Origin of the sequence: Clostridium sp. UBA5712 (assembly GCF_002419845.1) — a bacterium.
Classification (GTDB): Bacteria; Bacillota; Clostridia; order Clostridiales; family Clostridiaceae; genus Clostridium_J; species Clostridium_J sulfidigenes.
The window spans coordinates 303643-361313 of record NZ_DIGW01000017.1 but is presented as its reverse complement, the minus strand read 5'-3'; the positions used below and the strand labels follow the sequence as shown (position 1 = coordinate 361313).

At 28.9% G+C, this 57671-nt stretch carries 67 protein-coding genes and 1 pseudogene (2 of these 68 only partly in view); 52 read left to right on the top strand and 16 right to left on the bottom strand.

From position 1 onward, the window contains the following. Positions 1–1718 carry the 3' portion of a DEAD/DEAH box helicase gene (locus B3B03_RS17755; RefSeq protein ID WP_346877976.1) on the top strand. It extends 1606 nt beyond the left edge of the window, so 1718 of the gene's 3324 nt are visible here — the last part of the coding sequence; its start codon lies beyond the left edge, outside the window; the stop codon is at positions 1716–1718. A gap of 326 nt (positions 1719–2044) precedes the next feature. After that, entirely contained in the window at positions 2045–3445 is a 1401-nt protein-coding gene (locus B3B03_RS17750) for an MATE family efflux transporter (protein WP_346849103.1), read from the top strand. Positions 3446–3548: 103 nt separating this feature from the next. On the opposite strand, the gene B3B03_RS17745 is transcribed toward B3B03_RS17750, so the two are convergent. Next, positions 3549–4325: an SDR family NAD(P)-dependent oxidoreductase gene (locus B3B03_RS17745; protein ID WP_346849102.1), complete on the bottom strand. Its 777-nt coding sequence runs from the start codon at positions 4323–4325 to the stop codon at positions 3549–3551. A 275-nt stretch (positions 4326–4600) separates the two neighbouring features. On the opposite strand from B3B03_RS17745, the gene B3B03_RS17740 reads away from it, so the two are divergent. After that, complete coding sequence (locus B3B03_RS17740; RefSeq protein WP_346877975.1) at positions 4601–4753, top strand: hypothetical protein; 153 nt, start codon at positions 4601–4603, stop codon at positions 4751–4753. Positions 4754–4755: 2 nt separating this feature from the next. Then, positions 4756–5244: a hypothetical protein gene (locus B3B03_RS17735; RefSeq protein WP_346877974.1), complete on the top strand. Its 489-nt coding sequence runs from the start codon at positions 4756–4758 to the stop codon at positions 5242–5244. Between the two features lie 120 nt (positions 5245–5364). Here the strand turns inward: B3B03_RS17735 and B3B03_RS17730 are convergent, their stop codons facing one another. Beyond that, positions 5365–6564 carry a DUF2812 domain-containing protein gene (locus tag B3B03_RS17730; RefSeq protein WP_346877973.1) on the bottom strand — a complete coding sequence of 400 codons (1200 nt, stop codon included), beginning with the start codon at positions 6562–6564 and terminating at the stop codon, positions 5365–5367. A 273-nt stretch (positions 6565–6837) separates the two neighbouring features. On the opposite strand from B3B03_RS17730, the gene B3B03_RS17725 reads away from it, so the two are divergent. The 9 genes from B3B03_RS17725 (at position 6838) to B3B03_RS17685 (ending at position 14375) form a co-directional block, all read left to right on the top strand. Continuing rightward, positions 6838–8565: an oleate hydratase gene (locus B3B03_RS17725; RefSeq protein WP_346849098.1), complete on the top strand. Its 1728-nt coding sequence runs from the start codon at positions 6838–6840 to the stop codon at positions 8563–8565. 187 nt (positions 8566–8752) lie between these two features. Further along, on the top strand, positions 8753–9433 hold the full coding sequence (locus B3B03_RS17720; RefSeq protein WP_346877972.1) for a DNA alkylation repair protein: 681 nt from the start codon (positions 8753–8755) through the stop codon (positions 9431–9433). A 103-nt stretch (positions 9434–9536) separates the two neighbouring features. Then, positions 9537–9980, top strand: a complete 444-nt coding sequence (locus B3B03_RS17715) for a MarR family transcriptional regulator (protein ID WP_346877971.1) — start codon at positions 9537–9539, stop codon at positions 9978–9980. Positions 9981–10030: 50 nt separating this feature from the next. Next, a complete protein-coding gene (locus B3B03_RS17710; RefSeq protein ID WP_346877970.1) occupies positions 10031–10744 on the top strand; it encodes a pirin family protein in 714 nt (237 codons plus the stop codon). Between the two features lie 83 nt (positions 10745–10827). After that, positions 10828–11424 carry an FMN-dependent NADH-azoreductase gene (locus B3B03_RS17705; protein WP_346877969.1) on the top strand — a complete coding sequence of 199 codons (597 nt, stop codon included), beginning with the start codon at positions 10828–10830 and terminating at the stop codon, positions 11422–11424. Positions 11425–11571: 147 nt separating this feature from the next. Beyond that, complete coding sequence (locus tag B3B03_RS17700) at positions 11572–12369, top strand: amino acid ABC transporter substrate-binding protein (RefSeq protein WP_346877968.1); 798 nt, start codon at positions 11572–11574, stop codon at positions 12367–12369. Between the two features lie 12 nt (positions 12370–12381). Next, positions 12382–13023, top strand: coding sequence for an amino acid ABC transporter permease (locus tag B3B03_RS17695; protein ID WP_346877967.1), 642 nt, complete (start codon positions 12382–12384; stop codon positions 13021–13023). A 13-nt stretch (positions 13024–13036) separates the two neighbouring features. Continuing rightward, complete coding sequence (locus B3B03_RS17690) at positions 13037–13720, top strand: amino acid ABC transporter ATP-binding protein (protein ID WP_346877966.1); 684 nt, start codon at positions 13037–13039, stop codon at positions 13718–13720. 244 nt (positions 13721–13964) lie between these two features. Then, positions 13965–14375, top strand: coding sequence for a DUF1259 domain-containing protein (locus B3B03_RS17685; RefSeq protein WP_346877965.1), 411 nt, complete (start codon positions 13965–13967; stop codon positions 14373–14375). Positions 14376–14475: 100 nt separating this feature from the next. Here B3B03_RS17685 and B3B03_RS17680 read toward each other — a convergent pair. Next, positions 14476–14598, bottom strand: a pseudogene (locus B3B03_RS17680) (transposase); the annotation flags it as partial. Positions 14599–14712: 114 nt separating this feature from the next. Here B3B03_RS17680 and B3B03_RS17675 point away from each other — a divergent pair. Both B3B03_RS17675 and B3B03_RS17670 read left to right on the top strand, forming a co-directional pair. Further along, positions 14713–15066 (top strand): YxeA family protein, encoded by a 354-nt coding sequence (locus B3B03_RS17675; protein ID WP_346877964.1) that lies wholly within the window; start codon positions 14713–14715, stop codon positions 15064–15066. A gap of 85 nt (positions 15067–15151) precedes the next feature. Next, complete coding sequence (locus tag B3B03_RS17670) at positions 15152–15679, top strand: DUF5662 family protein (RefSeq protein ID WP_035131665.1); 528 nt, start codon at positions 15152–15154, stop codon at positions 15677–15679. A gap of 54 nt (positions 15680–15733) precedes the next feature. Here B3B03_RS17670 and B3B03_RS17665 read toward each other — a convergent pair whose 3' ends face one another. Genes B3B03_RS17665 through B3B03_RS17655 form a run of 3 tightly spaced genes read right to left on the bottom strand, consistent with a single transcriptional unit; the run spans position 15734 to position 18331 of the window. Continuing rightward, positions 15734–17065 (bottom strand): hypothetical protein, encoded by a 1332-nt coding sequence (locus B3B03_RS17665; protein WP_346877963.1) that lies wholly within the window; start codon positions 17063–17065, stop codon positions 15734–15736. Then, entirely contained in the window at positions 17047–17955 is a 909-nt protein-coding gene (locus tag B3B03_RS17660; RefSeq protein ID WP_346877962.1) for an ABC transporter ATP-binding protein, read from the bottom strand. Before B3B03_RS17660 ends, B3B03_RS17665 begins: the two co-directional genes overlap by 19 nt. Before the next feature lies 1 nt (position 17956). Beyond that, positions 17957–18331 carry a GntR family transcriptional regulator gene (locus B3B03_RS17655; RefSeq protein WP_346877961.1) on the bottom strand — a complete coding sequence of 125 codons (375 nt, stop codon included), beginning with the start codon at positions 18329–18331 and terminating at the stop codon, positions 17957–17959. 772 nt (positions 18332–19103) lie between these two features. On the opposite strand from B3B03_RS17655, the gene B3B03_RS17650 reads away from it, so the two are divergent. From B3B03_RS17650 to B3B03_RS17635, 4 genes are all read left to right on the top strand, one after another. Then, a complete protein-coding gene (locus tag B3B03_RS17650) occupies positions 19104–20609 on the top strand; it encodes a YfcC family protein (RefSeq protein WP_035131673.1) in 1506 nt (501 codons plus the stop codon). 300 nt (positions 20610–20909) lie between these two features. Next, positions 20910–22817 (top strand): OPT family oligopeptide transporter, encoded by a 1908-nt coding sequence (locus B3B03_RS17645; protein WP_346877960.1) that lies wholly within the window; start codon positions 20910–20912, stop codon positions 22815–22817. A gap of 96 nt (positions 22818–22913) precedes the next feature. Continuing rightward, positions 22914–23282 carry a PqqD family protein gene (locus B3B03_RS17640; RefSeq protein WP_346877959.1) on the top strand — a complete coding sequence of 123 codons (369 nt, stop codon included), beginning with the start codon at positions 22914–22916 and terminating at the stop codon, positions 23280–23282. Next, positions 23282–23635 carry a hypothetical protein gene (locus B3B03_RS17635; protein ID WP_346877958.1) on the top strand — a complete coding sequence of 118 codons (354 nt, stop codon included), beginning with the start codon at positions 23282–23284 and terminating at the stop codon, positions 23633–23635. The genes B3B03_RS17640 and B3B03_RS17635 overlap by 1 nt, the downstream gene beginning before the upstream one ends. A 68-nt stretch (positions 23636–23703) precedes the next feature. Here the strand turns inward: B3B03_RS17635 and B3B03_RS17630 are convergent, their stop codons facing one another. Continuing rightward, complete coding sequence (locus B3B03_RS17630; protein ID WP_346877957.1) at positions 23704–24114, bottom strand: hypothetical protein; 411 nt, start codon at positions 24112–24114, stop codon at positions 23704–23706. Between the two features lie 367 nt (positions 24115–24481). Here B3B03_RS17630 and B3B03_RS17625 point away from each other — a divergent pair, with 367 nt between their 5' ends. From B3B03_RS17625 to proC, 3 genes are all read left to right on the top strand, one after another. Continuing rightward, positions 24482–25393 carry a trans-4-hydroxy-L-proline dehydratase activase gene (locus tag B3B03_RS17625; protein ID WP_156964313.1) on the top strand — a complete coding sequence of 304 codons (912 nt, stop codon included), beginning with the start codon at positions 24482–24484 and terminating at the stop codon, positions 25391–25393. Between the two features lie 3 nt (positions 25394–25396). Then, positions 25397–27769 carry a trans-4-hydroxy-L-proline dehydratase gene (hypD, locus tag B3B03_RS17620; RefSeq protein WP_346877956.1) on the top strand — a complete coding sequence of 791 codons (2373 nt, stop codon included), beginning with the start codon at positions 25397–25399 and terminating at the stop codon, positions 27767–27769. Between the two features lie 97 nt (positions 27770–27866). Beyond that, on the top strand, positions 27867–28667 hold the full coding sequence (gene proC / locus B3B03_RS17615; protein WP_346849080.1) for a pyrroline-5-carboxylate reductase: 801 nt from the start codon (positions 27867–27869) through the stop codon (positions 28665–28667). Between the two features lie 174 nt (positions 28668–28841). Here the strand turns inward: proC and B3B03_RS17610 are convergent, their stop codons facing one another. The 3 genes from B3B03_RS17610 to B3B03_RS17600 form a co-directional block, all read right to left on the bottom strand. Then, positions 28842–29348: a hypothetical protein gene (locus B3B03_RS17610; protein WP_346877955.1), complete on the bottom strand. Its 507-nt coding sequence runs from the start codon at positions 29346–29348 to the stop codon at positions 28842–28844. A 77-nt stretch (positions 29349–29425) separates the two neighbouring features. Continuing rightward, positions 29426–30118 carry a hypothetical protein gene (locus B3B03_RS17605; RefSeq protein ID WP_346849078.1) on the bottom strand — a complete coding sequence of 231 codons (693 nt, stop codon included), beginning with the start codon at positions 30116–30118 and terminating at the stop codon, positions 29426–29428. Positions 30119–30143: 25 nt separating this feature from the next. After that, entirely contained in the window at positions 30144–31523 is a 1380-nt protein-coding gene (locus tag B3B03_RS17600) for a hypothetical protein (RefSeq protein ID WP_346877954.1), read from the bottom strand. Positions 31524–31885: 362 nt separating this feature from the next. Between B3B03_RS17600 and B3B03_RS17595 the strand changes: the two genes are divergently transcribed. Further along, positions 31886–33307 carry a hypothetical protein gene (locus tag B3B03_RS17595; RefSeq protein ID WP_346877953.1) on the top strand — a complete coding sequence of 474 codons (1422 nt, stop codon included), beginning with the start codon at positions 31886–31888 and terminating at the stop codon, positions 33305–33307. A 61-nt stretch (positions 33308–33368) separates the two neighbouring features. On the opposite strand, the gene B3B03_RS17590 is transcribed toward B3B03_RS17595, so the two are convergent. Beyond that, positions 33369–33905 carry a nitroreductase family protein gene (locus B3B03_RS17590; RefSeq protein ID WP_346877952.1) on the bottom strand — a complete coding sequence of 179 codons (537 nt, stop codon included), beginning with the start codon at positions 33903–33905 and terminating at the stop codon, positions 33369–33371. A gap of 491 nt (positions 33906–34396) precedes the next feature. Between B3B03_RS17590 and B3B03_RS17585 the strand changes: the two genes are divergently transcribed. The 24 genes from B3B03_RS17585 to B3B03_RS17470 all read left to right on the top strand — a co-directional run bounded on the left by B3B03_RS17585 (position 34397) and on the right by B3B03_RS17470 (position 51026). Further along, entirely contained in the window at positions 34397–34996 is a 600-nt protein-coding gene (locus B3B03_RS17585; protein ID WP_346877951.1) for a hypothetical protein, read from the top strand. 13 nt (positions 34997–35009) lie between these two features. Further along, positions 35010–35261, top strand: coding sequence for a hypothetical protein (locus B3B03_RS17580; protein WP_346877950.1), 252 nt, complete (start codon positions 35010–35012; stop codon positions 35259–35261). Between the two features lie 202 nt (positions 35262–35463). After that, positions 35464–36093: a site-2 protease family protein gene (locus tag B3B03_RS17575; protein WP_346877949.1), complete on the top strand. Its 630-nt coding sequence runs from the start codon at positions 35464–35466 to the stop codon at positions 36091–36093. Between the two features lie 432 nt (positions 36094–36525). Beyond that, positions 36526–37800, top strand: coding sequence for a MerR family transcriptional regulator (locus B3B03_RS17570; RefSeq protein WP_346877948.1), 1275 nt, complete (start codon positions 36526–36528; stop codon positions 37798–37800). A gap of 119 nt (positions 37801–37919) precedes the next feature. After that, positions 37920–38384 (top strand): pyridoxamine 5'-phosphate oxidase family protein, encoded by a 465-nt coding sequence (locus tag B3B03_RS17565; RefSeq protein ID WP_346849070.1) that lies wholly within the window; start codon positions 37920–37922, stop codon positions 38382–38384. Positions 38385–38569: 185 nt separating this feature from the next. Beyond that, positions 38570–39238 (top strand): hypothetical protein, encoded by a 669-nt coding sequence (locus tag B3B03_RS17560; RefSeq protein ID WP_346877947.1) that lies wholly within the window; start codon positions 38570–38572, stop codon positions 39236–39238. 35 nt (positions 39239–39273) lie between these two features. Beyond that, positions 39274–39810 (top strand): flavodoxin domain-containing protein, encoded by a 537-nt coding sequence (locus B3B03_RS17555; RefSeq protein ID WP_346849068.1) that lies wholly within the window; start codon positions 39274–39276, stop codon positions 39808–39810. Positions 39811–39878: 68 nt separating this feature from the next. Continuing rightward, entirely contained in the window at positions 39879–40694 is an 816-nt protein-coding gene (locus B3B03_RS17550; protein WP_346877946.1) for a class I SAM-dependent methyltransferase, read from the top strand. A gap of 38 nt (positions 40695–40732) precedes the next feature. After that, the gene (locus B3B03_RS17545) at positions 40733–41026 is read left to right on the top strand and encodes a GNAT family N-acetyltransferase (RefSeq protein ID WP_346877945.1); all 294 of its coding nucleotides are present in this window, start codon (positions 40733–40735) and stop codon (positions 41024–41026) included. A gap of 247 nt (positions 41027–41273) precedes the next feature. After that, on the top strand, positions 41274–41777 hold the full coding sequence (locus B3B03_RS17540) for a YcxB family protein (RefSeq protein ID WP_346877944.1): 504 nt from the start codon (positions 41274–41276) through the stop codon (positions 41775–41777). 55 nt (positions 41778–41832) lie between these two features. Continuing rightward, positions 41833–42150: a hypothetical protein gene (locus B3B03_RS17535; protein WP_346877943.1), complete on the top strand. Its 318-nt coding sequence runs from the start codon at positions 41833–41835 to the stop codon at positions 42148–42150. A gap of 42 nt (positions 42151–42192) precedes the next feature. Next, positions 42193–42516 carry a hypothetical protein gene (locus tag B3B03_RS17530; RefSeq protein ID WP_346877942.1) on the top strand — a complete coding sequence of 108 codons (324 nt, stop codon included), beginning with the start codon at positions 42193–42195 and terminating at the stop codon, positions 42514–42516. A 289-nt stretch (positions 42517–42805) separates the two neighbouring features. Further along, a complete protein-coding gene (locus B3B03_RS17525) occupies positions 42806–43300 on the top strand; it encodes a hypothetical protein (protein ID WP_346877941.1) in 495 nt (164 codons plus the stop codon). Between the two features lie 47 nt (positions 43301–43347). After that, complete coding sequence (locus tag B3B03_RS17520) at positions 43348–43839, top strand: hypothetical protein (RefSeq protein WP_346877940.1); 492 nt, start codon at positions 43348–43350, stop codon at positions 43837–43839. Positions 43840–43993: 154 nt separating this feature from the next. Beyond that, positions 43994–44767 carry a class I SAM-dependent methyltransferase gene (locus B3B03_RS17515; protein WP_346877939.1) on the top strand — a complete coding sequence of 258 codons (774 nt, stop codon included), beginning with the start codon at positions 43994–43996 and terminating at the stop codon, positions 44765–44767. 63 nt (positions 44768–44830) lie between these two features. Beyond that, positions 44831–45496 carry a Type 1 glutamine amidotransferase-like domain-containing protein gene (locus tag B3B03_RS17510; RefSeq protein WP_346877938.1) on the top strand — a complete coding sequence of 222 codons (666 nt, stop codon included), beginning with the start codon at positions 44831–44833 and terminating at the stop codon, positions 45494–45496. A 49-nt stretch (positions 45497–45545) separates the two neighbouring features. Then, positions 45546–45992 (top strand): hypothetical protein, encoded by a 447-nt coding sequence (locus tag B3B03_RS17505; RefSeq protein WP_346849059.1) that lies wholly within the window; start codon positions 45546–45548, stop codon positions 45990–45992. Between the two features lie 189 nt (positions 45993–46181). Continuing rightward, a complete protein-coding gene (locus B3B03_RS17500; protein ID WP_346877937.1) occupies positions 46182–46655 on the top strand; it encodes a hypothetical protein in 474 nt (157 codons plus the stop codon). A 135-nt stretch (positions 46656–46790) separates the two neighbouring features. Then, entirely contained in the window at positions 46791–47540 is a 750-nt protein-coding gene (locus tag B3B03_RS17495) for a DUF5694 domain-containing protein (protein ID WP_346877936.1), read from the top strand. Positions 47541–47814: 274 nt separating this feature from the next. Continuing rightward, entirely contained in the window at positions 47815–48102 is a 288-nt protein-coding gene (locus B3B03_RS17490; RefSeq protein ID WP_150843961.1) for a CD3324 family protein, read from the top strand. 201 nt (positions 48103–48303) lie between these two features. Further along, positions 48304–49158 (top strand): RNA methyltransferase, encoded by an 855-nt coding sequence (locus B3B03_RS17485; protein ID WP_346877935.1) that lies wholly within the window; start codon positions 48304–48306, stop codon positions 49156–49158. A gap of 205 nt (positions 49159–49363) precedes the next feature. After that, positions 49364–49696, top strand: a complete 333-nt coding sequence (locus B3B03_RS17480) for a PadR family transcriptional regulator (RefSeq protein WP_346849055.1) — start codon at positions 49364–49366, stop codon at positions 49694–49696. Next, on the top strand, positions 49689–50300 hold the full coding sequence (locus B3B03_RS17475; RefSeq protein WP_346877934.1) for a DUF1048 domain-containing protein: 612 nt from the start codon (positions 49689–49691) through the stop codon (positions 50298–50300). The genes B3B03_RS17480 and B3B03_RS17475 overlap by 8 nt, the downstream gene beginning before the upstream one ends. A 195-nt stretch (positions 50301–50495) precedes the next feature. Beyond that, entirely contained in the window at positions 50496–51026 is a 531-nt protein-coding gene (locus B3B03_RS17470) for a DUF3888 domain-containing protein (protein ID WP_346877933.1), read from the top strand. 116 nt (positions 51027–51142) lie between these two features. Here B3B03_RS17470 and B3B03_RS17465 read toward each other — a convergent pair whose 3' ends face one another. The 5 genes from B3B03_RS17465 to B3B03_RS17445 form a co-directional block, all read right to left on the bottom strand. Continuing rightward, positions 51143–51343 carry a hypothetical protein gene (locus tag B3B03_RS17465; protein ID WP_035131744.1) on the bottom strand — a complete coding sequence of 67 codons (201 nt, stop codon included), beginning with the start codon at positions 51341–51343 and terminating at the stop codon, positions 51143–51145. 284 nt (positions 51344–51627) lie between these two features. After that, the gene (locus B3B03_RS17460) at positions 51628–52698 is read right to left on the bottom strand and encodes a uroporphyrinogen decarboxylase family protein (protein ID WP_346877932.1); all 1071 of its coding nucleotides are present in this window, start codon (positions 52696–52698) and stop codon (positions 51628–51630) included. A 284-nt stretch (positions 52699–52982) separates the two neighbouring features. Beyond that, positions 52983–53183 (bottom strand): EscE/YscE/SsaE family type III secretion system needle protein co-chaperone, encoded by a 201-nt coding sequence (locus B3B03_RS17455; RefSeq protein ID WP_035131749.1) that lies wholly within the window; start codon positions 53181–53183, stop codon positions 52983–52985. Positions 53184–53435: 252 nt separating this feature from the next. Then, the gene (locus B3B03_RS17450) at positions 53436–53627 is read right to left on the bottom strand and encodes a ferredoxin (RefSeq protein WP_346849051.1); all 192 of its coding nucleotides are present in this window, start codon (positions 53625–53627) and stop codon (positions 53436–53438) included. Between the two features lie 155 nt (positions 53628–53782). After that, on the bottom strand, positions 53783–54370 hold the full coding sequence (locus B3B03_RS17445) for a restriction endonuclease (RefSeq protein ID WP_346849050.1): 588 nt from the start codon (positions 54368–54370) through the stop codon (positions 53783–53785). Positions 54371–54571: 201 nt separating this feature from the next. Here B3B03_RS17445 and B3B03_RS17440 point away from each other — a divergent pair, with 201 nt between their 5' ends. The 5 genes from B3B03_RS17440 to B3B03_RS17420 form a co-directional block, all read left to right on the top strand. After that, complete coding sequence (locus B3B03_RS17440) at positions 54572–55054, top strand: deoxycytidylate deaminase (RefSeq protein ID WP_035131756.1); 483 nt, start codon at positions 54572–54574, stop codon at positions 55052–55054. Between the two features lie 185 nt (positions 55055–55239). Beyond that, the gene (gene brnQ / locus B3B03_RS17435) at positions 55240–56544 is read left to right on the top strand and encodes a branched-chain amino acid transport system II carrier protein (protein WP_346877931.1); all 1305 of its coding nucleotides are present in this window, start codon (positions 55240–55242) and stop codon (positions 56542–56544) included. Positions 56545–56711: 167 nt separating this feature from the next. Further along, the gene (locus tag B3B03_RS17430) at positions 56712–57251 is read left to right on the top strand and encodes a nitroreductase family protein (RefSeq protein ID WP_346849048.1); all 540 of its coding nucleotides are present in this window, start codon (positions 56712–56714) and stop codon (positions 57249–57251) included. A 6-nt stretch (positions 57252–57257) separates the two neighbouring features. After that, positions 57258–57566, top strand: coding sequence for a nucleoside triphosphate pyrophosphohydrolase (locus B3B03_RS17425; protein WP_346849047.1), 309 nt, complete (start codon positions 57258–57260; stop codon positions 57564–57566). Positions 57567–57661: 95 nt separating this feature from the next. After that, positions 57662–57671, top strand: partial view of an MBL fold metallo-hydrolase gene (locus B3B03_RS17420; RefSeq protein WP_346877930.1) — the 5' end (the start) only. The gene runs 1028 nt beyond the window's last position; the window shows 10 of its 1038 coding nt (coding positions 1–10); the start codon lies at positions 57662–57664; its stop codon lies beyond the right edge, outside the window.

The following is a 57671-nucleotide window of genomic DNA, read 5'->3' as shown; positions in this document are numbered from 1 at the left end:
AAGAATTGAAGGCAACTTTAACTTCAGTTAAACAGAAGAAAAAATACTATAAACTAAAGAATGGTTCTATAATTCCACTTCAGGGAAGTGAATTTAAAGATATTTATTCTGTTATTGATAACTTTGATATATCAATTTCAAAGTTAGCTAGTGGAAGTGTAGAAATACCTAAGTATGCATCCTTATATATAGATGAAAAGATCAATAAGGGGGCATTGAATTTTGTTACAAGAAATAAAGGCTTTAAAAATCTTATAGATAATATAAAAGATGTAAAAAGTAATGAATATAAGGTTCCAGAAGAACAAGGTGAAGTATTAAGAACTTATCAAGAAATTGGATTTAAGTGGTTTAAGACCTTATCTCAATGTGGATTTGGTGGAATTCTAGGAGATGAGATGGGACTTGGTAAAACCCTTCAAGCTATAACATTTATAAATTCAGAAAAACAAGAAGGAAATTTGAGAAATAAGGCACTAATTGTATGTCCCACTTCATTAGTTTATAACTGGGTTATGGAATTTGAAAAATTTTCTAAGGGTCTAAGGATTGTAGCTGTAAGTGGAAATAAAGCAGAGCGAGAAATATTAATAGAAAACATAGAGGAGTACGATGTAATAATTACGTCTTATGCATTAATAAGGAGGGATTTTGAATATTATGAGAAGATGAAATTTGATATTTGTATTATCGATGAAGCACAATATATTAAGAATCCAACTTCTTTAAATGCAGAATCTGTGAAGTCAATTCAAGCTAAGAGTAAATTTGCTATGACAGGAACACCAATAGAGAACTCACTTACAGAACTTTGGTCTATTTTTGATTTTATAATGCCTGGATATTTAAAAACCCATGGAAAGTTTAATAAAAACTTTGAATTGCCTATAGTAAAAGAAAAGGATGATAAAGCTTTAGAGGAATTATTGAAGCTTATAAAACCATTTATTTTAAGAAGATTTAAAAGGGATGTAGCTCTTGAACTACCACCAAAGATAGAACATAAAATAGTGGTGGACATGACTTCAGAACAGAAAAAACTATACTATTCTTATGTAGATGCCTATAAAGAAGAGATGGAGCAGGAAATAAAGGAAAAAGGCTTTAACAAAAGTAGGATGAAGATACTGTCACTTATTACTAGACTTAGACAAATTTGTTGTGATCCCGCTTCCTTTATAGAAAATTATAAAGGTGATAGTGGAAAGTATCATGCTCTTTATGATATTTTAGAAGAAGCTTTAGAGAATAATCATAAGGTACTATTATTTTCTCAGTTTACTACAATTCTAGGGAGTATAAGAGAAAAGTTAAATAAAAAGGGCATAAACACTATGTATTTAGATGGTTCTGTTCCATCTAAAGATAGGATGAATTTAGTTAAAGAGTTTAATGAGGGGGAATCATCAGTATTTTTAATTTCTTTAAAGGCTGGGGGAACAGGAATTAATCTTACATCAGCTGATATGGTAATACATTTTGATCCATGGTGGAATCCAGCAGTGGAAGAACAGGCTGAAGATAGAGCTCATAGAATTGGACAAAAGAATACTGTGGAGGTAATAAAACTTATAGCCAAGGGAACTATAGAGGAGAAAATTTACAATATACAAGAAAAGAAAAAAGAAATCATAGATAAAGTAATAGATGGAGAAGAACATACGGAATTGACCTTATCTTCTATGAATGAAAAGGAACTAGAAGAGTTATTTTCATAATGAAATTCTATATGAAAAGTGTTTACTACAGCGTATTTTAAGAAGATAATTACCAATTAATTATATTTAGATAATGAAATTTTTAGCTTGTCGAAATAAGTCATTGAAAATATAAGGGATATGAAGTATAATTATATTGTGAAGAATAGTGTTTAGATATAAGGTACTTAAAGTTTACAACATGAGAATTTAAAGGTTAAGAATTATCTTAGCCATAATTATATGTTATGTAATAAATATATTAAGATGTATTTTGCAAGGTTAAGATTTTTCTAACCTTGCATTAGTACTTAAATAGACAATTTAATTTAGAAGGGAGATACTACATGGGTAGACAAAATGCACTAGGTGAAGAAAAAATCACAAAATTATTACTTAAGTTTTCTATACCAGCCATCATTGGGATGTTGGTTAACGCACTATATAATATTATAGATAGAATGTTTATAGGACACATTCCAGAGGTAGGAAATTTAGCAATTACAGGTATTGGAGTAACTATGCCAATATCAACTATTATATTAGGCTTTGGTATGTTAGTTGGAATAGGTACTGCTACTACTATTTCCATTAGATTAGGGCAAAATAAGAAAGAAGAAGCAGAGAAGATTCTAGGAAATGCTTTTACTTTAATTATAATCATTAGTTTAGCTATAACAGCTATAGGATTAATCTGGGGAAAGGATATACTAAGAATGTTTGGAGCTAGTTCAAACACCCTAGTATATGCTGAAGAATACATGCAGATTATATTTATAGGTACTATATTTAACATGTTAAGTTTTGGACTTAACCATACCATAAGAGCTAGTGGAAGTCCTAATATAGCCATGGCATCTATGCTTATAGGTGCAATTACAAATATAATTCTTGACCCAATATTTATATTTACATTAGGAATGGGAGTTAAAGGAGGAGCTATAGCCACAGTAATAGCTCAAATTGCTTCAGCTATATGGGGAGTAAGTTTCTTTTTAAGGGGAAATGCTAATCTTAGAGTTAAAGTTAAAAACTTTAAGCTAGAAAAAAAGTTGATACTAGCTATATTTGCTATAGGTATGTCGCCATTTAGTATGCAAATTGCTGCAAGTATAGTTCAAGTAATATCAAACAATGCTTTAAGGAGTTATGGTGGAGATTTAGCCATAGGAGCAATGACTATAATAAGTAGCATAACTATGATAATTCTTATGCCGATTTTTGGATTAAATCAAGGAGTACAGCCTATTATTGGATATAATTATGGAGCTAAAAAATATGATAGAGTTAAGGAGGCTATAAAGTATCCTCAAATAGCAGCTTTAATTATTGCTACCATAGGATTTTTAATGGTAGAACTTATTCCAGGAGTTTTAGTAAAGTCATTTAACTCAGATCCACATCTACTTTCAATAACAAAGTATGGAATGAGAATTTTCCTTTCTATGATTATTTTTGTAGGGCCGCAGATTATAAGAACTAATTACTTCTCTTGTATTGGAAAAGCTAAGAAATCCATGTTCTTAAGTTTATTAAGACAAGTAATACTTTTAATACCATGTATTATAATTCTTCCTTTGATACCACTTCCTAATGGAGAAACTCTTGGATTAACAGGAGTATGGTTGGCGGGGCCAACTAGTGATTTTATATCTGTTATAATCACTAACTTTATCTTTAAACATGAAATAAAGAAGTTAGATAATCCTAACTCAGAAGATGGAGAAGTTATGGGAGAGGCCATTTAAGTTTCTCAACTTAGATAAATGAAAAAACTGTTAGCATAATAGTATGTTAACAGTTTTTTTATATTAAAAAGTCTTTATATTTTAATTATACGTCGTGTAGCTTTTAAACTATAGAAATACCACCTTCAACAAGAATATGTTGAGAAGTTACGTAGCTAGAAGCATCTGATGATAGATAAATAATTGTTCCATTAAGTTCACCTTTTTTACCTGGTCTTCCAGCAGGAGAAATAGCATTGTAAGCTCTAAGAAAAGGTTCATGCTTAAAAAGAGTATTTTCTGTCATCTCAGATTCAAAAAGGCCAGGACCTATAGAATTAACTGTAATATTATCTTGCATATAGCTTGCAGCCATACCCATAGTTAAGCCTCTAACAGCTGCTTTAGAAGTATTGTAGGAGTGACGGAAAAGAGAAGGATCTTTGTCTGCAATAACAGCATTTATAGAAGCTATGTTAACAATTTTACCATATTTCCTGTCTCTCATATGAGGAACTACATATTTACTCATTAAGAAAATTCCCTTAACGTTAATGTCCATAACTTTATCCCAAGCTTCAACAGACATGTTTTCAACAGAACCTGCAGTTGCAACTCCTGCGTTATTAAGAAGGATATCAATTTGTCCAAAGTGCTTAATAACTTCGTCTATTGCTGCTATAACACTTTCTTCATTAGCAACATCACATTGAACAGCTAGAGCTTTTCCACCATTATTTTCAATTTCTTTAACTACATTATCAAGTTTATCTTTTCTTCTTGCAAGTAGTGCAACACTAGCTCCATATTCAGCATAAGCTCTAGCGGCATCAGCTCCTAGTCCACTAGAAGCACCTGTAACTATAGCAACTTTACCAGTAAGATTGAATAAATTGTTCATAACATCAAATCCTTTCTAAAATATAAATCTCTTGTAAACATTATCAATAAACAAATATTATTAATAGATATTTACTTGCTATAATAATATAGTAGCATAACTTCAACATATTGTAAATTAATTAATTATTTAACAAGGTGCTTTAATACTAATTTATAATTAGTATTATGCTAATCTGAGAGATTAATTGTCATGCAGTTGTAGATTTATCATACAAAATATTCTATAATTTTAATATACTCTCAAGTATAAGACATTAGTCTTGAGGAATATGAATGATTAATATTTGTAGAGCTAAAGTAGAGGAAGAAAGTATTTTAAGTAATATTGCTATAAATTCGGAAGCATATTGGGGTTATGGTGAAGAATATATGAAAAGTTATAAAAACACTTATGGTGTAAGTGAAAACTATATAAAGGAGGAGTAGAATTGAAATTAAAAAATAAAACTTTTTTAGGAATCTGCTTAATACTATTATTATGCAGTTTTAGTGGTTGTACATTGGATACAGGGAAAGCAGATGTTTATGATAATAATGAAAAAATTGCAAAAGATGGAGATAGCTATAGCTATGTAGGTAGGAATGAATCGGGTTCTAAAAATGAAATTACCGTTAAATATGGGAAGTTTTCAGGAGCAGATACAATTTGGAATATAGAATCAGAGGGACAAAGTGAAATTACCATTAAATATGATTCAAAGGTTGAAAGTGGTGATTTTAAAGGGGTTTTAATTAGTCCAGAAAAACAGGTGGAGGATATACTAGTAGGCACTAAAACTGGAGAAAGAACAATAAAATTAATAGAGGGAAAATATAGATTTAAATTTGTAGGAAATAAAGCAAAGGGAAAGATTGAAATTTCAATTAAAACTGAAGAGGATGAACAGGTTAAGATAAGAAAAGTAGATAATGACTAATATTAAATCGTTTATAAGGGACATATGAAAATAATTAAGTTAGAAATCTTAGTTAATTTCCATATAGTCCTTATTTATATTATTACAGTTATACTAACATAGAAAATTCATTATATAATTCTATTCTGATATTAAAGAAATCTTTTGTTTTATCAATGGTATTATCTTATTTACATTTTCTTTACCAGTATATATCACACGGATAACACCTTTTCCTTTACAAGCATAGATTTCGTATCCATCACTTGTTTTATGAACAATTAAAAGATCTAGCTCATCATCATGTAAAATAGGAGGCGTAGTATCATCCGTTCTTGAGTCATCACCATCCTCCCATAATTCTAAGAGTAGTTTTTGGGACATGGATTTAAATCTTACTTGATATACTTCATTATTTAGTATAGCATCATGAGATTTTAAATAGGTTGTAGTAGGATTAGTCATTATAGCCCCCATTTCAAAACTAGTATACTTTAATGGAGCAAAAAAGGTTTTTTTCAAATTGTAGTGACGTTCATAATTAACTTCCTCAGAAGTGGAAATTGGAGTTTCTTCTAAGGTTTCTGAGTTTTCTATTTCCTTTAGTCTTATAATTGCCATGGAAGTCGTATCATCAGGAATAGTTTTTTCATCATCATAACCTGTAAACAATGATGTGAAGGTTAAAACTACTAAAGTTATTGAAAGTAGAATTAGACAAGAACTAATAAAAATAGATACTATATAATTAGACTTCCAAGGTGCATTATGATCCACAGAAGTTCCTTGTAAAAGGCACTTTCTAAGTTTGCCTATATATATAATTTCAAACAATCCATTAATAAAGGTTGAAATAATTATTAATTGGGAAAGAAGTTCTAGAAAACTCATATTTACTAAAACACTAACGTATCTTTTATCAATAAACATAGGGATAACTGCATAAAATGCAAATAGAATTGCAAAAGAAATAAGAAGTTGTGTTAAAGCTTTTTTATAAAAGGGTTTTAATAGCTGTGCATATTCTTCGGGGATAATATGAACCTCTGTGGTATTGAATTCATAGGGTGATGAGAAAATATGAAAATTGTTATAGTTTGTAACATATTCCCATCCACGAGCTTTATACATTCTAATTTGTTCTTCTCCCAATTCATCCTTTTCCTTAGACATTTCTATTCTATAGTACATATCCCTAGGTTCATCTTTATTAAATTTGGCGAAATATTTCCCCATTTTTTCTATGAAAAGTCCTCTTTTAGCCATGGAATTAAGCCAGCTTTCGGTAACACCAATTTTCCAAGGAGAGCCTGGTTTAAATTTATGAACAGATTTACTCAAAATTAAATTCTCCTAAAAACATGAATAATATATTACATATTAAATAAATTATACCAGTAAATTTGATAGAAGTTAATCTAAAGTTAATGAAAGTCTATTATTGTTCTTAAAAAATTATGAGTTTATGAAATGTACATTTATTATTTCAAATTTCTTAATACTTTTTTAGACAAATAAGTAAATCTGTATAATTACATTTTAATTGTATTAAACTATAATAATAAATAAGCAATCTTCATTAATTAATTTAACTAGAAAGTTGAGGTAATTATTATGAGTAAAAAATCAAATAAAAGTAGCATAAATCCTTTAGTGGCTATAGGAGCTATAGCAGGGGCAGCAACAATAGCTACTTTAGGAGCTAAAAAACTTAAGAACAAATCACAAAGTCAAGAGACGGAAATTGAATATATAGATCATTCAGGAAAACAAGTTTACTTTGTTGGAGGAGGTTTAGCTTCTTTAGCAGGAGCAGCTTATCTTGTACGAGACTGTAATTTTAAAGGCGAAAACATTCATATTATAGAGGGAATGCAAATTCTTGGTGGTAGCAATGATGGTGCTGGAGATGTACAAAATGGTTTCCTATGTCGTGGTGGTAGAATGCTAAATGAAGAAACTTATGAAAATTTTTGGGAACTATTTTCAAGCATTCCATCTTTAGATATGGTAGGTAAAAGTGTTACAGAAGAAATACTTAACTTTGACCATTTACATCCAACTCATGCTCAAGCTCGTTTAGTAGATAAGTATGGTGTAATTCAAGATGTAAAAAGCATGGGATTCAACAATGAAGATCGTATGGCTCTTGGTAAATTAATGATTACTCCAGAAGAAAGTTTAGATGATATGACTATAGAGCAATGGTTTAGTCATACCCCTCATTTCTTTGAGACTAACTTCTGGTATATGTGGCAAACAACCTTTGCTTTCCAAAAATGGTCTAGTCTGTTTGAATTAAAGCGTTATATGAATCGTATGATTTTTGAATTCTCTCGTATAGAAACACTAGAAGGAGTTACTCGTACACCATATAACCAATATGAATCTGTGATTTTACCAATAAAGGCATATCTAGATGAACATGGAGTTGATTTTAGTATAAATGCAACGGTAACAGATTTAGATTTTAGACCAGGTAATGAAATTACAGTAACAGCTATTCATGTAGAAGATGGAAATGGAGAAAGAGTTATTGAACTAAATGAAGGTGATGTTTGTATCATGACTAATGGTTGTATGACTGATAGTGCAACTTTAGGTGATCTTCATACACCGGCAGCTTTTGACCCTAGTGCTCCAATCTCAGGTGAGCTTTGGAGAAAAGTTGCTAATAAAAAACCAGGACTTGGTAATCCGGATCCTTTCTTTAATCATCCGGATGAAACTAACTGGGAAAGCTTCACTGTAACTTGTAAAGGAAATAAACTATTAAAATTAATAGAGCAGATTTCTACTAATATTCCAGGTAGTGGTGCTTTGATGACTTTTAAAGATTCTAATTGGTTAATGAGTATTGTAGTTGCAGCTCAACCACACTTTAAAGCTCAAACAATGGATACAACTATTTTCTGGGGTTATGGGTTATATACAGATAAAGTTGGAGATTATGTAAAGAAACCAATGCGAGACTGTACTGGTGAAGAAATGTTAATAGAACTTTTACATCATTTACATTTAGAAGATCAGATAGATGAAATTATGGAAGATGTGGTGAATGTTATTCCATGCATGATGCCTTATATAGATTCTCAATTCCAACCTCGTAAGATGTCTGATCGACCAAAGGTTGTACCAGAAGGATCAACTAACTTTGCTATGATTAGTCAATTCGTTGAAATACCAGAGGACATGGTATTTACTGAAGAATATTCAGTACGTGCAGCAAGAATTGCAGTATATACTTTATTCAAAGTGAAGAATAAGAAAATCTGTCCGGTAACTCCATATAAAAAGAATCCTAGGATACTAAAAGAAGCTTTAAAAACTTCTTATAGATAAACAGATTATCCATAGTTCATTAATGGTTATTATGGATAAAAACTTCCACTAAGTCAAAAAAACTAGTAGCTTCATTTGTGCTGAAGCTACTAGTTTTTTATGTTAATATATTTATATTTGAATATGGTATTAATATCCTATACAATAAAATAAAGGAATGAGACTGGGACGAGAGAATTTATTTTATATGAAAGTAGTGATACGAGTGAATGATATTATCTTAATAGCAAAGCATTATTTTAAAGGGTTATCAAAAGAAAATGGTCTAACTACCAGTAAAGTTAGAGCGTTTTCATCAAAGCTATATAAAACTATAGAAGATAAAAGTATTGATAATATTTTTAATATATGTGAACAATTACTTGATGAACATAAATGGGAATTAGGGGTTATTGCATATGATTGGGCTTATAGAGTTAGGAATCAGTATAATACTGACACATTTTTCGTATTTGAAAGTTGGTTAAAGAAGTATGTTACAGGCTGGGGAGATTGTGATGATTTTTGCACCCATGCCTTTGGAGAATTATTAAGTCAAAATAATGAACTATTTAAATATGTGATAATTTGGACAAATCATCCAAGCTTTTTTGTGAGGCGTGCAGCTGCTGTTATCTTAATTTATCCTATTAAAAAAGATAAGTATCATGGAATCAATCCTTACCTGATTTCAGATATGCTTATGAAAGATGAACATCATCTCGTATTGAAAGGGTATGGCTGGATGTTAAAAGTGCTGTCACAGGTTGAACAGGATAAGGTATATGAGTATCTATTAAAGAATAAAAATATTATGCCACGAGTAGCTTTTAGGTACGCTTTAGAGAAGGTTGATGAAGAAACTAGAAGAAGATTGATGACGAGTTAATATATATTACTATTATTAATAAGGTTATTATCCTTAAAATATAAATTTTTAAATCTTATTTTTGTTTGTTGACATTATCACTAATTAGTGATAAATTTAGATTATGAAAGATATAAAGAAATTAATTGAAGAAAATAACTTAGACCTATCAACTTTAGTCGTATTTACTAGAGCAGAGCATGAAATTCATAAAAGGGAGTTTCAAACTATAAAGGAAACTGGACTTACTGTTGCTCAGTTTGGAGTTTTAGAGGCCTTATACAATAAGGGAGACTTAAAAATATATGAGTTAATAGAAAAAATATTAACTACCTCTGGTAATATAACTGTGGTTATAAAAAATTTAGAGAAGGAAGGATTAGTAAAAAAGATTATAGATCCAGAAGATAAAAGAGTTGCTATAATCTCTATAACAGATAGGGGAAGAAAAATTATTGAAGACATTTTTCCAAAGCATATTAAAAATATTAGTAGAATTTTTAGTGTTTTAACGGATGAAGAAAAAATTATGTTAAAAAGTATATTAAAGAAATTTAAAAACTTGTAAAGAGTTTTTATAAAAATATATCACTAATTAGTGATAAAATGGAGGTTGTTATGTTAAAGAGAATAGATAGTAATAACATGGGGAAAAGTAACTACGGATGGTTAAAAGGAAATTTTCATTTTTCTTTTGCAGAGTATTTTAAACCAACAAATATTAATTTTGGTGTGCTTAGGGTACTAAATGATGAGGTTATGAAGGCTAATTCAGGATTTGACACTCATCCTCATAATGACATGGAGATTATAACTTACATTGTAAGAGGAGAATTAACTCATGGAGATAGTATGGGTAATATTGGAAGCTTAGAGAGAGGTCAAATGCAATATATGAGTGCTGGCACAGGAGTATACCACAGTGAATTTAATCATAGCAATGAGGATTTAAGGATTCTTCAAATATGGATTATGCCTGATAAGAAAGGATATAAACCTAATTACGGAGATTATAGATTTAATTGGAGAGATAGAACCAACAATTGGCTCCACATGGTATCTGGCACTTTAAAGGATGTACCTATAAATGTTCATCAAGATATAAATGTGTATACAACTTATTTAGAAAGGGATAAAGAGATATACTTTAATGTAAATAAAGGAAGACAGGCATACTTAGTACAAATTGAAGGTAACTCAGAAATTAATAATGTGCATTTAAATGAACAAGATGCCTTAGAAATAGTTGAAGAAAACATTAAAATTAAAGCTAATGAAAACTCACATTTAATTGTAATAGAAATGAATAAAACAGAAGCACTATATATATGATAACTACAATATAAAATTTAAGAACAAAAATAAAATTATGTCTTGTGTGATGATATATACAAGATAACAAAGGAGAGAAAGATATGAGTAAAGTATTATACATTAAAGCAAATATTAAGAAGGATGGAGAATCAAGAACTTTTAAGGTATCGGATAGTTTTATAGAGGAGTATAAAAGTAGTAATCCTAATGATGAAATAATTACTTTAGATCTATATAAAGAAAATATAGATTTTCTAAAACCAGAGGATTTAGGAGAAATATTTGGAGCTAAAAATGAAGAAAGTAGGAAGCATCCAATTCTAAAATATGCATATCAATTTGCAGAAGCAGATAAATATGTAATTGCAGCACCAATGTGGAATTTAAGTATTCCTGCAATTTTAAAAGCTTATATAGATTATGTAAGTGTTACAGGAATAACATTTAAGTACACAGCAGAAGGGCCAGTTGGACTTTTAAAGGATAAAAAAGCTGTACACATTGTATCTAGAGGAGGAGAATATGGGGATGCACCATATGAAATGGGGGATAGATATTTAAGAACAATCCTAGGATTCTTTGGAATTCAAGATATGAAGACTATTGCTGTAGAAAGTTTAGATGTTGTTGGAGCAGATGTTGAAGGGAAAATTGAACAAGGAATAAAAGTAGCTAAGGATACTGCCAAGTTGTTTTAAAATTATATGTGTTAAAAAGCCATAATTAGTTTTATGGCTTTTTTATATGGATTAAATATTAATAAAAAAAGAAATGTATTTACTTTATTACTCTACCATGGTAAAGTAATAAAGTAGTAGATTATAATTAAGTGGGGGGATAAGCAAATGAGTAAAATATTAAGAAGTGTAATAATCTATGGAATTATTGCAGTAATGGCATTATCAATAGCAGGATGTAACAATAAGTCACAGGATGCAATGGATAAGGAAACACTTATAATTGGTTTTGATGATACTTTTGTTCCTATGGGATTTAAAGATAATAATGGGGAAATAGTAGGTTTTGATATTGATCTTGCAAAGGAAGTATCAAAAAGAATAGGTAAACAAGTAACATTTCAGCCTATTGATTGGTCTATGAAAGAATCAGAACTTAACTTAGGAAAAATAGATCTTATATGGAATGGTTATAGTATAACCAAAGAAAGAAAAGAAAAGGTGAATTTTACAAATCCCTATCTGGAAAATAGACAAGTTATAATAACTTTAGCGAATTCAAAAATAAACAGTAAAGTTGATTTAAAAGGTATGAATGTTGGAGCACAAAATCAGTCTAGTGCAGTAGATGCAATAAACAAGGAAGAGGAACTTTTAAAAACCTTTAAGGATGGTAAGGTTTATACCTTTGAAACAAATAATGAAGCATTAATGGATTTAGAAGCAAAAAGAATAGATGCTGTTGTAGCTGACGAAATTTTAGCAAGATATTATATAAACAAAAAAGGTGAAGGTAAATTTAAAATATTAAATGATGATTTTGGAGATGAATCTTATGGTGTTGGTATACGAAAAGGTGATGAAGAATTGCTTGAGAAGCTTAATGAAGCCTTTGAGGATATTAAAAAAGATGGTACAGCTAAGAAAGTTTCCGAAAAGTGGTTTGGAAAAGATATAATTAAATAGGAGTGTATTTATATGAATAATTTAATTACCCTATTACCACAAGTATTCCAAGGATTAAAAGTAACCATTGAGGTATTTATATTAACACTTGTAATTTCAATACCTCTTGGAATACTAGTTGCCCAGGGACGATTATCTAAAAATAAAATATTGAACAAAATAACAAGTGGGTACATTTTAATTATGAGAGGAACCCCTCTACTCCTACAAGTTGTATTTATATTTTTTGGTTTACCTATTATAGGGATAACCTTTAACAGATTTCCCGCTGCTATATTAGCATTTACTCTTAATTATGCAGCATATTTTGCAGAAATATTTAGGGCTGGAATAATTTCTATAGAGGAAGGACAATACGAAGGAGCTAAGGTTCTTGGCTTTTCTCAAAAATACATATTTTTTAAAATAATTCTTCCACAAGCTATTAAGAGAATACTTCCTGCTCTGGCAAATGAGATTATTACACTTGTAAAGGATACTGCATTAGTGTATGTAGTTGGATTAGACGAACTACTAAAAGTTGGTAAAATAGCATCTAATACAGAAGCTTCTCTTATACCCCTTTTAATAGTAGGAATGATATATTTACTTTTAATTGCATTATTTGGTGAAATCTTTAAAAAGTTAGAAAAAAGGTATAGTTACTATCAATAGAGGAGGGTATATTGTGCTTAGAGTAATTGGATTAGAAAAAAGTTTTGGTGATAGTAAAGTTTTAAAAGGTGTAAACCTTGAAATAAAAGAAGGGGAAATTACTGTTATAGTAGGACCTTCTGGTGGTGGAAAAACCACCCTTCTTAGGTGTATAAGTGGATTAACTAAACCTGATAAGGGTTCTATAATAATAAACAACAAGTATTTATACAAAGATGGAGAAGGGGCTCAAAGAAAGGAAAAGTTGGAAATACCGATGGATGTGGGGCTAGTATTTCAAAATTTTAATTTATTCCCACATATGAATGTTTTAGAAAATATTACAGAAGCTCCAAGGGTAGTATTGGGAGTTGGTATTGAAGAAGCTAAAAATAAAGCTAAAGAAATATTAGGTTTTTTAGGACTTGCAAATAAAGAAAATTGCTATCCATTTCAACTTTCAGGGGGACAAAAACAGCGAGTTGCCATAGGAAGGGCACTTGCAATGAATCCAAAACTTATATGTTTTGATGAACCAACCTCTGCCCTAGATCCAAGCATCACTGAAGAAGTAGCGAATCTTATAAAAAAATTAAGTATTGAAAAGGGCATGACAGTTTTAATTATTACTCATGATATGACTTTTGCAACTATAGTAGCTGATAGAATTTTATCCATGGATAACGGAGTATTAAAAAATGAACATATGTATATTTAAAGTGAGGATAATCTATTAATGATGGGATTATCCTTCTTTCATTTCGTTTATTATTAGAGGATAGTTTTATAAAAGAAATAGGAAAAGATATTAATGTCCATTAATGTTATATTATATTTTTTGCAAATAATTACTTTATTTAAATCAATGCTTAACAAAATTGTAAAGAAGAACATATTATGTATATATAGATAAAATATTTTTAACTATATAATAGAACCTATCTAATAATTGGAGGAATATTATGGAAAGTTTTTGTAGGATTTGTGATGAATTTGCTGAGATACTTGGAGCAGAAATTCTAAGTACAGAAAATAATGTTTGTACAGTAACATTTATGAGAAATATAAATGCAGAAATATTAGGAAGAAGAACAAAATCACCACTAGCTTTAGCAGCATTATTTTCTTTTGAATCTCCTGATAATAATGGTAGAACTCTTAATTTAGGTGAAACAGTTATACTTCAGAATGAAATAAATGATTTTATATCTGCGCTAAGAGCAAGAGGAATACTAGTAACTGCACTGCATAACCATTGGTTATTTGAGGATCCAAGACTTATGTATATTCATTTTGAGTCAATTGATAGGCCATTAGACTTTGCTAGAAAAGTGGCAGAATCTCTAAGGGTATTAAGAAAACAGCATAAATAATTTTAATGGGGGCATCACAAAATAAGTAATTAAGTTATGGAGTGATGCTCCTTTTGCTATTTCAAATAAAAATAACCGAAGGTTTTGTTGGGGTTTAGCACCCAAAACATAGCATAATAAATTCAGTTTTAACGTTATTTTTTCCACGTGTAAAAAAACGAGTGAAATTATAGTCACTTTTCAACACTCCAAAAGTACCTTCAACTTGAATTGATCTATTCATTTAAAAGTGTTAAGTTAGGTGACAATAATGAAAGACTAATGTAATAGATGTAAATATGAAGTTAGTTATAAAAAACATATAATTTACTTAAAAGAAACTATAGGAGGATATAAAATGAAAAAATTAATAGGAATTATTGTAAGTATAATAATAGTAGGTGGAGTTTTATTGTTAGTAAGTTCTAACGGTATAATTAATCTAGGTTCAACAAAGTATTACGTTAAAACTGTAAGTGAATATAAGGATATAACAAGTGAGAATAGTGGAGGATACAATACGTATGAGTATAAAATAAATGGGTATGATAAAGAAGGAAATGAGAAATCAATTACATTTACAACGTCAAAGATACTAAAGGTTGATAGATATTTAAAGGTATATGTTAAGGGTGAAAAAACAAAGAGTTATGAAGAAGTTGAAATAAAAGAACTACCCGATAAGGTAAAAGAAATCTATAAATTAAATTAGTTTATTATTCAATGTTTTTATTTGAGAAGGAAATTATGTTAATATAGGACTAGAGAAAACATAATTTTTAGGGGATGAAAATACAATGAACGCAATTAATCACTTTAAGACTATAACAAAACATAAGTTATTAGTTATGAAATACTGCTTTAAGGTGGGGTTATATAAACAAGGAATATTACATGATCTTTCTAAGTACTCTTGGGTAGAATTTTCAGCAGGAATAAAGTATTACAGAGGAGATGTTAGCCCTAATGGAATACAAAAGAAGGTGGAAGGATATTCTAAGGCTTGGCTTCATCATAAGGGAAGAAATAAGCATCACTTAGAATATTGGATTGATTATGGTACGAAAATACAAGATGGAATAGTTGGTATGAAAATGCCCAATAATTATGTAGTTGAAATGTTTATTGACAGAATTTGCGCTTGTATGAATTATGAAAAAGAGAAGTATAAAGATAATTCGGCTTTAATATATTATGAAAGGGGTAAGGATTATCAAATTATTCATGAGGACAGTAGGGAATTATTAGAGCTTTTACTTAATAAGTTAGCAAGTGAAGGTGAACAGATAACTCTAGATTATATAAAAAAACAGATTTTAAAATAACATAATAAAGCCATCTGAAAGGAGAAATTACTCCTTTTAGATGGCTTTAATTTTTTAGTTTTTAAATTTTGTACCCTTAGGATAGATTATTTCTATCCTACCATCACTGCTACCAGTCATGTGACCTGCATTAGATTTAAAGAGGGTTTTCCCTTTAAAGCAATCAAATTGAGACATTGTACCATAGGAGCTAAGAAGAATAACCTTTTGGTTTTCGTCATAGGTATAGTTAATATATAGTTTGTTATCCTCAAGTTTTGCTGTAACTATAGGGTTTTTGAAATAATTAAGATTTATATAGTCCACTTCATTGCAGGGAAGATGGTATTTTACAATAATATTTTCATAAATTTCTTCTATTGAGGAGTCGCTATAGCGAGTAGTAAAAATATTTTCTTCATCTTCATTAAATTGAGTTACTATTTCAATAGGGATATCAGTGTTAAGATTAGTTAGAGCCACTTCTATTTCTTTTTCTTCAAAATTTTTAAAGGGGTTATCGTTAACAAAGTTTATGGAATCAGATCCCATTTCACTATTGCTATTGTATGGATAATTATGGGTAAAAACACTTAAAGATATCACAATGATAAAACAGAAAAGGGCAATTCCACATAAAATAAATCTAGATTTAGTTGTATTTTTAGTCTCAGCTTTATAATATACTATAGTACTATTTATAACTACAGACAAAATAAGTAAAATTCCTAGTGTTATAGTACACTTTACAACAAATATGCCAAGGGAAGGTTCTTTAGTCCAAAAGCTAAAAAGATTTCCAATAGTAATGAACAGAGCTCCATTGTTAAAGAATGCAGCCACTATAAACATTATGAAAGTAATATAGAAATACATATGAAATTTTTTACTCAAAACATTGATTAACAAAGTCAGGGCAATTAACATGGAGCCATAGAGTAAATTAACTATAAAACCAGAGATTAAGAAAGGTAAATTTATAGGATAAGCAAAAGATATATTAGAATTTAATTTTCCAATTAATGCCCAAATGTTATATTGAATTAGGTATAAAAGTAAAGAAGTTACTGACACTTTTAATAGAGTAACGTAGTTAAATAGAGCATAAGACATAAATCTTGTTTTATTATCCTGGGGAAAAGCTTGATGTTGATTATTGAAGGAGTTATACCACAATAAAGTTCCAATGCTTATACTAATTGCTAGGAAAAGACCATTAGTGGTATAGGTCTGTAGACTGTAGGTAGTTACATCTTTAGAATAAGTGAAAATATCCATAGGAGTTGCAATTAAATCAATTGCAAAAAAGGATGCAAGTAGTATATAAATTATCCAAAGTGCCTTTTTATGCTCTTTTGAGCGTATTTTATATAGATTATTAATATTTTTTAATTGTCTTTTATCCATAACTCCTCCATGCCTCCATTATAATTATTTTCAGTCAGATAAATATATAGCTCTTCGGGACTAATTCTTGAAATATTCAAATTGTTAGTTGATATCTCTATCTCTAAAGATTCTGTAATTAAGCCTTCTATTATTGCAAAGGAGGTTATGTTACTAAAATCTTTATATAGTACTTTTTTATCTTTAATGAAATTTACTAAATTATCAGGATTTCCATCTACTCTATAGGCAGACTCCTTTATAGTATCCATAGCTTCATATAAAACTAAAGACCCATTATTAATTATTACTAGTTCTGAAAGAATATTTTCCAACTCTGATAAAATATGGCTAGAAATAATTATAGTTCGTGGATGTTCTATATAATCTCGTAGTATGATATCATAAACAGATTTACGAGTTTTAATATCCATGCCTAAAATTGGTTCGTCAAACATGGTAACCTTGGCACGACAGGAAATACCACATATAAAGTTAAATAAACTTCTCATACCTTGAGATAAATTTTTATACTTAATTTTCATTTTAAGATTAAAATGTTTCAAAAGGTTTTCTGCAAACTTAAGGTCAAAGTTAGGGTACATCATATTATAACACTCAACAATTCTACCTAGACATAAGTTAGATTCATAGGACATATTATGATAGCTATATACAATTTCCTCTAATACCGATAAATTATCCATGGGTTCTTCACCTAAAACCATTAATTCTCCTTCGGTTTTCTCAATTAGACCTGCACATAGTTTCATAAAAGTAGTTTTACCTGAGCCATTACTACCGATTAAACCTATGAGTTGATTTTCATTAATTTCTACAGATAGATTATCTATAGCCACCTTAGATTTATATCTTTTAAAAAGATTTCTAGCTATAATGCAAGAAGTCATATTATTTATCCTCCTTATAGTGTTTTTTTATAGTTTCAAGTACATAATCTTCAGATAAGTCTAATTTTTTTGCTGTATTGACTAGATCTCTTACCAGTTTTTCAAAGGTTTCATTTTTCCTTCTATTCATAATTTTTTTCTTTGCATTGGGAGTTATAATCATAGCTAATCCTCTTTGTTTTTCAAGAATACCTCTTCCTACTAATAAATTAATTCCCTTAGCTGCAGTAGCAGGGTTAACTGTAAGCTCTTTGGCAATTACTAATTGAGAATAGCAAGTACCACTTTCTTCCAAAGTTCCACTAAGAATATCATCTTCAATAGCATTTGCAATTTGAACATATATAGGAACTAGGCTATTTACATCTATTTTCAAGGGTAAACCTCCTTTGTTTCAGGAACTACATTACATGAGTAATGTAGTATTGTACTTTTAGTATATTATCATTAGGAATTAATGTCAATTCTTTTAAAAAAAATAATTAAAATATAAAACGATAATATTTTTATAATATAAATTCAAAACTTATAAAAATGAACATAGAATGAACAAAAATGTGAATATACAGGTGTAATGCTGAGAATTAATAAGAAATGAGGGGGAAAAAGGGGAAAAAGAGCGAATATGATACTTTATTTTTTTGTGATTTTATAGTAATATAATTATAGAATATCGATAAATATTGACTCTCAAAGTCAAAATTTGTTGGATTTATATCTAAAATCTTAAAGTACATGGGACAAGTTATTATTTATACGTGTAAAGAAAGTTATGAGTATAATATACAATATAAAATTATTATGAAATAAATAAAGAAATTGATAAGATGGGGAAATGCTGGAAATTATAGAATTTATGCCGTGAAATGGCTAAAAATTTTTTCGTAGGTCTGAAAACGTTTAAAGAGCGATAAGGACTAGAATCTTAAATTAAAGCATAAAAATTCTTAATTCATAGGATAATTATACAAAAATACATGAATGTTTCTCATTATTTCATAAAAGTGTGTATATTTAAGAGCATGTTACTAATATAAAATCTTTATTGGCTTATGAATAAAATATTAACTATGTGCTTAAAGTAGATATAAATAATTTAAGCTACTATATGTGGCAAGCACTAATACTAAATTATTGGAGGGATTTACATGGCAAAGAATAAAAGGAAATTATCATTTCCAACTGCTTTTACAGTATTAATTATAGTATTGCTTTTAGCAGCAGCGCTAACTTATGTGATACCAGCTGGTTCATATTCAAAGTTATCTTATAATGCAGATAGCACTGTGTTTGAGATTACTGCTCCCAATGGAGATATAAAAGAAATGCCTGGTACTCAAGAAACTTTAGATGAACTTAAGGTTACTGGTGACATTTCTAAATTTGAAGATGGTAGTATTAATAAACCAGTAGCTATACCAGGTACTTATGAAAAAGTTGAACAAAGTCCACAAGGTATAATTGATATAATTCTATCACCTATTAACGGAGTATATGATACTATAGATATAATTTTATTTGTATTTATTATAGGTGGAGTTATTGGAGTATTAAATAACATTGGTGCATTTAATGCAGGGATTGCAAGTCTTTCAAGATTAACTAAAGGAAAAGAATACATATTGATAGTATTTATTACTTTCTTGATTTCTCTTGGAGGTACTACTTTTGGACTGGCAGAGGAAACAATAGCTCTGTATCCAATAATGGTTCCCGTATTCTTAGCTGCAAACTATGATGTTATGGTATGTATTGCAGCAATATACATGGGTTCTTCTATAGGAAGTATGTTCTCAACAGTAAACCCATTCTCAGTAGTTATAGGTTCTAATGCTGCTGGAATAAGCTTTACAAATGGACTTAACTTCAGAATTATTGCTTTTGTTCTTGGTACTTTAATAACTATAATATATATTTTAAGATATGCTAAGAAAGTTAAAGCAGATCCAAGTAAATCATTAACATTTGCAGACAAAGAAAAAATTGAAGCTAAATTTGCTAGTCAAGGAGAAGCACCAGAATTAACTTTAAGATTCAAAATTATATTGTTAATATTCCTTTTAACCTTTGTAGTTATGATTTATGGAGTTTCTTCTTTGGATTGGTGGTTCGCAGAAATGACAGCTCTATTCTTAGTAACTGGTATAATTATTGGATTCCTATCAAAATTAGGGGAGAAAGAGTTTGTAAACCAATTCGTAACTGGAGCTGCTGATTTAATGAGTGTTGCATTAGTTATAGGGGTTGCTAGAAGTATTAACCTTGTATTAGAAAATGGTATGATTTCTGATACAATACTTAACTTCTTCTCTAATGCTATAGCAGGTATGAACGGAAATATATTTATAGTACTAATGCTTTTAATATTTATAGTACTTGGATTCTTTATTCCTTCTTCATCAGGACTGGCTGTTCTATCCATTCCCATTATGGCTCCTCTTGCAGATTCAGTTGGACTTTCAAGAGATGTTATAATTTCAGCTTATGTATACGGATTAGGATTAATTTCATTTATTACTCCAACAGGATTAATTCTTGCAACATTAGAGATGGTTGATGTAACTTATGACAAGTGGTTAAAATTTATAATGCCTCTAATGGGATATATAGCAGCATTTAGTGCAATAATGCTATTAATACAAGTTAATTTTTAATATGAAATAGTAAAACTTTATAGAATTTAAAAAAATCCCCCTAGGATAGGCTAATTATAGTCTATCCTAGGGGGTATTTATATATATGATAGTTATTTCTTTTGATTTAGCAATATAAGAAATAAAAGTTGTTATAGTTAAATATTTAACATAAATAATAATTTATAAAAAATATTAACTATAAATAGTATATTAGTTATAAGTTTCATAAAAAATAATATAATGTAATATAGCATATTGTAAAACAAAACAAGGGATGCTACAATATGTAATAAGATGAATATATAGGGAGGGAATTTGATGAAAAAAGAAGACAGTTTTAAACCGTTCATTTCTGCTGAAAAAGTCGTACCCGAATTTACATTAACATCTATTATTTTAGGAATTTTACTGGCAGTACTTTTTGGTGGAGCCAATGCTTACTTAGGTCTTAGAGTTGGTATGACAGTATCAGCTTCAATTCCAGCAGCGGTTATCTCAATGGGAGTTATACGTGTTATTCTAAGAAAAGACTCCATTCTTGAAAACAACATAGTTCAGACAATTGGTTCTGCTGGTGAATCACTTGCAGCTGGAGCTATTTTCACATTACCAGCATTATTTATGTGGGCATCAGAATGGGGAACAGAAGCACCATCTTTACTGGAAATTGGAATTATCGCACTTTGTGGTGGTATTCTCGGTGTTTTATTTATGGTACCACTTCGTAAAGCTCTTATTGTTGAAGAACATGGAGTGCTTCCATATCCAGAAGGAACTGCTTGTGCAGAAGTTTTACTTGCTGGTGAACAGGGAGGAGCAAAATCTTCTACAGTGTTTGCAGGTCTTGGAATAGCTGCATTATACAAATTTATTGCTGATGGATTAAAGTTATTTCCAAGTGAAGTACATTATGAACTTACAGGCTATAAGGGATCTGGAGTAGGTATAGACGTACTTCCAGCACTAGCAGGAGTAGGTTATATATGTGGACCTAAGATATCTGCATACATGTTATCTGGTGGAATAGTTGCTTGGTTTGTATTAATGCCATTAATTAGTTTATTTGGCGGAGATGCAGTTATATACCCAGGTGCAGATCCTATAAGCGCTATGGATTCTTTTACAATTTGGAGTAAATATATCCGTTACATCGGTGCAGGTGCTGTTGCAATGGGGGGTATTTTAAGCTTAGTGAAGTCACTACCATTAATTGTGAAAACATTTAGGCAAGCGATGAAGAGCTACGGTAGAAGTAACACTATTAGTGACCTTAGAACAGAACAAGATTTACCTATGAAAGGTATTTTAGCAGCTTGCTTAATAATTATTATATTAATGTGGCTAGTACCTGTAATTCCTGTAAATCTAGTTGGTGCAATTATAATTGTAGTATTTGGATTCTTCTTTGCTACAGTATCTTCTAGAATGGTAGGATTAGTAGGAAGTAGTAATAACCCAGTATCAGGAATGGCAATTGGAACATTATTGTTTGCAACAATTATTTTAAAAGCTACAGGAACTATTGGACAAGAGGGTATGACTGCTGCAATCGCAATTGGTTCAATTATATGTATTATAGCAGCTATTGCTGGTGATACATCACAGGATTTAAAAACTGGTTATATCATTGGTGCAACACCTAAAAAACAACAAATCGGCGAGTTAATTGGAGTGCTAGTATCTGCTATAGCTATAGGTGGAGTGTTATACCTATTAAATAAGGCATGGGGTTATGGTTCTACAGAATTACCAGCGCCACAGGCAACATTAATGAAGATGGTAGTAGAAGGTGTAATGGAAGGAAATCTTCCTTGGGCACTAGTATTTGCAGGTGCAGGTATTGCAATTGTAATTGAGATACTAGGAATTCCAGTATTACCATTTGCTGTAGGACTTTATTTACCAATTCACTTAAGTACACCAATTATGGCTGGTGGATTAGTAAGATTATACTTTGATAAGAAGAAAAATGTTTCAGAAGAAGAAAGAGGTCAAGTTGTTGAGAATGGTATTTTATACACCTCAGGTTTAATTGCTGGTGAAGGATTAGTAGGTATTTTACTTGCAGTATTTGCAATTATCCCAATTGGAGCATCTACTCTTGGTGATGTAATTAATATTTCAGAAACTATAAGTTTAGGCAATATTGGTGGTTTAATCTTCTTCTTGTTCTTAATATTCACAATATTCAAATTCAGTGCATCTAAAAATAAGATTAGAAAATAGAAATTATTTCTTGCAATAGTCTATTAAAATAAAAAATAAGTTATCCGACCTAGGGAAAACCTAGGCCGGATATTATTTAATAGGAAGTGAATAGTCATGTTAAATAAAGAAAAAAGTGCACAGAAGGAAAATTATTTAGATTACATTCCAAAGAAAAATGAAGAATACACTTGGTCTTTAAATGAAAAAAAACTAGTAGTAGTAGATATACCTAATAAAGGACTTCATAATAGAATTGCTCAAAAATTCTTCCACAAACCTAAAGTTAGCCATATAGAGCTAGATGCCTATGGAACTTTCATATGGAATTATATCGATGGAATGAATACAATTTTTGGTATTTCGGAAGAGGTAAAGAAACACTTTGGTAAAGAAGCAGAGCCTTTACTAAACCGTTTAGTAAAATTTTTTCAAATTCTTCACGAGAATAAATTTATTCTTTACATAAGGAAGGAGAATAAATAATGCCAATTAGAATTCAAACAATTATAGGTATTTTATTATTTGCAGTAGCTACTGCTATTATATATGCATGGGGACTAAAAAAATCAGGTGCACAACAGAAGGATCTTTTACAAATCTTATATAGCAAGGGTGCCCAAAAAGTAATTAAGAAGTTAAAAACACAAAAGTTCATTACAAAATCGGAAATAGAGCAAGAAGTTTTAGGCGTTACAGCTTCCCAATTCTATAGCAGAAAAAAAGCTGTAGTCACTGACAAAAAAGAATTTACAAGAACTTTAATAGAATTTATGATGAATAAAAATCTAATCATGGAAGATGTTGATAGTAATAAAAGGGTGTATAAATTAAGATAATAAAAATAAATTAAATATAACAAAAGTGTGCACAATCATATGATTTTGCACACTTTTTCTATAACTAATTATAAAGTTTTTGGTGGTTTTCTCCAAAGAGTTTCATTTACTGCTCTTACAGTTTTAGTAAACTTTTCACAAGTAACAGAAATTTCTATTTTTTCTTCTGAAGATAACCTTTCACTAGAGAATAATCTCTTTATTCCATAGCCAAAGCCTAAGGTTCCAAAGCCGAACTGCATTTCTGGAATTCTGCCCTTGCTTAGATTCATATCCATAGGTTTTTGATTTTTTAGTATATCTTGCTTAGTTTCGGCAGGATGTTTATCCCAGAAGTACTTATATTCAGGGTTTAATTTATATGCAGTTTCATGAACTTCCTTAAATAAAGTGAACTTTACATAAATATTATTCATGGCATTTTCTAATCTTTTTCTTGCTTTTGCATTTGCTTTTTCAATCTTTTTTTCCTTTGACATTAAAATTCCTCCAAAATCACTATATGTATATAATAATTACTATTCAAACAAATAATAAGGTATAAATATCATTATATATAGAATTCTATGCAAATGCAAACTTTTACACAGTCATGTGAAGAATTATGTGCTACAACGGTTGACGCAGTAATTGATTAAAGTTAGTCTATCAAATTAAAGATATAGTAAGAATAAAAAAATGTATGAAGTTTTATAGATTTACAACATATTTATGAAAATATATTATTTGACATTAGATATAATAAATTTTATAATTAAAGTGAAAATATAATTAAATAAATTCATATATATGAATTTATTTTTAAGAGTATAAATTTTATTTATCAATGTGAGTTGAGGTGATATGTTGAACTTGCCAAAGATTATTAATATTCAAAAGTATTCTATCCATGATGGGAATGGAATTCGTACCACCATTTTTTTCAAGGGATGTCCACTATCTTGTCTATGGTGTCATAATCCAGAAAGTCAAAATTATAGTGAAGAACTTATGTACAATGAAGAAAAATGTACAGGGTGTATGGCATGTATAGATAGTTGTCCTCAAAGGGCAATTTCAAAGGAAGAAAAATGCGTTGTTACAGATAAAATCAAGTGTGATCTTTGTAAGGAATGTATTGACTATTGTGTAAATAATGCTCGTGAAATTGTGGGGAAAGAATATACAGTAGCACAGCTTGTTAAGGAAGCAGAAAAAGATAGAATGTTTTATGAGGAATCAAGTGGAGGGATTACATTATCTGGCGGAGAGGTTATGACTCAAAACATGGACTATATAGAAGAATTATTAAAAAAATTGAAGAAAAAGGGATATAACATTGCCATTGATACTTGTGGTCAAGCTCCCTACGAAAATTATAATAGAATACTTAAGTATGTAGATACTTTTTTATATGATATAAAACTTATGGATAATGAAAAGCATATAAAATATATAGGAAAGTCTAATAATCTTATTCTTGAAAACTTAAAAAAGTTAAGTGAAGCTGGAGCAAATATCAATATAAGGATACCCTTGGTAGAAGGGGTTAATGCAGATGATGAATCTATAGAAGAATTAATAAAATTTTTAAAGAATAATATAAATGTACATAAGATAAATTTACTTCCTTATCATAATACAGGGAAGAGCAAATATGAAAGACTTCAAAAGGTCTATGAAGGAGTTAACTTTGAAGCACCTAGTAAGGAAAGAATGGAGACTGTAAAGGGGAAATTTGAAAAGGCTGGATTTATAAATATAAAAATAGGAGGTTAATTCATGGAAAGAGGCATGAATGAAAGAATAAAAAAATTAAGGACTCAAAGTGTAAACACTGTTCCTCATATATATATGGAGAGAGCTAAGCTAATGACTGAGGCCTATAAGAAGTATGAAGGTTCTGTATCAATTCCAGAAATGAGAGCTTTAGCATTTAAGTATTTTATGGAGAACAAAACTTTATGCATTAATGATGGGGAACTTATAGTTGGAGAAAAAGGAGATGGACCACAGGCAGCTCCAACATTTCCAGAACTATGTTGTCATACCCTTGAAGATATGCACATAATGAATGATAGAGAATTAATTTGCTTTAAAGTAAATGAAGAGGATTTAAAAACTCAGGAAGAAGAAATTATTCCTTACTGGGAAAAAAGATCTATTAGAAATAAAATTATAAATGCCATGAGTGATAAGTGGAAGTCGTGTTATGAAAGTGGAATTTTTACTGAGTTCATGGAGCAAAGAGGTCCAGGGCATACAGTAGGCTCTGAAAATATATACAAAAAAGGATTCTTAGATTATAAAAATGAAATTAAGGAAGCTATATGTAAATTGGATTTTTTAAATGACAAAGAAGCATTTTCAAAAAGAGAGCAACTAAATGCTATGAGTATTAGCTGTGATGCTATTATGATTCTAGGGGAGAGATATGCTAAATATGCTAGAGATCTAGCTAGCAAAGAAATAGATGAGAAAAGAAAAAAGGAGCTACTTCAAATTGCAGCGAACTGTGAAGTAGTACCAGCCCATGCTCCAAGGACTTACTGGCAGGCAATACAGATGTATTGGTTTGTTCATTTAGGAGTAACTACAGAATTAAATCCTTGGGATGCATATAGTCCAGGAAGACTTGATCAACACTTAAATCCTTTCTATGAAAGAGATGCAGAGGAAGGTATTTTAGATGAAGATAAGGCTAAGGAACTTTTGGAATGTCTATGGATTAAGTTTAATAATCAACCATCACCTCCAAAGGTAGGAGTAACCTTAAAGGAAAGTGGTACCTACACTGACTTTGCTAACATTAACACTGGTGGAATTACACCTGAAGGGCAAGATGGAGTAAATGATATAAGCTATTTAATCCTAGATTGCATGGATGAAATGCAGCTGCTTCAGCCAAGCTCAAATGTACAAATCAGTAAAAAAACCCCTAAGAGATTCCTGAAAAGAGCTTGTGAAATCTCTAGAGAGGGATGGGGTCAACCTGCCTTTTATAATACAGAGGCCATTGTACAAGAACTTCTTAATGCAGGTAAATCCATAGAGGATGCAAGAAGAGGTGGTACTAGTGGATGTGTTGAAACTGGAGCATTTGGAAATGAAGCCTATATTTTAACAGGATACTTTAACCTACCGAAGATATTAGAATTAACATTATTTAATGGATATGATAAAGTAAGTGGTAAGCAACTAGGATTAGAATTAGGATATGCTAAGGAATTTAAAAACTATGAAGAGTTATTTAGTGCTTATAAAAAACAAATAGAGTATTTTGCAGATATAAAAATAGAAGGAAGTAATATCATTGAAAAAATATATGCAGATTATATGCCTGCACCTTTTCTTTCAATTATAACTAATGATTGCATAAGAAAAGGAAAAGACTACAATGCAGGAGGAGCTCGTTACAATACTAACTATATACAAGGGGTTGGTATAGGAACTATTACTGATTCTCTAGCTGCTATAAAATATAATGTCTATGATAAAAAGAAATTTACCATGGAAAAATTGATAGAAGCCATAGAAAATAACTTTAAAGGCAATGAGATAATTGCAAATCTAGTTAGAAATAAAACTCCCAAATACGGTAATGACGATGATTATGCTGATGAAATCATGACATCAGTATTTGATGCGTATAATAAAATAATAACTGGTAGACCAAATGTTAAAGGCGGATGTTATAGAATCAATATGCTACCGACTACTTGCCATGTTTACTTTGGAGAAGTGATGATAGCTAGTCCAAATGGTCGTCTTGCTCATAAACCAGTATCAGAAGGGATATCACCTGAAAAGGGAGCAGATACTAATGGACCAACGGCGGTTATAAAATCAGCCTCTAAGATGGATCATCTAAGAACTGGAGGAACTCTTCTAAATCAAAAATTCACCCCAAGTGTAGTAGCAGGAGAAGAAGGACTAGACCACATGGCTAACTTAGTAAGAGCTTATTTCAATATGGATGGCCATCATATTCAATTCAATGTAATTGATAGAGAAACTTTAATAGAAGCTCAAAAATATCCTGAAGATTATAAGGATTTAATAGTAAGAGTTGCAGGTTACAGTGACCACTTCAGAAATCTAAGCAAAGAACTTCAGGACGAAATAATAAACAGAACAGAACAGCGATTTAACTGACACTCCAAATCTATGATTTGGTTAGTGGAAGTTACTCCACCGAGTGAATGCGAGGCGGAGCATATTATAAAAATATAAATATAAAGGGGTCTTTAAAATGGGAATGAAGTTAGGATTTATTGGTTGTGGAAATATGGCAAAAGCTATGATCGGAGGAATTATTTCATCTAAGATTCTTAGTGCAGAGGAAATTATAGCTTCTGATTCATATGCTGAAGGATTAGCTAACACAAATAAGGAGCTAGGTATAAATATTACTGCTGATAATAAAGAAGTAGCAATGAATAGTCATGTGATAGTTTTATCTATAAAGCCTCAATATTATGATAATGTAATTAAAGAAATTTCATCTGTGATTAAGGATGAAACTATCATAGTAACTATAGCACCAGGTCAAAGTCTTGAAAAATTACAAGGTCAATTTGGAAGAGCTGTGAAGATAGTTAGAACTATGCCAAATACGCCAGCTCTTGTAGGAGAAGGAATCACTGGAGTGTGTAAAAATGCTTTAGTCAGTGAAGAAGAATTAAATTATATATGTAATATTTTAAGTGGCTTTGGAAAAGCAGAAGTTGTAGAAGAAAGAATGATGGATGCAGTTATGGCTGTAAGTGGAAGTTCACCGGCTTATGTATTTATGTTTATTGAAGCCATGGCAGATGCAGCGGTAATGGAAGGCATGCCAAGGGATAAAGCTTACAAGTTTGCAGCTCAAGCAGTTTATGGTAGTGCTAAGATGGTAATGGAAACAGGTAAACATCCAGGAGAATTAAAGGATATGGTATGTTCTCCAGGAGGTACGACTATAGAAGCGGTGAGAGTTTTAGAAGAAAGAGGTTTACGTAGCAGTGTCATTGAAGCTATGAAGGCATGTGTAGAAAAGGCAGGAAAAATGTAGAGTTATTAAAGTTATCCCCTGTCTATTGATATCCCCGACATGTTAAATCATTATCACTCTTTAATATGTTACAGTAGACAGTTAACCTTAAATTACAACACACAAACAATGAAAAAGAACTATAGGAAGGATATGTGTCCTTCCTATAGTTCTTTTTGAATGTTATTAGAAGTACTATTTTCTAGGTTTTATGCTAAGGTCTATAGTATAGGATAGTTCGCCCTCATCTAGGTATAAACCATGTATCATAATAGTGTAAATAGATTCGTAGTTAGGGCTTAATTTTCGTAAATAAGCATCATGATTTTCACTTTCTTCATATATACTTTTAAATTGTAAAAAATCTTCATATCTAATAACTTCCTCTCCAAAAAAGTTATTTAATGCTTTACCACTTTCATAACAATCATTAAAAGCATTTTCAGTAAGCTCAGAAAGGTCCCATCTACTACTTGTGGTATTTTTTAGAATATGGTTATTATTAGTAGTAGAAGAAATAAAGTAAAATTCATGATAAGCGTTATCTATATGGCTAAGCCATTTTTTATCATCTTCAGACTTAGAAGTAGGCTTCCACTCGCATGTAATATAGTTACAGTCTTTATCTATATTATAATAGGGTAAATTTTTACCCATTGCATCATGTATTTTTTTTTCAGTTTCTAATGTATATGATTCCATTATGTTGCTATATTTATTATAATAAATTATTGTTCCAGATATTAGAATTATAATGAAGAGTAATAATTTTTTTCTCATTATTGTACCTCATTTTTTAAAATAAATTTTTTAAGTCTTCTATATTTTTTATATTTAGATGTTATAATAAAAGTTTTACGTTTAGATTTTTTTTCTGTTTCACCATGTTCTATTCCATCAGTCTTTAGAACAATATAACCTCTTCTATTCTCTACAACTGAAAAATTTTGCATTTCAAAGTTCATAACTAAGGTAGGTCCATTATTGCTAATTTTTGTACATGTATCTAAAGTTTTAGGATTTCTCTTAGATTTTTCATTTGTTAATTTTTTCAATAGAGTGTTACCAAATATTTTTTTTAATAATGAAGGTGACTTTGTGCTCTTGCTGTAATCTTCATATTCATATGCGAATAAGATATTTTTATCGTAATCAATAGCATAGACTAAGCTTTCAGCAGGTTCATATAAATGACCATAAAATATATCTATAGGTACATGCTTGGAAACCTTAAATCCAACTATAAGTATAATAATAGCAATCAAAATTAAAACAGTAGCACTTAAAACAGCAGTACCTATAAATATGGGTTCTAAAAAGTCATTAAGGATACCTTCTTTTATATATTCATTCTTAATAAAACTTACACATACAAGCATCGCTAGCACTTCTATAGGTATCATTAATATTAGTGCCATAACCCATTCACCTATATTATCTATGTTACTATGTATATAAAACTTTTTTACCAATAAGATCCCCTCCTATATAGTTAAATTACTCCAAAAATCCTCTAGTCTTATTAGTGAAATTCTTATAAGGTGGTATAACAACCTTATCTCTATTCAAATATTTTCGTATTATATTGCCTAATCTACTACAAGAATAAAAAAAAGCCAGTAAATTTATAATAGATAAACCGGGAATAAACCCAAATTCAATATTTGCTTTTATAACTCCTAAAATAAGACACAAAACTATAAGATAAAGTGCAAGATTAGAACTTAAAAACCTATAATGAGATAATTTATGTCCTATACCAAAATAGTAATAAGAAAAGCAAATTAACCCGAAAACAATAACTATAATACAACTTACATAGGAAAATTTTTCTATATATGATGAAGAGAATATTTTTGTTATTATAAATAATATTAATGAAGATATTGTTAATCCTATTAAATATTTCAATTCTGAACTAAAACAGCAAATTTCTAATTTGCATTTTTTAAATCTAATGATTAAGGCTTTTAAGGAAGTTAAAAGTCCAATTATAACTAATATAAATAATATATTTAAAATAAGGTCATTAAAGTAATAGTGAGTTTTAAGAATTAATCCTACAGAAGAGTAAAGTTCAAAAAATAAGATGATAGAGAGTCCAATACACCCCCAAAAGCCAATAGAAAGATAGCTGAAGTCTTCTGGAGATTCTTTTTCTTTATCAGGGAATTCACAATATTCCTCTATATCTGGTAGTGAGAACTTTTCAGTTATTTCATTAATAAAGTCACCATTATAAAAAGTATCATAGATATGAAATTCCTTATAATATCTTTGGAAATAGTTAGGATTTATGGTATCTATTATTTCGTTTGCAGAGTTAGGTGATAAATCACAACAATAATTAATACCCGTAATTGAGTAAAGTTTTGAAAACGTATTATATTTGATTTTAGTAATACTCTTTAAATCAATATATTTCACATTAATAGTAAAATCTGTTCTAGTTAAATCATTTGGACTTAATTTTATTAAAATATTACCCCTTATGAAAACCTCTGTATTTTCATCAAGATGAAAGTAAGCATATTTATCTGGATTTGCAAATGACAGACAAATAAACAGAGGAACAAGACATAACCCTGCACCTAGTCCTAATGTAGGCCAGAAAATTTCTCCTTCAAAAAAATAAGTGTAAGCAAAAGGAGATATAAAACATATAAATGCAATTATTAATAAAATATTCATTGCAGGTCTTCTAACTTTTTTATCTTTAGGATATAGATAAGTATTATGAATCTCTTCTATAGCTTTTGTTTTACGAATAGAGGATTCTAAATAATTATCAGAATTGTATCTTAGATATTCACATACATCATTAAATTTAGATAAATTTTTACATATTATAGCAGTTCTTATATCAGAATGAGACATACCTACACGTTTCCCCCCAATCATAATAAAATTTTAAAAATAAAGTAAACATTCTATTTATATTGTACATCCTATTAATATATTGTCAATATTTATGCAAAAATGAAAAATAATGAAATATAAGGGAGCTAAAAAGGGTATTATTAGTTTTGAAGCATTAAAAGTTCATTGACATTATAGAATTATTTAATATCAAACAATTTATTTTTATAATTAAAGAATTGAATAATTATAATTAAGACTTTAGAAGGATTATAAATATAAAAATTTCTCATAATCATGAATTTAGCTTCACATATAAAATTCCTTTTGAATACATTAATAATGATAAACTTTTAAATGAATTAAGAAGGAGTTTTAGAATGTTAAATGATATGGATGAGAAAGTAAATTCAAATAATATTTATCCCTTTGAATTTAATAATGGACAGAATCACAAAGATGTAAAATATACAGTTACTAATGATAGATATATTATAATGTTTCTTAAAAATGAGATAATTATGGGGCTCAAAGATACTAATAGTGTAACAACACTTAATTACGATGAAGAACAATTAAAGGAAACTAAGAATACCGAAACTATTAATTTTTTTAAGATATTACTTAAGAATTCATTACCTGATGTTGAAATAATTGGAGAAGGTGAAGGTGATGAAAAGAAAAATTATTTTGATTTTGATGTACCTGATGAAGAAGTTATAGATGTACCTACTTATTCACAAATAAGGTATAAAGGAATTTATCACGGTATAGATTTATGTTTTGATTTTAATAATGGGGAGCTAGACTATAAATTTATACTTCAGCAAGGAACAAATCCAGAAATTATTAATATGACTTTTGAAGGTATAGACCGCATTAAATTAGATAGAGATAAAAATGCAGAAGTTAATATAAAAGAATGTAAATTATCAGTTCTAAAATCTAATGCTTATCAAAGTTATAGTGAAATAAATATAGAAGTAGCTAGTGAATTTAAAATTGAGGGAAATAGTTTATATATAGATGTAGGTCATTATGATAAAACTCTTCCTCTAGTTATTAAATCAGCACTATCATACTTCACATATATGAGAGGAGAAAGTGATGGTATGGAATATATAATAGAAAATGATAGCATAGAAAACATTGAATTAAAGGATATAACAAATTCTTCTGATATAATGACTGATAGTCAAGGTGATTTACCAGTTGAGGAACAAAAAGAATCCAATATTAAAAGAGAAAGTGGTGACGGTGAATTGAATGTTTTGGATAGTGGTCATCATAAAGAACCAGACATTGAAGATGTTTATAATATTATTACAAATCCACGTTATGGATTGGCAGAGATAAAAAGAGAAGTTAGAGCTATAGAAAGAAATGTTAAGGAGACCATATGTAGATTAGAAGCTAGAAATAGAGAAATTCAATGTAAACTAGACTGTATAATAGCGTGTATGAATTGTAAAAGGAAATTTGCTTTAACTACTGGTAGAGTAAGAAGAGAATGTAGAATAGCTAATTTATTTATTAATATAAGAAATAATTCTAGAACCTCAGTAGAATTAGAAATACGCAGAAAAAATATATGTAATGATAGATGTAGAGTATGCATTATTAGTATAACAGTAGGGCCATGCTCATGTAGGGAAGTTATTTTCCGTAACATTCCAGATACCTATGAAGTAGAAATTAGAGGAGTTACAGAAGATGTAAGAATAAGAGTAACGGAAGTGTGTTGCGGAGATAATGGTTCTAGCAGACCAATAAGATTATGTAGAATACCTGATCCAAGTTAAAACTAATTATTTTATAATTTTAATAAAAGGCTAACTCAGAATTTTGAGTTAGCCTTTATAATTATTCTATTACTTTTAAAATAGTATCAGCAAATTTACGTTTTGGCATTGCTACTTCTTCATCATAATATCCAATAGGAATAACTGAAACAATTTCTTCTGTATCAGGGATTCCAACAATTTCAGTTACCTTTGCTTCATCAAAGATACCTAGAATAACTGTACCTAGACCTAGTTCTTTAGCTTTTAATAAGAAAATCATGTTAGATAATCCGCAATCATACATTTGCCAACCATCACCCTTAGCAGAGTCAAAGCCACCATCACGAGTATAACCAGATCTAAATTTAACTACACTAGATACTATAATAACAGGAGCACTTTTACATGAAGGTTTATTAAAGTCAGGCATTGCTTCTATTATTGCTTCCTTTACTTTAGTGTCTTTAATTGCATAGTAACGAGTTACTTGAGAATTTTTCCAAGACGGAGCATAAGCGGCGGCGTTTACTATCTCCTCTATAATATCATTACTTACTTCTTTTGAGTTAAAGTTACGAATACTTCTTCTTGTTTCTATACACTTTTGAAATTCCATAATCAAACACCCTTTAATCTTTCTGTTTATATTTAGTTTCATAAAATTTAGATAAAATAATCAATCTTTTTTAAATTCCAAATCTAAGAAAAACATAATCTCATTACCTATTATAGTATAGTATAGCAAGGCCATGCAACTAAGAAATTTTTATTAGTTTTCAGGATTTATGTTATAAAGAGCTAAATATATATCCCTAAGTGATGACTATAGATTCTACAGTTTTAGATTTAGAGGAGTACAAGCTACTTATAACATCTTGTTCAGGTAAAAACATTTTATTTTTATGCTTTTCTATATAATCAAGGAACTGTTGAAAGTCTTGATATTTTCATTAAATATATAAATAGTTAATGTTGGAATATGTCAACTTTTATATAATAATATGGTTGAAATGAGTTAAATTGGATGTTAGAATAAATCTGTAATATTGGTTAATATTTAATATACTACTTATTACTTAACAGAATGGGTATTATGGGGGGATAATTTTGAAGTTTAAAGATAGCTCAGTAAGTATAAAAAAAGTTTTAATTTTAGCTATAATTAGTATTTTTATTGGTTCTGGTCTTGGAATTGTGGGAAGTATATCAAAATATGAGTTTTCTAAAATAAATGAGAAAAATGAAGTTATACTTGCTAAAATTAATGCTCAAGAGAAGGTATTAGAAGAAAGTAAAGTATATCTAAATACCTTAGCTAGCAAAGAAACTGAACTTAAAAATAAAAAAGAAGAGATTTTAAAGGTTGAAAAAGAAGCTAAAGCAGAGAAAGAAAGATTAGAGAAAGCAGAAGCTGAAAGAATTGCAAAAGCTGAAGCAGAGGCAAAAGCAAAGGCTGAACAAGAAAAAATAGATAAAGTAGAAGATGAAAAAGTAGCATCTGCTAACACTGCAAGTCAAAATAGTGGAAACAATGGGAATTCAGTAGCAAATCAAGAACCCATAGGAGTAATGGTGTGGAGAACTGCTACAGGTAAGAAGTATCATAAAATTAATAACTGTGGTAACACAAATCCTAACAATGCCACATATATAACCAGAGAATCGGCAGAATCACAAGGGTTAACTCCATGCTCTAAGTGTTATTAGGAGGTGTAGGTTAATGGAAAACAAAGGATCATTATTTAGAAAGTTGGCCATAACATTTGTAATTATTACAGGAATTATTATAGGAGTTGCTATTGGTACAACTGGTAGAGTAACATATAATGCATCTGAATTTGATAAGCAATACGAAGAAAAGTTAAAGCTTTTAGAAGATAAATCACAGGAAGTAAATTTAATTAAGAATAAGATAACAAATTCAGAGAAATCAATTGAAGTCTTGAAATCATTTTTAAAAGAAAAAGAATAGGTTATAAAATGGAAGAATACTCGATATTCTTCTATTTTTATTTCGGACTTTTTTAATTATATAAAGTATGCGCCCTACTTAAAATAAAACCAATATGTGAACATAATAAATTACTTATTGAAAATGTAACAAATAAATAATAATATACTATATAAAGAAGCAATATGTAGTAAAATATGAATTCAAAAGGAGCAAAGTAATTATGAATATAAAAGAACTAATTTATCTTATACCGGCTATTCTTATTGCAGTATCTCTTCATGAATTTGCCCATGGTTATGTGTCTTATAAACTAGGAGACCCAACACCAAAGGTAACGGGACGTCTTTCACTAAATCCATTAGCACATTTGGATCCAGTAGGAACACTATGCCTTTTATTCTTTCGATTCGGATGGGCAAAACCTGTACAAGTAAACCCGTATTACTATAAGGATAAAAGAAAGGGCATGGCACTGGTAGGATTAGCAGGTCCTATGATGAACTTTTTAATAGCTCTTATATGCGCTTTTGTTATAGAAATAATTCTAAAAATCACAGGAGGTTATGGTGGAGATGTGATTTTGTTCATATTCAATCTTCTTAACTATACTTATATAATCAACATAGGGCTAGGCGTGTTTAATTTGATACCATTTCCACCACTAGATGGTGCTAAAATTATTGGAGCATTATTACCAGAGGAGAAATACTTTAAGTTTATGAAGTATGAAAGGTATGGTCAATTAATTATAATTGCATTATTAATGTTTAATTTTTTAGATATTCCGTTAGACATGGCAAGAAGAGGAGTAGACAGTATTATTTGGGGCATTGTGAAGCTAGTTGTATAATTTAATTACATTATAATTAAGATCAGACAAAGAAGTTTTCTGATTTTTAAATATAAAAAAGGATTCGTTGGAAGAATGTCAAATATATAAATAGGAAAAATAATTATATTAGTTTAATTAAGAGTTAAAAAGATTGTAAGTAAGTTTTGGACTTATATTTTATTGAAGGATAAGATAAAGTTATATTGAATATATGCATAGGAAACTATCTACATAGTTTCCTATTTTAAATTTTTAAAAGTTATATAGATAAAATTTTAAAATGTTAACTATTTAAATAGTTGTTGTCACCATGGGGCTTTAGAGGCTTTTGATGGTTAAATTAGTTGATAATATATAGATAAATTTTGTATTTTTGCTAAAGTTATTGACATTCCAGTAGATGTAAGGTGTTTAATATATTTATAATTAATCACATAAAGGAGACCATAGATGAAAATAAAAGATGCGGAACTGTTAACAGGATTATCAGCTAAGACAATTCGGTTTTATGAGAGTGAAGGTTTAATTTCTGTAAGAAGAAATTCAAACACATATAGGGATTATGATGAAGATAATATTAAGGAATTGAAAAGGATAAAAATTCTTAGACAATTAGAAATCCCAATTTCTAAAATAAGAGAGTTTAAAAACGGTGACTTACAATTAGAAAATATTTTAAAAGAAAAATTAGAAGAATTAAATAAAGGTGAATTAGATATTCAAAGCAAGAAATTTACTATTGAAGTTTTATTAAAGGAAGTAAAGAAAAATCCTAATGCAGATTTAGATTATTATCATGATGACTTTGAATATATTAAAAGTGAAGAATTCACTGAATTTTTAGGTGAAGTTAAGGAGCTAAGTGAAATTTCATTAACAGCTCAACTGTTTGGTACTTTAATGCTTAGTGGGCCATTATTGTGGCTTTGGCTTAATATTACTAATAAAAATTATGATTCTATAGGGCTTAATAGCATCATGGCAATATTTAGTACAGTAATATTAACTTTAACTTGGAGAAAATATTTAAAGCAACCTAATAAAAAGACTAAAGGTACAGCCTCTGTATTTTTAATTTCAATTCTTGCAATAGTTTTAACTATTTCAATTTTTGTGGGTATAGGGACGTTACAAGAAGCTATATTTGTACCAAAGAGTTATTTAATGTTTATATTTAAACCACCATATAGTTATTTTATCTTCTTCTATGAAATAGAATTAATTGCATTTTTAATATCAAGAGTGTATAAAAAAATAAAGAATATAGAGTTAAAATGGACTGTAGACTTTTGCAATTTTGTAAAGAAGAATATATTTGTAACTATTATTATAAATATTATTCTACTATATGTGTGCATTACTGGCATTACTGTGGTAACAGAAAATAAGATTACTGACTATAGTTTTTATAATCCAATGGGGACAACCTATTCCTATGAAGATATTTCTAAGGTTGAAGCTGGATTTAATGGAAAGAAGTTTGGCATTTTTCCAAAAGGAGCAGGTGAATTTTATTATACTGTATTCTTTAATGATGGTAATAAAGTAAATTTTTATCAAGCTAATAGTGAATTTGAAGACACTTATTTAGAACTTGAAATATTTGATAAGCTTCTTATGGACACAGGTAAGGCTGAAAAGACATCATCTAAAGAAAATTATGAACTATGTGACTTTGATCAAAGGTATGTAGATAGATTTTTGAGGATAATTGATAATAAGTAATTTGAAAATGTCGGAAATAATTAAGGTTTAATTATTTCCGGGGAAAGTTATTTTAGTAGTTTTGTGTAGGTATTTTTAGTCTGTTAATATTATGAAGAAAATTTAAAGGAGTTGTATATATGTTTAGAGAAATGAGAAAAAAGGATAGAGAAGTTTTTGGTGAAGACATAGAAAAAATTTTAATTAATGGAGAATATGGAATTCTAGCAACTGTTAGTGAAAATGGCTATCCTTATACTGTGCCATTAAGTTATGTTTATCAAGATAACACTATTTATTTTCATTGTGCTAAAGAAGGGCATAAGCTTGATAATATTGAAAAAAATCACAAAGTATCCTTTTGTATTGTTACGGATACTGAAATGTTACCAGGTAAGTTTAGTACAAAATATAAAAGCATTATAGCTTTCGGAGAAGCGAAGGAACTAACTGGAGAGTTAAAGAGAGATATTTTATTTAAATTTATTGAAAAATATTCTCAAAGCTTCATAGAAGAAGGTAAAAGATATATTGAAAGAGCACAAGATAGTGCAAAAATAGTAGAAATTAAAATAGAACATATTACTGGGAAATCAAGAGGATAATAATAATAATGAAATTAAGATTAAGAGTGTAGTCTTAATTATTAAAATGCTATGTTGAGAACAACATAGCATTTCTATTTAGCTAATATTTATTATTAAAGAAATTGAGCTGAATATACATTATATTGAAGTTAATGTTATAATTAGAATATATATTACTAATTATAGTAAATGGAGGAATAAGGTTGAGGTGTAGTGAATTAACTGAGTATATAGTAGAAAAATTAATCACTCAGAAATTAATGATAAAAGATAGATGCTTAATAGTTGGAATTGATGGACAAGGATGTTCAGGAAAATCCACTTTATCTCAAAATATTAAAGATTCTTTAATAAAGTCAGGAGTAAAAGCTGAAGTGGTTTCAATTGATGATTTCTGTAATAAAAGAGCTATACGCTATTCTGGTGAATTACCATGTTGGGAACAACACTATTATAACAACTTTGACTATATAAAATTTGAAAGAGATATTTTAAAAAAAGTCAGAATAACAGGGAAAATAGAATTTAGTGATTTTGTTTTAGATACACTAGAGGATGAATATACAAAAAAATTAGATGTTTCCTTAGATAGTGAAGGGATACTCATAATTGAGGGTATATTTATATTTAAAAATGAATTTAAGAAATATTATGATTATAGTATTATGATTATAGTTGAAATAGATGAACAATTCAGACGTGCTTCTGAAAGAGATATATTTAAGAATGTTAACTTGAAAATGTTATTAAACAAATATAATGATAGGTATGTTCCAGCATATAAATTATATGAAAAGATTGATAACCCTTATTCCTTTGTAGATTTAATTATAGATAATACTAATGTGGATATGCCTAATATAATTAAATAAAGTAAATTATCATATAAAATCATAGGAGGAAATACATGAATAAAACAGTTGTTATATACAAATCAAAATATGGTTCAACAAAAAAATATGCAGAATGGATTGCTACTGAACTTGATGCGGATATTTTTGAGGCATCTAAAATTGATGTAGCGGATATGCAAAATTATTCTACTATTATTTATGGAGGCGGTCTTTATGCAAGTGGAATACTGGGTGTTTCATTAATTACTAAAGCCTTTGATAAGCTAAAAGATAAAAATTTAGTTGTATTTACTGTAGGACTTGCTGATCCAAGTAACACTAATCAATATATCCCTGTTATTAACAAGAATCTTACAAAGGAAATGCAGGATAGGATTAAATTATATCATTTTAGAGGTGCTATTGATTATAAAAATCTTGGTTTTATCCACAAATCTATGATGGCTTTATTAAAAAAGAAAGTAAGTAAAATGCCTGAGGATAAAATGGATGATGAAGCAAAAATGATGCTTGAAACCTATGGTAAAGTAGTAGATTTTACAGATAAATCATCAATCAAGCTATTAATTGAATTTTGTAATGGATTATAGAGTATTACAAAATAATATGGTGATATGTTTATAAAGGAGCAATAGAGGAATATAACTGGAGGAGTAAAATGAAGTTAGTAACAATATGGGACAAGGTTGCCGTTGATTTTGGAAAAGTTGGACCTAAGTATTGGAATAGTTTTGGAGATAGATTAGTTGAACTTTCAAGTATTAACAAAGGAGCTAAAGTGTTAGATATTGGAATGGGTAGAGCTGCTTCATTATTTGCTGCAATAGATAAAATAGGTACAGATGGATATGCTGTAGGTATAGATAATTCAGAAGTTATGGTAAGTGAAACTCATAAAGATATTTTAAATAATAAAATATGTAATGCGGAAGTTAAAAATATGAATGCTCAGAATTTAAACTTTAAAAAAGATTCATTTGATAATGTTATTTGTGGATTTGGAATAGGATATCTTTTACTTAGTGAAAATAGATTAAATGGAATACTAGGGGTACTAAAAAATGGAGGACGAGTAGGATTTAGTATATGGGGTAAACAGGAAGATCAAAAGTGGTTAACTGAAATAGTTAATAAATATTTACCTACGAACATACAGAAAGAAAATAAAGATAGAAAGCCAGATATTCCAAAGTTTGATACAGTAGTGGATGTGAAAAAAATATTAGATGAGTCAGGTTTTAAAAATGTTAAAGTTCATGAAGAAAGTACAGATGTTGTGTATAAGGATAAAGAGGAATGGTGGCAAGAAATGTGCACCAATGCAGTTAGAGGAATATTTGAAAAAATAGAAGATTTGGGTTGTTATGTATTTGAAGAGTTTAAAAAAGACATATTTCAAGGACTAGAAAGTTTCGGCAAAGGTGACGGGCTTCATTTTAATATGTCAGTGATATATGCATTTGGAGAAAAATAAATATATTAGCTTAATAATATAGACAAGGAGTGGTAAATATGGCTAAGAGAATATATTTTGAAAAAATTCTTTCTCAGGATGATTTTACCGAGGCTGAGGTTGAGTATTTACTGCTCCTTGAGTATTGGGGAATGGGATATGGAAGTGAGATTCTAAGGGAATTATTAAATAAAGCTGAAGAAATGAAGAGTATACAACAAGTTATAGGAATGATAGATCCTAATAACATAGCATCTAGAAAAATATTATTAAAGAATGGTTTTGTATCATGTAAGGTATATGAAATAGATGATGGTTCTTTAACGGAAGTGTTAAGTAAAAATTTAAGATAAGTTATATACAAAGAAAGCAAAAGAAATTGGTAGAGAAAGAATTAAGTTTATGGAAAAATATTTTAATAGGTTACAGATGGAGATAGAAGGCATTAAGTAAATTAATGCTTTCTATTTTGTTTAGGAATTAATTAACTAATATACAAGGATATATATTATATTAAAATTAATGTTATAATTAAAATATAAATAAAATGATTGAGAAACTTAGGATAAAATAAAGAATGGAATGTTAGGAGTTGAATTGATGCCAATATTTGAAAATAAAACAATAATTACAAAAGAAGTAATAAATGAGCTTTCAGAAGAAAATTATAAGGAATGTAATAAGAAATATCGCAGTTTTGTTTTATTAATGTTTCTTATATCTGCATTTTTTACTGTTATAAACTTCATAACAAATGGAGTATACTTGGTTTCTGTGTCCATGTTTTTATCTACAGTATTTTTCCTTTTTATGTTTTTTAAAGGGTATACTTTAAAATTAAAAGAGAGTTATAAAAACTTTAAAGGGGTATATGGTGAATCAGTGGAAATAACGTTAAATTTTTACGATGAAAAAATAGATATTATTACATTTAGGTCTAATTTAACATTAGAGTATAGTCAAATTACTAAAGTATTAGAAACAGAAAATCTATTTTCATTGATGATAGAAAAACAAAATATAATTCTTAGTAAAAACGGTTTTATAAATGGAGATATTGATAAATTTAAATTGTTTATAAAGGAAAAAGGACTTATTGAATAAAATACTAATGTCGAAGGAGCATAAATTTCATTCTTTTATCTAGATTTAATAGGGGGTGAAAATTATTAATAATAAAAATAATGAATCAAAGTTAAATCCATTAGAAAACCAAGTAGAGGAGATAAATGAGTGGCAAAAGAACGCTAATAATCATGGTTATTTTATTGGCTCAGGCAAAGCACCATTACCTATGAAGAATATATTAAAGTCTCCTATAATTATGTTAATAATAGGAGTTATATTTGCAATACCAATAATATTTAGTTTAGTTAAGAATTTTAGCATTGAAACTATATTTAATAATGTGGTGATAATAACCATAAGTATTATACTAATTACTGGAGGCATTATAAGGCTGCTAAACAAAAGTTAATGAATTCACAATATATAAGTAAATAATTGGGAGGTTAAAGGAATGAAATCAGATTCAAAAATTAGAATTAAGTTATTACTAATAGCAATGGTTTTTGTAGGAGTATTGGCATTCTTTGGATATATGATTTGGGAAAAACCAAAAACAATAACCTATACATCTGCTATAAAAATTGTTGATGTCAATAACAAGGAAGATATAGCTAAATATGAAAAATATAAAAATCCTTATGAATATAAAGAAAAAGAAAATAATCAATTCACATTAAAATATCATGATTATATATATCCTTTAAAACCTATTGATAGCACACTAATATTAACATCAGAGCAATATGACGAGATAGTTGAGGGAAATGACTATTAATTTAAAATAAAATTTTATACTCCTGATAATAGTGGTATTGGGATTGTAAAAAAAGTTTATACGGATGATCCTGCAAGAAAATAAAATATATTTCTGGTTGACATAAGAAAAGTTTAATTCTTGAAAATTATTTTTGAAAAAAATAATTATATGTTTATAAAATTTTATTTATATCTAGGAGGCTTAATGATAGTTATATCAACGCTTTGTAGATTAAAGAACATAAAAATAATAAAAGCTAAAAATATGTTATGTTATAGTTATTTTCATTTTGAAGGAGGGATAAAATATGATTTTATTTATAGAATGTGTTATTTCCTGTGCAGTTTTCACGCTAATTATATTACCTTCTCTTTATAAAGACCCTATTAAGCATATTATGTCTTACCCTAAAGAAATTATAGATAGGGTAGAAAATCTGCCTCAGTATAAATATGTTATTAAAGTTGAAGAAAAAAGACATTTATCAGTTAAATTAATTGCAGTATTGATTTTTGCAATTGTTCTTGCTGTAGTGGCATATTATTCTGGTGCAAAAAACTTTAAGTCTGCATATATCCACGTTTTTATATTATTTTTTGTGGTGAATATTTACGATATGATAGTATTAGATATTGGACTTTTTTGTCACAGTAAAAGAACAAGAATACCTGGAACTGAGGATATGGATAAAGAATATAAGAATCCCTGGCATCACATAAAGGGTGCTGTTATAGGAATAGTAATTGGCACTATTGTTGCTTTATTATCAGGGGCAATAGTCCATATCATAGGGATAATATAAAGTTACTAATTGAAATTTATAATGGATTATAGAGTATTAGAAATTAGATGAAAATGAATGTAGTTAAGGGGATTAAGATGTTAGGAAAAGAAGACATAATTAAAATGATTAAAGACATGGAATTACCTTTAAATGAATATTGGATAACCTCTGGTGCAGGTTTAGTAATTCATGGTGTTAAAGAAACCACAAATGATATTGATTTAGGGGGTACTACAAACTTAGTTGAGCTATTTGTAAAAAAAGGTTGTAAGTACACATTAGAAAAAGATAACTCAAGAATTGTTCAGATAAATAATACAATAGAAATACTAGAAAATTGGTTCGTAGATGAAATAGTGTTTATTGATGGATTACCTGTAGGAAGTTTAGAAAGTATAAAAAAGCAGAAGGCACAATTAGGAAGAGAGAAGGATATTAAGGATATTAAGATTATAGATGATTATATTAAGAATAGAGTTAATATAAAAATTTGGAAATATGAAATAAGGAATACTTATAGAGTTCAATTAGGAGTGAATAAATGCGAAAGGTATTAATTGTTTTTCTGACATTAACTATGAAGACATAATTGATAAAGAACATGTTCCTATAAATATTGATGCAAAAAAGGAAAATTCTATCATAAAAGTATTTGATAATAGGGAGTTATAATACAAGTAAAATTTACAAGGAAACATTAAATTTTTTAATTTGGAGGGTATTATGAATTTAACAGAACTTAATCCTAAAGGTAGATTTAGTAGTCGAGTAGAAAACTATGCAAAATATAGACCTAACTATCCTAATGAAATAATAGGGTTTCTAAATACATCAATTGGCTTAACTAAAGAAGCAATTATTGCTGATATTGGCTCTGGAACAGGAATCTCTGCTAAATTATTTTTGGATAATGGAAACGAAGTATACGGCATTGAACCTAATGCAGAAATGAGGTACGCTGGAGAGAAGTATCTAATTAATTACACAAATTTTCATTCAATAGATGCATCTTCTGAATATACAAAGTTGGAATCAGAATCAGTAGATATAATTACATCAGGACAAGCATTCCATTGGTTTGAACCAGAAGCTACAAAAAAAGAATTTCTCAGAATATTAAAACCTGGCGGGTTCGTAGTAATTATCAATAATAGAAGAAAATTTAGCAATAGCAAATTTATGAATGAATATATGGAACTAATTGAAAAATACTCAGAACGTGAGGGGGGGAATTCACTTAATACGGATTTACCCAAATTCTTTGGTTTAAAAACAATCGATAAAGAAATATTTTCTAATCCTCAAGTGTATAATTTGGAAAGATTAAAAGGGGATTTAGTATCTTATTCGTATATTCCAAATGAAGAAGACCCAAAATTCAATTATATGATTACGGAACTTGAACTTCTATTTAAAAAGTATAATAAAAATGGGACATTGATTTTTGATTATGAAACAGTAGTATACTACTGCAAAATGAAGTAGTTTACATAAATAATAATTGGAACTATTATTACTTTGTGAATTATGAAGAGAGGAAGAATATTAATGGTTAATATATTATTTAGTTTATATAATTTCCATGAAAATTGGGCAAAAGATACGATGGAAAAATATATAAAGTGTAATGATAAGGTTTTGGTAATTCCATTTTCTTTCGGTGAAAATATAAGCAATGATATGGAGTGGCAGAGTGCCTATAGTAAATATAAAGGAAAGTATTATAACACTATTGTTCTACCATTTTTAAGTTATGAAATTAGGGAAGAAAATATAGACTGGATAAATTATTTTAAAGATACAGAAGAAAGTGCAAAAAAGAAAGTAAGAAACAGTGACATAATATTTTTTACCGGAGGGTTACCTGATAAAATGATGTATCGCTTAAAGGAGTTTGATTTAATAAATGAGATTGAAAGTTTTGTAGGAGTAATTATAGGTATTAGTGCTGGAGCGATGATTCAGATAGCAGATTACCATATTACTCCTGATAAAGATTATGATACATTCTCATATAATAGAGGATTAAATTTGATTAGAGACTTTGATATTGAAGTTCATTATGAAGATACAGAAATAGAAAAAAATTATATAAATAAGGTATTAAATGAAAGAACAGATACTGTATATGCAATTAAAGATACTGGTGGGATAATTGTTGATAATAATGCAATTACATTACTTGGAGATACACAAATATTTAGTAGGAAATAGTTTAACTTTTTTCAAAATTAAAAAAGTTGATTGTGTAGATGGGGGAGTTATGAAGAGAATTATAAATATATTATTGGTTAGTTTACTGTTTTGGTTTACGTTGGATATTACAGGGTTTTCTATAGGAAATTCTTGCTTAGTTGAAAGCCCAGGCATACTGAGTTTTGATACTACTTGGTGGATAATTTTTGTTGTTTGTTCTATGCTATTTTTCTTAAAAGAAAAACAAGGTAAATATGTATTATCAGTATTTCTTACGGTTTGGGTTATAGTTCAATATTTTTCACATTGGAATTACACAATTTTTGGCGTAACTGAGAGGAAATTAAGTGGGTATAATAAATTCTTTGCTAACACATACCATATTATTCCACAATCTGATAGTATATTGATACCTGATTTATACCATATAATTTTACACATATTATTAATCTCATTACTTGTTTTAATGATAGTGTATATATTTCAAAAAAGAAATAGAATAACTTCAGCTTAATCCATTTGTTCCTATAATTATAATTGAGTTTGATTAGGAGATAAATTAATAATTTAGTGGAATTGTTATTTGTATTATGCAGGGCGTAAATATATCACAAAAGAAGAGTAAATAAGTATATGTTTTGGATAATGAAATAATTGTTAATAACATTTATAGCTTTAAATATATAATGGGAGATTAGCTGATATGAGGATGGTTAAAAAATTATTTATAGTATTAGTAATTATAATAGTAGCAATTACAATATTGCCTTGGATAGTATTTCCAATTAGTAATAATATAAAGTTATATAAGTTTTCAAAGCAATTATATAATTGTAAATTGCCAAATAATACCCAGTTAATTGATAAAGATTCTGTATATGGTAAATTAAATGGTAATGGTAATGGATTAGATTTTGCTACTGTTATAGTATTAAAATCTGAATTGGATACCGAAAATATAGAAAACTACTATAAATCAAGAGATTTTCATACTATAGAAGAGAAAGATAATCCTCCAACTATAGAGGTTGGAGTTATAAGTGATGGTAAAATTGATAGTAAATTATTAGAGCATAAAAGTTTTATATTGGACGAAGATAGCAAAAAGGATGATTACTATTATGTAATTATTTATGATGGTGGGTACGCTTCTTATTTTGATATTAATGGTAATTAAAAATTATATAAGCATTATATTTTGAACTTAACCAATAAAAATAAGTCATAGTATTCTTGAGTTTCAATGTAATTTAGAGAATTAATTGATGATTTTTGCAATATTTGGTATTATATAGAAAAAGGGGGCGTATTTATGGAGAAAAAAGCCAAGATACTTATATTAGGAACTTATCATTTTGCAAATGGTGGAGAACATTTAATTAAAACTCAATGTGAAGATATGACTACTGAAAAAAAACAAAAAGAAATTAAGGTAGTGATAGAAAAGCTAATGCAATTTAAACCAAATAAAATTGCTGTTGAAGCAAATCGAGGAAAAGAAGAGGAATTAAATAAGGCTTATTCCGAGTATTGTATAAATAATTATAATTCATCTAACAAAATAATAAGTCATAGAAATGAAATTGTTCAATTAGGGTTTAGGTTAGGACAAATATTAAAACATAATAAAATTTATCCTATAGACTATCCAGTAGATTTACCGGAACAGGTTTTTGAATATGCTGAAAAGAATTGTCCAAAGTCCTATGAGAAGTTTATGAATGAAATAAAGGAATGTAATATAAGTGAAAATGAAATTATGAAGAATAGTACAGTTATTGAAATCCTAAAGCATCTTAATGATCCTACGCGTATTGCAAAGGAGCATAGTGATTTATATTTAGATATGGCTCAAATAGGAGCTGGAGGTAAATATTATGGAGTGGACATGCTTACAGAATGGTATAGGAGAAATCTTTATATTTTTGGAAATCTACAAGATATAGTTGAATCTGGAGATAGAGTTTTGGTTATTTATGGAGCTGGGCATTGCAAAATACTTCAGGATTTTGTATCAGAGTATAATGATTTTGAATTAGTAGATACCTTGGAGTATCTATAAATCTAGATATCTAGATTTATAATTTAGAAAATTAATTGATGATTTCTACAGTGTTTGGTATTATATAGAAAATAAGGTTTATTGGGGGTAGTAAATATGAGATTTCAATTAGCTAAGAAAGAACAACTCAAAATACTCTGTGCAAAGTCTGTAAGTATGGCTTAAGGCGACAATTGCACAGAGGTAAATATCTAGTCGCCATTACTAAATAAATTCATACTTATACAGGCTTTGTTTCCTTAATTTAAAGTATAAATTTAAGGAGCTGAGCTTTATGGGATATGTAAAGGCTGAAACAATTTTACCAGATAATTTATTAAGAGAAATTCAAAAGTATATTCAAGGAGAATATGTATATATTCCATCTGAACATACAACACGGAAAAAGTGGGGAGAAAAGTCAGGAACCAGGCAGCGTATACAAAATAGAAATGAAGTTATACGTAATAAGCATGAAAGTGGATATACCATTGATGAGCTGTCAGAAGAATTTTTTCTTTCTATAGATAGTATTAAAAAAATTGTATATAGTAAAAATAGAAATGAAAAGCTATCACTCTAATAATGAGTGGTAGCTTTTTATGTGCAAAGAATAATATAGAATTGTTCTTTATATATTAATTGATGATCTCTGTATATTAAAATAAGTATGATGATAAATTTTGACATGTGAAATTCTTAATTAAAGATATTTATGTTTGTGGGGTGAAATATAAATAATAAATTTTTTGAATTAGGTATACAGAAAGGAATAATATTTAAAATGGGGTTAGATATAGAGGAATTAGGTGAAGAGTTTTCTCATTTAAAACTTGTTGGTAGTAAGGACAATTCAATAAGACTAATCAATGGAATAATAAAGAATAAAAAGGTTGAAGATGAAGATTTATTTGTTATAGAGGGATTATGGGCCTATGAAAAGATAATTAAAAGTAATATTAGAATAATAAACTTTGTATTTTGTCTAGAGTTTATTAAAAACAAATCTACCCTTGATATGGTTAAGAGTATTTCTATGATAGCAGAGAATTCATGTTTAATATCAAGTAATTTGTGTAAAAGATTGAGTAGCAGAGATAGTGGAGAAGGATTTTTTCTATTATGTAGTTTTCCAAAGTATAATCTTGGGAATATAAGGTTGAAGAAAAACAATTTGTTAGTAGTACTTGATGGATTAGAGAAACCAGGAAATATTGGAACAATTATAAGGTCAGTTGATGGTGCTGGTGGAGATGGAGTAATTATTTGTAATAGTAAAGTTAGAAAAACAAATCAAAAGCTGATAAAGTCAAGCATGGGATCTAGTTTTATGTTGCCAGTTGTAAGTAGTGACATAGAATTACTTGTAAGGTGGCTTAAGAGTAACGGATTTAAGATTATTGTTACTGATTTAAAAGCCAGTAACAATTACTATGATGCTAATTATAAGGGGAGAATTGCTATTATTGTAGGAAATGAAATACATGGAATTTCAGAAATTTGGAATAAATATGAATGTGAAAGAATAATAATCCCCATGTTTGGAGGTGCAGATTCCTTAAATGTAGGAGTAGCAGCTACTATGATTGTTTATGAAGCAAGCCTTTCTCAAAAGAATTTAGGTAAAAGAATTGGCTAACTATGATTTAAATAAATCATAGTTTTATGGATTATATAAGTAGGAAAGAGGGCGTAGTCGTAGAGGCTACACCTTCTTTTTTTAGTGATTATTTTTAGTAAGTATTAAGTAATAGCAGGATTTATTAAAATATACCTTGCAATGCAAAGTACATTTTAATATAATAATAATATACTTTGTATTACAAGGTAAAGGAGGAGTTGCTGTGAATAATAATTCTCAAATTCTTAAAGGTATTCTTGAAGGATGTATACTAAGTATAATTTCAAAGGAAGAGACCTATGGTTATGAACTACTAACAAAATTAAAAGGATGTGGATTTGAAGATATTGTTGAGGGAACGCTTTATCCATTATTACTTAGGCTTGAAAAAAATCAGTTAATAATTGCTGAAAGAAGGAAATCATCCGCGGGAGTTAATAGAAAATATTATAAACTATCAGAAATGGGAAGTATAGAACTTGAAGGTTTTATAGAATACTGGAATAAACTACATGTTAATGTAAATAAGATTATAGGGGGGATGGACGATGAGTAATAGCATATTGAGGGATGAATATAAGGAAGCATACACCAGTATAGTAATATACTTATCAAGTAGTGGTATGGAAGGTAACTTTATGGATGAAGTAAGTGAGGATGTAAAGGACTTATTAATAAGTGCACAGGATGATGGTATTGATGTGAAGAGTATAATTGGTAATAATATTGAAGAATTTTGTAAAGAAATAATAAAATCAAAGGATATTAATAGTAGTACAATACTTAATATATATCAAAGTACTAGGTGGGCTATAATTATGTCAGCAATGATGTCATTATTATATTATATATTTCATATGAAATTCACCTTAAATATAATTTTTATGTTTATAGTTGACTTTTTGTTTTGTAGGTTTATTTTTAGTATAGGATTAAGGAAAGTAATAATAAAAAATAAAGGAAATACAAAAAAAATAATAAAGGTGTTATTATTATATATTTTATTTGTGATACCAGGAGCAATTCTAAACTTTATCTTAATTACAAATTTTATTGTAGAAATTAATTCATTATACACATTCATGATTTTAGTAGCAATATTGCTATTAAGTTACATCATAGGTAAAGCTTTTAGAAATAGAAAGGTGAGGTTAGATTAAGTAATAAAGCAGTAGAATTTTAGCTTTCTACTGCTTTATTTATATAGACAAATAACAAAATATTTAACCTTTTAAATAGGTTTCTGTAAGAAGTTTTTACAATATGAGTTTTTATTGTAGTGTATCCTTGGCTGTAAGTATACACATACTATATACATAAAGGGAATGAGAATTAAAGAAAAGAGGGCATAAGTAATGATTAATTTTAAAAAGTACATTAAGAAGGGACAAATTTTATTGGCTGTTATGGTATTAATGTATAATATAAATGAGAAAATAATATTTGGAGTAGAAAATGATGAAGTACATGGAAGGATGGAAGGTGATAAGATTTTTATTAATGTATCTACAACCGTAGACTTACCTCATCAACCACCTAAGGAGTCCACAGAAGAACTGTATCAAGATGTGTTTTTAGCTTTACTAATGCCTTATATCCAGATTGAGGTGGAAAAATATTATTCTACATACTTATCTCAAACGCCACTAGTTGATCCTTACTCCATATATATAAATAGTATTTCTAGACTAAATGGTTATCGTTCCTTTGTATTTGATATAAGCCTTCAAGTAAATCCCTATATAGGACCTCATATTCTTGTAGGAACTGATAATATTGATTTCACTGTAGAAGGTAACGGAAGGGTTAAGGTGAAAAAGTTTGAACATATAAAAAGTTATGACTTACCACCAACCTATGAGCATATAATGACAGAGATTGTATAAGATTTTAGCATCAGGTTGTTATAACTAGTGAAGTTAGAGTAAAATAAAATTCGCCAATACCCTAAAAGGGATATTGGCGAAGAGGAAATAGTGGAATACAATAGCACTAGTTTTTACTATTCTTCATAGTTAGAAAGTGTGTTATTTAATGAATGTAGTGCACTTTCTACTGAGTTAAGGGTATTTTCGATTATTTGTCTGTTTTGTGATTTTTCAACAGATTTTAATGCTTGATCCAAGCAAGTTTTTGAATCTTGAAGTTCAATTTGTACATCTCGTAGATGGCGTTTAGCGCTTTTTCCTTCATTATTGTGCATAACAATTACCTCCTAAAACTTTATTTTTAAGGTATGGAGCTAGCATATTATGAAAATAAGCTTAAGCTCAATCCAAGAGTGAAATTTTGTTCATAGTAAATTTCTTCATCTACAACAGTCCTATTAACACCATTATTATCAGAAGAATTTCACTATGGAATATCAAAATTATTATATGTCATAAATTTAAAATCATACTTGGAAAGTTTAGCTTATGAAAGAAAAAACCTTAAGAAATAGATTATTAAAGAATCTATTTCTTAAGGTTTCAGTAAAAAGTTCTATTAATCATTCATTAGTTCTTCTAGATCTATTGGATACTTTCCGTATAGTTTACCAGCATCCATAAAGGCTTCAATATTCTTCATTGGAGTGTGCATTGGAATTTGACATCCAGTGCTTAAAATATAACCTTTTTGAGAATTGAAACCTTTTCTAATACAGTGTTTTACTGACTTAAAAATGTCTTCTTTAGTTCCAGCATATATAACATCAACAGGAGGAACATTTCCGGTTATTACAACTTTATCACCAATCACATTTTTAGCTTCTTCTATATCTTCTATATTATCAATACTAAAATTAGAAATTCCAGTATTCACAACATCTTCCCAAATGTCTCTACTTTTTCCGCAGATGTGTATACCAGGGTAACTACCAGTTTTTTCTTTTATTTTATTTATGTTTTTTTGAAGAGCAGGTAAGGAAAATTCTCTGAATTGCTTTGGACTTATAAGACTTGTTGATGAGACTGGATCAGCAAAACTAATTGAGATACCCAGTTTAGCAACTTCTTCTATGTATCTATTATTAGATTCTGACACTATTTCCATAAGAGTATGAACCTTTTTAGGATATTTAATCATCCATTTTAATAAATTTTCAGTTCCTACTACAGAGGCTGCAACACTAAAAGGACCAGACATAGAGGCACTGACATCTACATCATTTATAAGTGCATCTTTAGTAAGTTTTAATGCTTCCAGTAGTATAGGTAATTTTCCATCCTTTAGAGGGTTTACTATTTTGAGAGATTCAATTTCATCTATTGATTTAATAGCAGGTTCTAGTAAATAGGAGATAGCATAATCAGGATAGCATACCTTGGCTCCCATAGCTTCAGCCACTCCTCTAAGACTAGTAGATATGCCTACGCTATCATGACGAAGTTTTTTAAACAAAGCTATTTCTAAATCTGCCATTAGTCGTGCAGAATGATAGTAATCCTTAGTTGTTATACCAATGAATGGCGCCATAGTTGCTCCCATGTCGGGGATACAAATTAGTCTATCAATTTCTAATCCTCTAGAAAATGCATCCATTCTCTCTTTTGGAGTCATTTCTTCTTTAATCACTTAAAGGTTCCCTCCTAACAAAAATATATTTTACATATTAGTTACATAACTCTAAAGTAATTATATAAGACAAAAATGAATATGTATAATTGAATTATCCTATATATAATATATATCTATTGATATAACCAATATAAAAAGATAAATTTTGTTTGTTAAAATGATGAAATATAATATAGAAAAAGACTGAGATATTAATTATTTTATTTAATATCTCAGTCTCTCTATTAAATTAATTGGTATTCATATAGAACTCAAGGTTTTGGGATTAACCTTGTGTTTTGTTATTCTTGATAGTTAGAAAGAGTACTATTTACTGAATTTAATGCACTTTCTACTGAATTAAGAGTATTTTGGATTTTTTGTCTGTTTTGTGGTTTTTCAACAGAGTTTAATGCTTGATTTAAGCAGTTTGTTGAATCTTGAAGTTTACTTTGTACATCCTGAACATGTTGTTTAGCATTTTTTCCTTGATTTTGTTGCATAACAATTTCCTCCTAAGTTTTATTTTCAGATATTAAGATAAAATTTAATACCTAATTTAATTTTTAGTCATAGTAAGTTTCTGTACAATAGATAATTATTATTACTAAGAGGTAAAGAAATTCACTATGAACTAGTAAAGTTATTGTATGTTATAAATTTTAAATTATACTTTTAAATTTTATTATCAAAACTAATAATATAATCATAACTAAGTATTAAGATAAGAAAAGCTAGGCAGTAAGCCTAGCTCATTATTCTTTAATATCTATGGCATCTACAGGACATTGATCTCTTCCATCAACAGCTCCAGCTTCAAGATCAGAAGGAACATCTCCATCTATAGCTTCAGCTTTACCATCATCATCGAATGAATAAATCTCAGGGCAGACACCAACACAAGCTCCACAACTTATACATGTATCTTTATTTACGATTGCTTCCATATTTACTCCTCCTTGTTTTTAATATATTAACAAGATTAGTGTTTGCAGTAATTGATTTCATATACGCAAAAATTAGAAAATTAATTAATAATAGGTACATGGATGTTAGAGTAAATATATATAATTATGTATTTATATCAGGAGTAGTTGAGTCTTTAAATCTCTACGGCGAGTTCATAGTCATCTTGATTTTCTCGTTCTTCAATAAGCTTTAAAATATTATCCATAGTATATATTTTAAGAGATAGATCACTGTTGTCTTCTAGTTTACCAATGTATTCTAGGGCATTAGGGGACACACTGCCTGTAGTAAGAATAATACCTTTTTTTATATTGTTTGCCATCATAGCACCAACAAGTTTTTGGCATATAACTCTTCCTATAAAAAACTCATCAGAAGCATTATCTTCATCATTAGAGGCTAGAGTTGGATTAGAATTATATCTTTTACATTCAACATAGATTTTTTCATCGTCATAATTTGTAAGAATCAAATCAACTCCACCATCATTACTAGGAGGTGTAAGCTTTATATCCTTATATTCAGGGTTATTATGAAAAAGCCATTGACAGAAGCCTTCAAATTGAAGTCCTGTTAATCTATTAATATTTTCTTTTTTAATCCTCATAGTAAATTTTAGTTGTTCATCTTTAAAGCCTCTTATTTTCTCAATAAATTGAGTAAAGCTCTTTATAAGTATTATGAGTACTATAAGTAGTACTAAAATTTCATATTTGTTCATAAGAATCACCTCGTATAATAATTATTGTCATTATAGAAAAAAATTAATCAATATATTTGGGATTTTTGCTTTACCATGTGATATTAATGAGCACAATAAACAGATATTTTTATATGAAATCCATAACAGATTTAGAAAAGTATCTTTAATTATGAAGGTTTTTAATATAAAATAGTAATAAATACTTCAAGGAGGTTACGTATGAAGAGAGAAGATTATATTTCTTGGAATGATTATTTTATGAGTATTTCTTTGTTATCAGGAATGAGAAGTAAGGATCCATCAACACAGGTTGGAGCTTGTATAGTTGATTGCAACAATAGGATAGTTTCTATTGGATATAATGGATTTATTAATGGATGTAGTGATGAAGATTTTCCTTGGAGTAGAGATGGAGAATTTTTAGAAACTAAGTATCCTTATGTAGTGCATGCTGAGCAAAATGCTATTTTAAATGCTAGAGGTAAGTCTTTAGAAGGCTGTAGACTATATGTAAATTTGTTCCCTTGCCATGAATGTGCTAGAAATATCATTCAATCAGGCATAAAGGAAGTTTATTATCTTAGTGATAAGTATGCTGAAACAGATTCTATAAAAGCCTCTAAATATATGTTTGAAAAGGCTAATGTGAAATTAACTCAATTAACTCCAAGTGTAGACAAGATAGAGATAAAATTAAAATAGACCTATTAAATTAGAGCTAAAAGGATTGTCTCATATTTTTATATTGAGATAATCTTTTTTTATTTATGAGCAATATCAACTGAATTTTAGAATGAATTAAAGTCCCATTTTAAGATTGGTTGAACGTATACCTAAGAGGTTAAATAATTATATTTAAAGACAGAATTTGTTAAGGAGTAGATTAAATGAAAACTAAAGATATGACGAGAGATGCTATAGTAATTGGTTTTGCTTTATTTGCTATGTTTTTTGGAGCAGGAAATCTTATATTTCCAACATTTTTAGGACTAGAATCAGGGATAAGTTGGAGTAGTGGATTGTTTGGATTTGTTTTAGCTGATGTAGGCTTAGCTATACTATCAATTATAGCTGCAGCTAAATGCAATGGAGATGTAAGTGAAATTTTTGGAAAGGTAGGTAAAAAATTATCAATAATTTTGGGTGCTGTTATAATGGTATGCTTAGGACCACTTTTAGCCATACCGAGGACAGCAGCAACAACCTATGAAATGGGTATTGTGCCAATATTCAAAGGATTTAGCCCAGTAGTATTTTCAATAATATTTTTTTCTATAACATTGGTTTTATCTATAAAACCATCTAGAGTAATTGATATAATAGGTCAGTTTTTAACCCCAATGCTTCTCATAACTCTACTATTACTCATATTAGTTGGAATAATAAATCCAATTGATTCTATCAGTATAGCGCCAAGAGTAGAAAGTATATTTGCAGAAGGAGTAATCCAAGGCTATCAAACCATGGATGCATTAGGAGCTATAGCATTATCTACTGTTGTAATAACAACATTAAGTAATAAAGGATATAAAGGAATAAAGGAAAAAATAAAATTAACCTTAAAAGCATCTATTGTTGCCTCAATAGGACTAGTTTTAGTCTATGGTGGGTTGACTTATTTAGGAGCTACCATTTCAAATCAATATGCAAACATACCATTAGGAGAAATATCTCAAACTGCATTAATAGTACATATAACAGATATATTACTTGGAAAACCAGGAAAGATATTATTAGCAATAATAATAGGTCTTGCATGTCTTACAACAGCAATAGGACTTACGTCTGCAACAGCCCAGTATTTTAGTAAAGTATCAAAGGGAAAATGGAAATATAGAGATATAGTTATATTCGTATGCGTGTTTAGTAGTATAGTAGCTAATTTTGGAGTAAGTACTATAATAAAATTTTCAGCACCAATATTAAGTGTTATCTATCCTCCAACAGTTACATTAGTAATATTAACATTATTTAAAGAAAAAATTAAGAACAATTATGTGTTTATTTTTTCAACATATACAGCTTTGTTTATAAGTGTATTAACGGTTTTAAACCATATGGGAATAGGCAGTTCAATAGGAGTACCAATAGTAACTAAACTTCCATTTGCGAATTTAGGTTTTAACTGGATAGTTCCAGTTATAGTGGCAGGTATAATGGGGAATTTTATTAAAACAAACACAGAAATATAATATTTAAATTATATTTCATACTACAAAGATATACAAGGCAATCAATAAGTGTTATGGATGATTTATATAATTGTAGCAAACATGTTATAATAGATACATGTAAATGCGTATTTTAAAGATAGAATACCTACATAATTTAATATAAAAATTAGTTTGGAGGTAGAGTTATGATTAAAGCAATTGAAGAGCGTAGAAGCATAAGAAGATATATGGATAAACAAGTGGAAGATGAGAAGTTATTACAAATTCTTCATAGTGCAAGACTAGCACCATCAGGTAGTAATACACAACCATGGCAAATTATTGTGGTTAAGGAGCAGAGAAATAGAGAAAAAATAGCAGCTGCTGCGTATAATCAAAAGTGGATGGTTAGTGCACCTGTCCACCTTGTGTGTGTTGCAGATATAAAATCAAGGTTACCTAAGTGTGATGACCTTTATATTGATGAATATAGTAAGGAATTCGAAGTTAAGCAAATTATTAGAGATACATCTATTGCCATTGAACATATGGCACTTGAAGCAACAGATTTAGGGTTGGGAACTTGTTGGATTGCTTGGTTTGAACAGAAGGACTTTAGACCAGTTTTAAATATTCCTGATGATAAGTATGTGGTTGCAGTATTAACTTTAGGTTATCCAGATGAAGCACCAAGTCCTCGTCCAAGAAAGAATTTAGAAGAAATAGTTCATTATGAGCAGTGGTAATAGATAATGAAAGTATATAATAAATTAGTAAGAGATAAGATTCCACAGGTGATAGCTGAAGATGGAAATCAGTGTGATGTAGAAATTGCATCTAAAGAGGACATGATTTCTTTATTAGAAGATAAGCTAAAAGAAGAGGTAAATGAATATCTAAAGGATAAAAATTTAGAGGAGCTAGCGGATATTATGGAAGTGCTGTTTGGGCTAGCTCATAATTTAGGATATTCTGAAGAGGAATTAGTGGAGAAAAGAAATTGGAAGCTAAAGCAGCGTGGGGGATTTAAGGAAGGAATTGTTCTTAAGTCTGTTAAGTAAAAATATTAGCTATATTTTAGTCAGTATGATTAAAATTATAGAGCGTAATGTTATAAATAGTTTTTAGTAATGAGGCAAAAGATAAGGAGATACTGATGATAAGAG

What these genes read in the sequence shown, in the direction of transcription:
- B3B03_RS17750 (WP_346849103.1), top strand. Translation starts at nt 2,045, where the DNA reads ATGGGTAGACAAAATGCACTAGGTGAAGAAAAAATCACAAAATTATTA.
- B3B03_RS17745 (WP_346849102.1), bottom strand. Translation starts at nt 4,325, where the DNA reads ATGAACAATTTATTCAATCTTACTGGTAAAGTTGCTATAGTTACAGGT.
- B3B03_RS17740 (WP_346877975.1), top strand. Translation starts at nt 4,601, where the DNA reads ATGATTAATATTTGTAGAGCTAAAGTAGAGGAAGAAAGTATTTTAAGT.
- B3B03_RS17725 (WP_346849098.1), top strand. Translation starts at nt 6,838, where the DNA reads ATGAGTAAAAAATCAAATAAAAGTAGCATAAATCCTTTAGTGGCTATA.
- B3B03_RS17720 (WP_346877972.1), top strand. Translation starts at nt 8,753, where the DNA reads ATGAAAGTAGTGATACGAGTGAATGATATTATCTTAATAGCAAAGCAT.
- B3B03_RS17715 (WP_346877971.1), top strand. Translation starts at nt 9,537, where the DNA reads ATGAAAGATATAAAGAAATTAATTGAAGAAAATAACTTAGACCTATCA.
- B3B03_RS17710 (WP_346877970.1), top strand. Translation starts at nt 10,031, where the DNA reads ATGTTAAAGAGAATAGATAGTAATAACATGGGGAAAAGTAACTACGGA.
- B3B03_RS17705 (WP_346877969.1), top strand. Translation starts at nt 10,828, where the DNA reads ATGAGTAAAGTATTATACATTAAAGCAAATATTAAGAAGGATGGAGAA.
- B3B03_RS17700 (WP_346877968.1), top strand. Translation starts at nt 11,572, where the DNA reads ATGAGTAAAATATTAAGAAGTGTAATAATCTATGGAATTATTGCAGTA.
- B3B03_RS17695 (WP_346877967.1), top strand. Translation starts at nt 12,382, where the DNA reads ATGAATAATTTAATTACCCTATTACCACAAGTATTCCAAGGATTAAAA.
- B3B03_RS17685 (WP_346877965.1), top strand. Translation starts at nt 13,965, where the DNA reads ATGGAAAGTTTTTGTAGGATTTGTGATGAATTTGCTGAGATACTTGGA.
- B3B03_RS17675 (WP_346877964.1), top strand. Translation starts at nt 14,713, where the DNA reads ATGAAAAAATTAATAGGAATTATTGTAAGTATAATAATAGTAGGTGGA.
- B3B03_RS17670 (WP_035131665.1), top strand. Translation starts at nt 15,152, where the DNA reads ATGAACGCAATTAATCACTTTAAGACTATAACAAAACATAAGTTATTA.
- B3B03_RS17665 (WP_346877963.1), bottom strand. Translation starts at nt 17,065, where the DNA reads ATGGATAAAAGACAATTAAAAAATATTAATAATCTATATAAAATACGC.
- B3B03_RS17660 (WP_346877962.1), bottom strand. Translation starts at nt 17,955, where the DNA reads ATGACTTCTTGCATTATAGCTAGAAATCTTTTTAAAAGATATAAATCT.
- B3B03_RS17650 (WP_035131673.1), top strand. Translation starts at nt 19,104, where the DNA reads ATGGCAAAGAATAAAAGGAAATTATCATTTCCAACTGCTTTTACAGTA.
- B3B03_RS17645 (WP_346877960.1), top strand. Translation starts at nt 20,910, where the DNA reads ATGAAAAAAGAAGACAGTTTTAAACCGTTCATTTCTGCTGAAAAAGTC.
- B3B03_RS17640 (WP_346877959.1), top strand. Translation starts at nt 22,914, where the DNA reads ATGTTAAATAAAGAAAAAAGTGCACAGAAGGAAAATTATTTAGATTAC.
- B3B03_RS17635 (WP_346877958.1), top strand. Translation starts at nt 23,282, where the DNA reads ATGCCAATTAGAATTCAAACAATTATAGGTATTTTATTATTTGCAGTA.
- B3B03_RS17630 (WP_346877957.1), bottom strand. Translation starts at nt 24,114, where the DNA reads ATGTCAAAGGAAAAAAAGATTGAAAAAGCAAATGCAAAAGCAAGAAAA.
- hypD (WP_346877956.1), top strand. Translation starts at nt 25,397, where the DNA reads ATGGAAAGAGGCATGAATGAAAGAATAAAAAAATTAAGGACTCAAAGT.
- proC (WP_346849080.1), top strand. Translation starts at nt 27,867, where the DNA reads ATGGGAATGAAGTTAGGATTTATTGGTTGTGGAAATATGGCAAAAGCT.
- B3B03_RS17610 (WP_346877955.1), bottom strand. Translation starts at nt 29,348, where the DNA reads ATGGAATCATATACATTAGAAACTGAAAAAAAAATACATGATGCAATG.
- B3B03_RS17600 (WP_346877954.1), bottom strand. Translation starts at nt 31,523, where the DNA reads ATGTCTCATTCTGATATAAGAACTGCTATAATATGTAAAAATTTATCT.
- B3B03_RS17595 (WP_346877953.1), top strand. Translation starts at nt 31,886, where the DNA reads ATGTTAAATGATATGGATGAGAAAGTAAATTCAAATAATATTTATCCC.
- B3B03_RS17590 (WP_346877952.1), bottom strand. Translation starts at nt 33,905, where the DNA reads ATGGAATTTCAAAAGTGTATAGAAACAAGAAGAAGTATTCGTAACTTT.
- B3B03_RS17580 (WP_346877950.1), top strand. Translation starts at nt 35,010, where the DNA reads ATGGAAAACAAAGGATCATTATTTAGAAAGTTGGCCATAACATTTGTA.
- B3B03_RS17575 (WP_346877949.1), top strand. Translation starts at nt 35,464, where the DNA reads ATGAATATAAAAGAACTAATTTATCTTATACCGGCTATTCTTATTGCA.
- B3B03_RS17570 (WP_346877948.1), top strand. Translation starts at nt 36,526, where the DNA reads ATGAAAATAAAAGATGCGGAACTGTTAACAGGATTATCAGCTAAGACA.
- B3B03_RS17565 (WP_346849070.1), top strand. Translation starts at nt 37,920, where the DNA reads ATGTTTAGAGAAATGAGAAAAAAGGATAGAGAAGTTTTTGGTGAAGAC.
- B3B03_RS17555 (WP_346849068.1), top strand. Translation starts at nt 39,274, where the DNA reads ATGAATAAAACAGTTGTTATATACAAATCAAAATATGGTTCAACAAAA.
- B3B03_RS17550 (WP_346877946.1), top strand. Translation starts at nt 39,879, where the DNA reads ATGAAGTTAGTAACAATATGGGACAAGGTTGCCGTTGATTTTGGAAAA.
- B3B03_RS17545 (WP_346877945.1), top strand. Translation starts at nt 40,733, where the DNA reads ATGGCTAAGAGAATATATTTTGAAAAAATTCTTTCTCAGGATGATTTT.
- B3B03_RS17540 (WP_346877944.1), top strand. Translation starts at nt 41,274, where the DNA reads ATGCCAATATTTGAAAATAAAACAATAATTACAAAAGAAGTAATAAAT.
- B3B03_RS17530 (WP_346877942.1), top strand. Translation starts at nt 42,193, where the DNA reads ATGAAATCAGATTCAAAAATTAGAATTAAGTTATTACTAATAGCAATG.
- B3B03_RS17525 (WP_346877941.1), top strand. Translation starts at nt 42,806, where the DNA reads ATGATTTTATTTATAGAATGTGTTATTTCCTGTGCAGTTTTCACGCTA.
- B3B03_RS17520 (WP_346877940.1), top strand. Translation starts at nt 43,348, where the DNA reads ATGAAAATGAATGTAGTTAAGGGGATTAAGATGTTAGGAAAAGAAGAC.
- B3B03_RS17510 (WP_346877938.1), top strand. Translation starts at nt 44,831, where the DNA reads ATGGTTAATATATTATTTAGTTTATATAATTTCCATGAAAATTGGGCA.
- B3B03_RS17505 (WP_346849059.1), top strand. Translation starts at nt 45,546, where the DNA reads ATGAAGAGAATTATAAATATATTATTGGTTAGTTTACTGTTTTGGTTT.
- B3B03_RS17500 (WP_346877937.1), top strand. Translation starts at nt 46,182, where the DNA reads ATGAGGATGGTTAAAAAATTATTTATAGTATTAGTAATTATAATAGTA.
- B3B03_RS17495 (WP_346877936.1), top strand. Translation starts at nt 46,791, where the DNA reads ATGGAGAAAAAAGCCAAGATACTTATATTAGGAACTTATCATTTTGCA.
- B3B03_RS17490 (WP_150843961.1), top strand. Translation starts at nt 47,815, where the DNA reads ATGGGATATGTAAAGGCTGAAACAATTTTACCAGATAATTTATTAAGA.
- B3B03_RS17485 (WP_346877935.1), top strand. Translation starts at nt 48,304, where the DNA reads ATGGGGTTAGATATAGAGGAATTAGGTGAAGAGTTTTCTCATTTAAAA.
- B3B03_RS17475 (WP_346877934.1), top strand. Translation starts at nt 49,689, where the DNA reads ATGAGTAATAGCATATTGAGGGATGAATATAAGGAAGCATACACCAGT.
- B3B03_RS17470 (WP_346877933.1), top strand. Translation starts at nt 50,496, where the DNA reads ATGATTAATTTTAAAAAGTACATTAAGAAGGGACAAATTTTATTGGCT.
- B3B03_RS17465 (WP_035131744.1), bottom strand. Translation starts at nt 51,343, where the DNA reads ATGCACAATAATGAAGGAAAAAGCGCTAAACGCCATCTACGAGATGTA.
- B3B03_RS17455 (WP_035131749.1), bottom strand. Translation starts at nt 53,183, where the DNA reads ATGCAACAAAATCAAGGAAAAAATGCTAAACAACATGTTCAGGATGTA.
- B3B03_RS17450 (WP_346849051.1), bottom strand. Translation starts at nt 53,627, where the DNA reads ATGGAAGCAATCGTAAATAAAGATACATGTATAAGTTGTGGAGCTTGT.
- B3B03_RS17445 (WP_346849050.1), bottom strand. Translation starts at nt 54,370, where the DNA reads ATGAACAAATATGAAATTTTAGTACTACTTATAGTACTCATAATACTT.
- B3B03_RS17440 (WP_035131756.1), top strand. Translation starts at nt 54,572, where the DNA reads ATGAAGAGAGAAGATTATATTTCTTGGAATGATTATTTTATGAGTATT.
- brnQ (WP_346877931.1), top strand. Translation starts at nt 55,240, where the DNA reads ATGAAAACTAAAGATATGACGAGAGATGCTATAGTAATTGGTTTTGCT.
- B3B03_RS17430 (WP_346849048.1), top strand. Translation starts at nt 56,712, where the DNA reads ATGATTAAAGCAATTGAAGAGCGTAGAAGCATAAGAAGATATATGGAT.
- B3B03_RS17425 (WP_346849047.1), top strand. Translation starts at nt 57,258, where the DNA reads ATGAAAGTATATAATAAATTAGTAAGAGATAAGATTCCACAGGTGATA.